44 protein-coding genes, 1 tRNA gene and 2 pseudogenes (1 of these 47 cut by a window edge) are annotated in these 57671 nt (G+C 65.6%); 28 read left to right on the top strand and 19 right to left on the bottom strand.

The window, feature by feature from the left end:
* Window positions 1–1897 carry the 5' portion of a phosphoenolpyruvate--protein phosphotransferase gene (ptsP, locus tag ACWPWT_RS01330; RefSeq protein ID WP_454278247.1) on the bottom strand. 647 nt of this gene lie to the left of the window's left edge, so only the first 1897 of its 2544 coding nucleotides appear in the window; the start codon lies at window positions 1895–1897; its stop codon lies off the left edge, out of view.
* Window positions 1898–2059: 162 nt separating this feature from the next.
* Between ptsP and ACWPWT_RS01325 the strand changes: the two genes are divergently transcribed.
* From ACWPWT_RS01325 to ACWPWT_RS01275, 11 genes are all read left to right on the top strand, one after another.
* Window positions 2060–3088 carry a LacI family DNA-binding transcriptional regulator gene (locus ACWPWT_RS01325; protein WP_454278246.1) on the top strand — a complete coding sequence of 343 codons (1029 nt, stop codon included), beginning with the start codon at window positions 2060–2062 and terminating at the stop codon, window positions 3086–3088.
* Window positions 3089–3102: 14 nt separating this feature from the next.
* Window positions 3103–4125, top strand: a complete 1023-nt coding sequence (locus tag ACWPWT_RS01320) for a class 1 fructose-bisphosphatase (protein WP_454278245.1) — start codon at window positions 3103–3105, stop codon at window positions 4123–4125.
* A 113-nt stretch (window positions 4126–4238) separates the two neighbouring features.
* Window positions 4239–4415 (top strand): hypothetical protein, encoded by a 177-nt coding sequence (locus tag ACWPWT_RS01315; RefSeq protein ID WP_454279934.1) that lies wholly within the window; start codon window positions 4239–4241, stop codon window positions 4413–4415.
* On the top strand, window positions 4405–4755 hold the full coding sequence (locus tag ACWPWT_RS01310) for a transposase (protein ID WP_454278244.1): 351 nt from the start codon (window positions 4405–4407) through the stop codon (window positions 4753–4755). The genes ACWPWT_RS01315 and ACWPWT_RS01310 overlap by 11 nt, the downstream gene beginning before the upstream one ends.
* A gap of 270 nt (window positions 4756–5025) precedes the next feature.
* Window positions 5026–6468 carry a tetratricopeptide repeat protein gene (locus tag ACWPWT_RS01305; RefSeq protein ID WP_454278243.1) on the top strand — a complete coding sequence of 481 codons (1443 nt, stop codon included), beginning with the start codon at window positions 5026–5028 and terminating at the stop codon, window positions 6466–6468.
* A gap of 122 nt (window positions 6469–6590) precedes the next feature.
* Window positions 6591–12950 (top strand): autotransporter-associated beta strand repeat-containing protein, encoded by a 6360-nt coding sequence (locus ACWPWT_RS01300; protein ID WP_454278242.1) that lies wholly within the window; start codon window positions 6591–6593, stop codon window positions 12948–12950.
* Window positions 12951–13361: 411 nt separating this feature from the next.
* Window positions 13362–13874: an RNA polymerase sigma factor gene (locus ACWPWT_RS01295; protein WP_454278241.1), complete on the top strand. Its 513-nt coding sequence runs from the start codon at window positions 13362–13364 to the stop codon at window positions 13872–13874.
* Window positions 13871–14857 (top strand): FecR family protein, encoded by a 987-nt coding sequence (locus ACWPWT_RS01290; RefSeq protein ID WP_454278240.1) that lies wholly within the window; start codon window positions 13871–13873, stop codon window positions 14855–14857. Before ACWPWT_RS01295 ends, ACWPWT_RS01290 begins: the two co-directional genes overlap by 4 nt.
* Window positions 14858–15066: 209 nt before the next feature.
* Window positions 15067–16878, top strand: a complete 1812-nt coding sequence (locus tag ACWPWT_RS01285; RefSeq protein ID WP_454278239.1) for a TonB-dependent siderophore receptor — start codon at window positions 15067–15069, stop codon at window positions 16876–16878.
* Window positions 16761–17480, top strand: coding sequence for a TonB-dependent siderophore receptor (locus ACWPWT_RS01280; RefSeq protein WP_454279866.1), 720 nt, complete (start codon window positions 16761–16763; stop codon window positions 17478–17480). Before ACWPWT_RS01285 ends, ACWPWT_RS01280 begins: the two co-directional genes overlap by 118 nt.
* 99 nt (window positions 17481–17579) lie before the next feature.
* Complete coding sequence (locus ACWPWT_RS01275) at window positions 17580–18287, top strand: energy transducer TonB (RefSeq protein ID WP_454278238.1); 708 nt, start codon at window positions 17580–17582, stop codon at window positions 18285–18287.
* A 113-nt stretch (window positions 18288–18400) separates the two neighbouring features.
* Here ACWPWT_RS01275 and ACWPWT_RS01270 read toward each other — a convergent pair.
* Window positions 18401–18756 (bottom strand): annotated as a pseudogene (locus tag ACWPWT_RS01270) (IS5/IS1182 family transposase); the annotation flags it as partial.
* Window positions 18757–18944: 188 nt separating this feature from the next.
* Between ACWPWT_RS01270 and ACWPWT_RS01265 the strand changes: the two are divergent.
* From ACWPWT_RS01265 to ACWPWT_RS01240, 6 genes are all read left to right on the top strand, one after another.
* On the top strand, window positions 18945–20087 hold the full coding sequence (locus tag ACWPWT_RS01265) for a succinylglutamate desuccinylase/aspartoacylase family protein (protein WP_454278237.1): 1143 nt from the start codon (window positions 18945–18947) through the stop codon (window positions 20085–20087).
* 161 nt (window positions 20088–20248) lie between these two features.
* Window positions 20249–21445 carry an acetylornithine transaminase gene (locus ACWPWT_RS01260; RefSeq protein ID WP_454278236.1) on the top strand — a complete coding sequence of 399 codons (1197 nt, stop codon included), beginning with the start codon at window positions 20249–20251 and terminating at the stop codon, window positions 21443–21445.
* Window positions 21442–22863: a succinylglutamate-semialdehyde dehydrogenase gene (astD, locus tag ACWPWT_RS01255; RefSeq protein WP_454278235.1), complete on the top strand. Its 1422-nt coding sequence runs from the start codon at window positions 21442–21444 to the stop codon at window positions 22861–22863. The genes ACWPWT_RS01260 and astD overlap by 4 nt, the downstream gene beginning before the upstream one ends.
* On the top strand, window positions 22860–23876 hold the full coding sequence (locus ACWPWT_RS01250; RefSeq protein WP_454278234.1) for an arginine N-succinyltransferase: 1017 nt from the start codon (window positions 22860–22862) through the stop codon (window positions 23874–23876). The genes astD and ACWPWT_RS01250 overlap by 4 nt, the downstream gene beginning before the upstream one ends.
* A 21-nt stretch (window positions 23877–23897) precedes the next feature.
* Window positions 23898–25274, top strand: coding sequence for a 2-oxoadipate dioxygenase/decarboxylase HglS (gene hglS, locus ACWPWT_RS01245; protein ID WP_454278233.1), 1377 nt, complete (start codon window positions 23898–23900; stop codon window positions 25272–25274).
* Window positions 25274–28156, top strand: a complete 2883-nt coding sequence (locus ACWPWT_RS01240; RefSeq protein WP_454278232.1) for an FAD-binding and (Fe-S)-binding domain-containing protein — start codon at window positions 25274–25276, stop codon at window positions 28154–28156. The genes hglS and ACWPWT_RS01240 overlap by 1 nt, the downstream gene beginning before the upstream one ends.
* A gap of 46 nt (window positions 28157–28202) precedes the next feature.
* Here ACWPWT_RS01240 and ACWPWT_RS01235 read toward each other — a convergent pair whose 3' ends face one another.
* Together ACWPWT_RS01235 and ACWPWT_RS01230 are read right to left on the bottom strand one after the other, a co-directional pair.
* Window positions 28203–28652: an Lrp/AsnC family transcriptional regulator gene (locus tag ACWPWT_RS01235; protein WP_454278231.1), complete on the bottom strand. Its 450-nt coding sequence runs from the start codon at window positions 28650–28652 to the stop codon at window positions 28203–28205.
* Window positions 28642–30591, bottom strand: coding sequence for an isoaspartyl peptidase/L-asparaginase (locus tag ACWPWT_RS01230; protein WP_454278230.1), 1950 nt, complete (start codon window positions 30589–30591; stop codon window positions 28642–28644). The genes ACWPWT_RS01235 and ACWPWT_RS01230 overlap by 11 nt, the downstream gene beginning before the upstream one ends.
* Window positions 30592–30708: 117 nt before the next feature.
* Between ACWPWT_RS01230 and ACWPWT_RS01225 the strand changes: the two genes are divergently transcribed.
* The gene (locus tag ACWPWT_RS01225) at window positions 30709–33486 is read left to right on the top strand and encodes a TonB-dependent receptor plug domain-containing protein (RefSeq protein WP_454278229.1); all 2778 of its coding nucleotides are present in this window, start codon (window positions 30709–30711) and stop codon (window positions 33484–33486) included.
* A gap of 28 nt (window positions 33487–33514) precedes the next feature.
* Here ACWPWT_RS01225 and ACWPWT_RS01220 read toward each other — a convergent pair whose 3' ends face one another.
* The 5 genes from ACWPWT_RS01220 to ACWPWT_RS01200 form a co-directional block, all read right to left on the bottom strand.
* On the bottom strand, window positions 33515–34429 hold the full coding sequence (locus tag ACWPWT_RS01220; protein WP_454278228.1) for a LysR substrate-binding domain-containing protein: 915 nt from the start codon (window positions 34427–34429) through the stop codon (window positions 33515–33517).
* 465 nt (window positions 34430–34894) lie between these two features.
* Window positions 34895–36886, bottom strand: a complete 1992-nt coding sequence (locus ACWPWT_RS01215) for a glycoside hydrolase family 97 protein (RefSeq protein WP_454278227.1) — start codon at window positions 36884–36886, stop codon at window positions 34895–34897.
* A gap of 17 nt (window positions 36887–36903) precedes the next feature.
* Window positions 36904–39366, bottom strand: coding sequence for a TonB-dependent siderophore receptor (locus ACWPWT_RS01210; RefSeq protein ID WP_454278226.1), 2463 nt, complete (start codon window positions 39364–39366; stop codon window positions 36904–36906).
* A 240-nt stretch (window positions 39367–39606) separates the two neighbouring features.
* A complete protein-coding gene (locus ACWPWT_RS01205; RefSeq protein WP_454278225.1) occupies window positions 39607–40656 on the bottom strand; it encodes a LacI family DNA-binding transcriptional regulator in 1050 nt (349 codons plus the stop codon).
* Between the two features lie 29 nt (window positions 40657–40685).
* Window positions 40686–41954, bottom strand: a complete 1269-nt coding sequence (locus ACWPWT_RS01200; RefSeq protein ID WP_454278224.1) for an MFS transporter — start codon at window positions 41952–41954, stop codon at window positions 40686–40688.
* A 2-nt stretch (window positions 41955–41956) separates the two neighbouring features.
* On the opposite strand from ACWPWT_RS01200, the pseudogene ACWPWT_RS01195 reads away from it, so the two are divergent.
* Window positions 41957–42442, top strand: a pseudogene (locus ACWPWT_RS01195) (recombinase family protein); the annotation flags it as partial.
* Between the two features lie 222 nt (window positions 42443–42664).
* Here ACWPWT_RS01195 and ACWPWT_RS01190 read toward each other — a convergent pair.
* Together ACWPWT_RS01190 and ACWPWT_RS01185 are read right to left on the bottom strand one after the other, a co-directional pair.
* The gene (locus ACWPWT_RS01190) at window positions 42665–42877 is read right to left on the bottom strand and encodes a hypothetical protein (protein ID WP_454278223.1); all 213 of its coding nucleotides are present in this window, start codon (window positions 42875–42877) and stop codon (window positions 42665–42667) included.
* Window positions 42878–43018: 141 nt separating this feature from the next.
* Window positions 43019–43095 (bottom strand) — tRNA-Arg (locus ACWPWT_RS01185).
* A gap of 83 nt (window positions 43096–43178) precedes the next feature.
* Between ACWPWT_RS01185 and ACWPWT_RS01180 the strand changes: the two genes are divergently transcribed.
* Window positions 43179–43913 carry a queuosine precursor transporter gene (locus tag ACWPWT_RS01180; RefSeq protein WP_454278222.1) on the top strand — a complete coding sequence of 245 codons (735 nt, stop codon included), beginning with the start codon at window positions 43179–43181 and terminating at the stop codon, window positions 43911–43913.
* Window positions 43914–44235: 322 nt separating this feature from the next.
* Here the strand turns inward: ACWPWT_RS01180 and purQ are convergent, their stop codons facing one another.
* The 3 genes from purQ to purC are packed head-to-tail and all read right to left on the bottom strand — an operon-like array spanning window position 44236 to window position 45913.
* Window positions 44236–44904, bottom strand: coding sequence for a phosphoribosylformylglycinamidine synthase subunit PurQ (gene purQ, locus ACWPWT_RS01175; RefSeq protein WP_056430531.1), 669 nt, complete (start codon window positions 44902–44904; stop codon window positions 44236–44238).
* Window positions 44904–45134 (bottom strand): phosphoribosylformylglycinamidine synthase subunit PurS, encoded by a 231-nt coding sequence (purS, locus tag ACWPWT_RS01170; protein ID WP_042486357.1) that lies wholly within the window; start codon window positions 45132–45134, stop codon window positions 44904–44906. The genes purQ and purS overlap by 1 nt, the downstream gene beginning before the upstream one ends.
* Window positions 45134–45913, bottom strand: a complete 780-nt coding sequence (gene purC / locus ACWPWT_RS01165; protein ID WP_007405170.1) for a phosphoribosylaminoimidazolesuccinocarboxamide synthase — start codon at window positions 45911–45913, stop codon at window positions 45134–45136. The genes purS and purC overlap by 1 nt, the downstream gene beginning before the upstream one ends.
* 277 nt (window positions 45914–46190) lie before the next feature.
* On the opposite strand from purC, the gene ACWPWT_RS01160 reads away from it, so the two are divergent.
* The 3 genes from ACWPWT_RS01160 (at window position 46191) to ACWPWT_RS01150 (ending at window position 50833) form a co-directional block, all read left to right on the top strand.
* Window positions 46191–46580: a hypothetical protein gene (locus ACWPWT_RS01160; RefSeq protein ID WP_454278221.1), complete on the top strand. Its 390-nt coding sequence runs from the start codon at window positions 46191–46193 to the stop codon at window positions 46578–46580.
* 123 nt (window positions 46581–46703) lie between these two features.
* On the top strand, window positions 46704–48956 hold the full coding sequence (parC, locus tag ACWPWT_RS01155; protein WP_454278220.1) for a DNA topoisomerase IV subunit A: 2253 nt from the start codon (window positions 46704–46706) through the stop codon (window positions 48954–48956).
* Between the two features lie 284 nt (window positions 48957–49240).
* Entirely contained in the window at window positions 49241–50833 is a 1593-nt protein-coding gene (locus tag ACWPWT_RS01150) for a putative bifunctional diguanylate cyclase/phosphodiesterase (protein ID WP_454279865.1), read from the top strand.
* On the opposite strand, the gene ACWPWT_RS01145 is transcribed toward ACWPWT_RS01150, so the two are convergent.
* From ACWPWT_RS01145 to ACWPWT_RS01130, 4 genes are read right to left on the bottom strand one after another with little or no spacing between them, the layout of a single operon-like run.
* Window positions 50824–51984 (bottom strand): CCA tRNA nucleotidyltransferase, encoded by a 1161-nt coding sequence (locus ACWPWT_RS01145; RefSeq protein ID WP_454278219.1) that lies wholly within the window; start codon window positions 51982–51984, stop codon window positions 50824–50826. The two genes, ACWPWT_RS01150 and ACWPWT_RS01145, sit on opposite strands and share 10 nt — an antisense overlap.
* Complete coding sequence (locus ACWPWT_RS01140) at window positions 51972–52565, bottom strand: CoA pyrophosphatase (protein ID WP_454278218.1); 594 nt, start codon at window positions 52563–52565, stop codon at window positions 51972–51974. The genes ACWPWT_RS01145 and ACWPWT_RS01140 overlap by 13 nt, the downstream gene beginning before the upstream one ends.
* Window positions 52562–53134, bottom strand: coding sequence for a DUF1285 domain-containing protein (locus tag ACWPWT_RS01135; protein ID WP_454278217.1), 573 nt, complete (start codon window positions 53132–53134; stop codon window positions 52562–52564). Before ACWPWT_RS01135 ends, ACWPWT_RS01140 begins: the two co-directional genes overlap by 4 nt.
* Window positions 53135–53182: 48 nt before the next feature.
* A complete protein-coding gene (locus ACWPWT_RS01130) occupies window positions 53183–53701 on the bottom strand; it encodes a GNAT family N-acetyltransferase (protein WP_454278216.1) in 519 nt (172 codons plus the stop codon).
* Between the two features lie 113 nt (window positions 53702–53814).
* Here ACWPWT_RS01130 and ACWPWT_RS01125 point away from each other — a divergent pair, with 113 nt between their 5' ends.
* On the top strand, window positions 53815–54183 hold the full coding sequence (locus ACWPWT_RS01125; RefSeq protein WP_454278215.1) for a dihydroneopterin aldolase: 369 nt from the start codon (window positions 53815–53817) through the stop codon (window positions 54181–54183).
* Between the two features lie 5 nt (window positions 54184–54188).
* Window positions 54189–54476 (top strand): Rossmann fold domain-containing protein, encoded by a 288-nt coding sequence (locus ACWPWT_RS01120; protein ID WP_454278214.1) that lies wholly within the window; start codon window positions 54189–54191, stop codon window positions 54474–54476.
* On the opposite strand, the gene ACWPWT_RS01115 is transcribed toward ACWPWT_RS01120, so the two are convergent.
* A complete protein-coding gene (locus tag ACWPWT_RS01115; protein ID WP_454278213.1) occupies window positions 54452–55228 on the bottom strand; it encodes a hypothetical protein in 777 nt (258 codons plus the stop codon). The genes ACWPWT_RS01120 and ACWPWT_RS01115 overlap by 25 nt on opposite strands.
* 332 nt (window positions 55229–55560) lie before the next feature.
* Between ACWPWT_RS01115 and ACWPWT_RS01110 the strand changes: the two genes are divergently transcribed.
* From ACWPWT_RS01110 to ACWPWT_RS01100, 3 genes are all read left to right on the top strand, one after another.
* Complete coding sequence (locus ACWPWT_RS01110; RefSeq protein WP_261269858.1) at window positions 55561–56241, top strand: energy transducer TonB; 681 nt, start codon at window positions 55561–55563, stop codon at window positions 56239–56241.
* 52 nt (window positions 56242–56293) lie between these two features.
* The gene (locus tag ACWPWT_RS01105) at window positions 56294–57094 is read left to right on the top strand and encodes a MotA/TolQ/ExbB proton channel family protein (RefSeq protein WP_261269857.1); all 801 of its coding nucleotides are present in this window, start codon (window positions 56294–56296) and stop codon (window positions 57092–57094) included.
* A gap of 100 nt (window positions 57095–57194) precedes the next feature.
* Window positions 57195–57668 (top strand): ExbD/TolR family protein, encoded by a 474-nt coding sequence (locus ACWPWT_RS01100; protein WP_261269856.1) that lies wholly within the window; start codon window positions 57195–57197, stop codon window positions 57666–57668.
* Window positions 57669–57671: the final 3 nt, after the last annotated feature.

Here is a 57671-nt window from a genome sequence, read left to right as displayed (position 1 = left end):
CGCGCACGCCGAGGAAGGGGTTCTCCTCCTTGGGCAGGTGCAGGTGCGGCACCTGCTTGTCGCCGCCGATGTCGAGGGTGCGGACGATCAGCGGGCGACCGTCCAGCCCGTCGATCATCGCGCGGTAGACGGCATATTGTTCGTCCTCGCTGGGGCTGTCGCCGCGTTCGAGGAACAGGAATTCGGTGCGCATCAGGCCGACGCCCTCGCCACCCTGCGCCAGCGCCTCGGCGACCTGATCGGGGCGGTTCACATTGGCGGCGATCGCGACGCCATGGCCGTCGAGGGTGACGGCCGGGCGGCTGCGCTCGGCTTCCTCGGCGGCACGGCGCGCAGCGATGGCGGCGATCCAGCCGCGGGCGGAGGCCAGATCCGCTTCGGACGGATCGAGCCACACCCGCCCGGTATCGCCATCGACGATCGCGACCGTCCCCGCCGCCTGCGACAATAGGTCCGCGCCCGCCGCGACGACCGAAGGCAGGCCGAGCGTGCGCGCCAGGATGGCGCTGTGCGAGGTGGGGCCACCCAGTGCGGTGGCAATGCCCGCCACGCGGTTCGTATCGAGCGCGGCCGTATCCGATGGCGCCAGATCGGCGGCGACGAGGATGCACGGCGCTTCGGGCAGGTCGTCGAGCGTCCCCAGCCCCAGTCCGGGATCGATCTGCGCCAGGACGCGGCGGCCGATGTCGCGCAGATCGGCCGAGCGGGCGGCGAGCACGGGATTGCCCAGCGCCGACAACTGGCCGGCCATGCGCTCGATCGCCTGATGCCAGGCCCAGGCGACGCCATGACCCTCGACCATCAACTGGCAGGTGAGCGTGATCAGGTCGGTATCGTCGAGCAGACCCGCCTGCGCCTTGAAGATCGCCGCGTCGCCCGCGCCCAGGCGGCGGGTGGTGTCGTCGATCAGTGCCTGCATCTGCGCCCGCGTGCGGACCAGTGCGCCCTCCAGCAGGGCACCCCCGGTGGCCAGGTCGACGGGATGGTCGACGACCTCCAGTTCCGCCGAGGCGAGGACATGGACCGAACCGATCGCCAGTCCCGGGCTGGCCGCGACCCCCGCGATCATCGCGGGCGTCCCGACGGGTTTCCAGCCCTGGACAGGGGCCGCCGCCGCCTTTTGCGCGGCACGCGCGGCATCGGCCTTTTCGCGAGTGGTCAGTCGCGTGATCGCCGCATGGAAGCTGTCCACTGCACCCCGCGCTCCGGGCCCGGAAGCCGAGATGGTAATCTGATCCCCAGCCTTCAGTGCGAGCTGGAGCAGGGCGACCAAGCTGCGCGGATCGGCGGTTTCCCCCTCGTGCCGGACACGCAGCGCGACCGGCAGCGCCTTGGCCGCTTCCGACCAGGCGGCGGCCGGACGCGCGTGCAGGCCAGTGGGATAATCGACGGTCCATGTCACCCGCTCGTCCAGATCGTCGGCGGGCAGGCGGGTCCGATGGCTGTCGGTCGCTTCGTCCTGCAACGCGGCGATGATCAGCATCGGGTCGTCGGTGTTCGCCAGTTGATGCAGTCGTGCTTCGTCCTGGATCAGGCGGGTCAGGCGGCGCAGGATCGCGATATGGCTGTCCGAACTGGCGGCGATGCCGACCACCAGATGGGCGACCTGGCCGGGATTCCACTCGATCCCATCGACGAATTGCAGCACCGCGATTCCGTCGCGACGAACCAGTCCCTTGTCCTCGCCAAGCCCATGGGGGATCGCCACCCCCGCGCCGAGAAAGGTGTTCGCGACGCCCTCGCGCGCGATCATGCTGTCCTCATAGCCCGCACCGACGCATCCCGCCGCGACGAGCAGCTGCCCCGCCTGGCGGATCGCATCCGTCTTGTCGGTCGCCGTGGCCGCGAGCCGGATGAGCTCCGGGCGGATGGCAGGGGGCGGGGCTTGGGTAGACATGTCTTTCTGGCCTCTCCGGCACGACTCTCGATCGTCGCTTGTCATCCTAGAAAACGTTTTCTCTAAACTATGTCAATAGCGCTTGCAACGAAACGACGGAGGAGGCATGAAACTTGGGAACGCGACGCCAGAACGCGCAGTGGAGAGGAGAGAACGTTTTCCATGACCGTCGGTATCAAGGATGTGGCACTGGTCGCCAACGTCTCGACCGCGACGGTGTCGCGGGTGCTGAGCGGCCGCAATGTCGATGAGGCGATGCGCGACCGCGTGCTCGCGGCGGTGCGGTCGACCGGCTATCGCCCCAACCTCGCCGCCCGGCGGCTGCGGTCGCGACACACCAACACCATCGGGCTGGTCGTCGCCGACATCCGCAACCCCTTCTTCACCGCGGTTTCGCGCGTTATCGAAAACCTGGCCTATGCGCGCGGCCTGCGCGTGATCCTGTGCAACACCGACGAGGACCCGGTTCGCGAGGCGATGTACCTGCAACTGATGCAGGAGGAGCGCGTGACCGGCGTCATCCTGGCGCCGACCCGACAGGGTTTGGCGAAACTGGGCAAGGCGAAGCCCGACTATCCGATGATCCTGATCGACCGCGCCACGCCCGGCATCGCGCATGACTGCGTCGTGCTCGACAATGCCGCAATGGCGGCGCTGCTGGTCGAACATCTCCAGGCGCGCGGGTTCCGCCGGATCGCGGGGCTGTTCGGCGCGTCGAGCAGCACGGGCGAGGAACGCCGTGCGGGCTTCGAGGCGGCGGCGCAGCGGCTGGGCCTTACCGCCGAGGCGATCGCCGTCCCGCATGGCGATGGCGAGGTGGCGCGGATCGTCACCGACCTGCTCGCGCGGCCGGATCGCCCCCAGGCGCTGGTCGCCAGCAACGGCCTGGCCCTGATGGCGGTCTTGCGCACGCTGCACGGACTGGGCCTATCGGTGCCGGGCGACATGGCGCTGGCCGGATTCGACAATGAGGGCTGGATGGACCTGGTCGGCGGCGGCCTGTCGGTCATCGAACAGCCGGTCGAGGAAATCGGCCGCACCGCCATGGCGATGCTGATCGATCGCCTCGACCATGCCGATGCCGCGGTCCGCAAGGTCGTGCTCGCCGGACGGCTGATCGCCCGCGGCTCGAGCGACTCGGCGGCCTCCAACCCAATGCTTTCCCTCCTCTCCACCCAGCCTGGAGCTTGACCATGACACCACGAATGTCGCTCACGCGCTTCCTGATCGAACAGCAGCGGGGGCCCGCGAAGCTGCCCGGCGAATTGCGGCTGCTGATCGAGACGGTGGCGCGCGCCTGCAAGACGGTCGGCCATGCCGTGTCGAAGGGCGCGCTGGGCGAGGTGCTGGGGTCGCTGGGCAGCGAGAATGTGCAGGGCGAGGTCCAGAAGAAGCTGGACGTGATCGCCAACGACTTCCTGCTCGATGCCAATGAATGGGGCGGGCATCTGGCAGCGATGGCGTCGGAGGAGATGGAGACGATCCACCGCATTCCCAATCGCTATCCCAAGGGCGAATATCTGCTGCTGTTCGATCCCATCGACGGGTCGAGCAACATCGATGTCTGCCTGTCGGTCGGCACCATCTTCTCGGTCCTGAAGGCCCCGGCGGACGCCGCCGGTCGCGAGATTGGCGAGGAGGATTTCCTCCAGCCCGGCTCGGAGCAGGTGGCGGCGGGCTATGCCATTTACGGGCCGCAGACGCTGCTGATGCTGTCGATCGGCACCGGCGTGTACGAGTTCACGCTGGACCGCGAGGTCGGGGCCTGGAACCTCACCGATGGCCCGATCCGAATGCCCGGCGGGACGCCTGAGTTCGCGATCAACGTGGCGCGGCGGCGGCAATGGTCGGATGTGGTCGCCCGCTTCGTCGACGATCGGGTGGCGGGCAGCGAAGGTCCTTGCGGCCGGGACTATTCGATGCGCTGGACTGGGTCGATGGTGGCCGATGTCCACCGCATCCTGAAACGCGGCGGCACCTTCCTCTATCCCCGCGACGAGCGCATCGGCCACGCCAGGCTCCGCCTGATGTATGAGGCCAATCCGATGAGCTATCTGATCGAACAGGCGGGCGGCGCGGCGACCGATGGCGAGAGGCGGATACTCGATATTGCGCCCACGGGGCTTCACCAGCGGGTTGGCCTCATGCTCGGCGACGCCGACGAAATCGCCGCGCTGAGCGACATTCCGACGGTGGCCGCCCAAGTCCCCTCCTTCGCGGCGAACTGAAGGGAAACCGGGCGATCCGGCCAGGGGCCAAGCGTGGACGTGGCTATCGTCCTCGCTGGCGACTACCGGCCCTTTTTCGAAGGCATGATGTGGATTGCGCGAATAGGGGCGCAGTGGCGGCATTTGCCGGAAGAATATGGCAATTGGACATTGTGTTCCGCCGCTACTGTCGCTGGGCGACGATGGGTATGTTCGAGCCCATGCTGGAGACGCTGATCGGTATGGTCGAACGTGATGGTCGCGCCGACGTGATCGACAGCAGGGTCGCCCGGCAAACCATTGTGCCGTAGGTATAAAAAAGGAACTGGCGCGGCCGAGGCGCCCTTTGACTTCGCTCAGGAGAGATTTGGCCGATCGTGCGGCGGCTTCACCACCAATGTCTATGCCCGCTGCGATGTCAGAGGTCGCCCGCTCGCTTTCGTCCTGACGCCGGTTCAGGCGCATGACACGCAGGGCTTCGGACCATTAATGCGCATGATCGCCAACCGGATCGATGCTCTGCTTGCGGATAAAGGCTATGATAGCGACGCGGTGCGCGATACCCCGACCAGCATGAACGTCGAGGCCGTGATCCCGGCTCGGCGGAACCGTCGAAAGCCGGCCTCGTATGATCGGGGCAAGTATCGCTGACACAACGAGATCTAGCGCCTGTTTGACAAATTCGAGAATTGGCGACGGCTCGCCACCGCTATGACAAACCGCCGAATCCTGATCGGCTTCGTCAGCCTCGCATCATTTCTGCGTGGGCTGCCTTTTGTCCACATCGTCTGGTCAAGTCGGCTTATGGTCCCGAAACATCCGATTTTCGTTGGCCTCTATTTTATCCCGATATCAGCTATTTGTTGGGAAGGCTGGCGGTGGACAGGCTGAGATAGTGTGCAGTTGCTTGACGCCCTGTCCATGCTGCGGGCACCATGCGGGTGGGGATTGCAGGGGGTGGCAGTAGCGGTGGAGGGGCAAGGGGTCCAAGGCGGCAAGCGCCTGGACGGCTGGAAATCGATCGCGGCCTATTTCAATCGCGATCGGACCACGGTCATGCGCTGGGCGCGGGAGCGCGACTTGCCGGTGCGGCGGATGCCGGGCGGGAAGCAGGGCTCGGTCTTTTGTTTCGAACAGGAACTGGCCGCCTGGGCGCTTCGCCAAGACGATGACGAGGATCACCGCGAAGCGGCGACCATCCCGACCGATGTCTCCGCCCCACCCCCGCTCCCATCCCCGGTCGAAGACGCCGCAATATCCCGGTCGGGGCGAAGGCCCGGCTGGGCGATCACGGCGGGGCTGATCACGCTGGCGATGCTGGTGACAGCGTGGTTCTGGTGGGAGCCCGCTCCCCGATCGGCGCACCGGGCGGTCGCCATGCCGGCGAACCCCGCCGTGGCGCGCGATTATGTCGCGGCGCGCGATCACTGGGCGAGGCGGACCCAGGCCGATCTGAACATTGCGATCCGGCTATATGAGGGCGTGATCCACCGCGATCCTGGCTTTGCGCCGGCTTATGCGGGGCTGGCCGAGGCCTGGCTGATCATTGGCGAATATGGCGGGGTGGCCGAAGCGGATGCGTTCCGCCGCGCCCGCCATTATGCGCGTACGGCCCTGCAGCTCGACCCGGAGCTGCCCGCCGCCTACCGTGCGCTGGGCTTTGTCGATTATTGGTGGCGCAGCGACCGGGCGGGCGGGCTGGCCGAGTTCCGGCGCGCCATCGCGCTCGACGACCGCGATGGCCAGACCTATTTCTGGTATGCCAATGTGCTGGCCGATATCGGCGACGATGCGGCCGCACAAAGCGCCTATGACCAGGCGCGATTGTTACTGCCGGGCCTGCTCACCATCGAGGTGGAACAGGCCTGCGCCCATTGGCAGGCGGGGCGCGACGCGCTGGCCTATGCGCAGCTGACTGCGCTGGCGGTGCGCGCGCCGAACGACGCGACAATCCACAACTGCCTGGCCTTTGTGAATATCGGGCGCGGCGACATCATCGGCTATGCGCGTGAGCTGGCGGTCCGGGCACGGTTGCGCGGCGAACCCCGGTTGCAGCGCCTGTCGGCCGCGCTCGACGCCGCGATCCGGCGCGACCCGAAAACAGCGGTCGCGGTCCTGATCGACCATGGCCGCCAAGAGATCGCGCGGGGCGAACGCAAGCTGCGCGAGACGCCCGCCTTCTATGCCTCGTCCATGGGTGATCGGGCGGCGCTGATCGCGTTGCTGCGCGAAGCCAATGACCAGGACGAGCGCTGGTATGCCGCCTCGCTGACCCGCCGCATCGCGCGGCGCTGGCGCGGGGACGCGCAGGTCGAAGGGCTGCTGGCGGGGGTGCTGCCGCCCGAAAAACGGCCGGAATCCTGAGCCGCACGGCTATTCACTACCGAATACCACAATTTGCGACATCCCCGATCGGGGCCTTTGCGCTGATAACGCCCCCTCACAGCGCCGCACGAGCGGTGGGGGTTCGCACAATGGGGTTCGGGATGGAATCGATCGGAAATCGCACGTCGACACGGCATTCGGCGACGCGCGCGGCGCTGCTGCTGGGCACCGCACTGAACTGTGTCGGCTATGCGGCGTCGGCAGGCGCGCAGAATGTCGTGAGCTATGGCACGACCGACTATTCGCTGACCCGCACCGAACCGATCGTTGGCGGCCCGGCCGCGGTCAGCATCACGACCACCGACGGCAACATCACGCTCGACCTGGGTGAGGTGACCTCGGCCAACAACGGCACGGGATACGGAACCGCGATCGGCGCGAACAATTTCGGGCCGGGCGCGGTGTCGATCCGCACCTCCTCCGCCATTGTGACGGGCAGCGGGCGGTCGGACGCCATCAATGCGGGTACGACCAGCGGCGCGCTCACCATCAATGCGGGGACGGTGCAGGCGAATACGGGCAACAATAGCGGCATCATTGCGAACAGCACGACCGGGCCGATCACCATCACCGCGACCAATGTGACCGGCCGGTACGGCATCTCTGCCTTGAGCTATGATGCGAACGGCCAGCTCGGGGGCCAGATCAGCATCACCAGTACGAACGTCTCGGCCGGGATAGACGGCAACGATACGGGCAGGAGCAAGCTGGGGATCGATGCCGAGGGACGCACCGTCGTCATCGACAGCGGCGTCGTCACGGTGCGCAGTCCCAGTTACGGGCATGGCATCTTCGCCAGCTCGTCCGAGGGCACGACGGTCCGCGCCACCGAGACGCGGGTCGAGGGTAATAACACCTATGGCATCACCGCCTATTCGGACAGGGGACTGTCGGTCACCAGCGGCACGATCACGACGAAGGGCACCAACGGCTATGGCATCAATGCCTATGCCGATCAGTCGACCACGATCGCCAGCGGGACGATCATCACCAACGGCACGGGGGCGCACGGCATCCGGGTCCAGGCTGCAAGCGGGCAGAACGTCGCTTCCGCGCAGGTGATCGACATCACCAGCGACAGCATCACGACCAACGGGAGCGGATCTTCGGCCATCTATGTCACGCCGGGCGTCGGCGCGACGACGATCCGCAGCAATGCGGTGACCTCGCTGGGGGCGGGTACGCCCGCCATCTGGGTAACGGGGGGATCGGGCGTGATCGACGTCACCAGCGGCACGATCAATGCGGGTGTCAAACAGGCGATCTCGGCATTCAACACCGGTTCGACCCCCGTCACGGTCAAAAGCACCGAAATCCGCAGTGCGCTGGGCGGGATCGGCGCGGGCAGCCGGGGGACGACCACGGTAACCAGCGACCGGATTATCATCGAAGGCACGCAGCAGGGCCTGTTCGCCAATGCGGTCGCCGCCAGCGGCCATGCGGTATCGGTGACGAGCGGGACGATCACCGCAGCGGGAGCGGGCGGCACCGGCGGGATCTCGGTCAGCCAGTTCAACACGGCGGGCGCCAGTGATGCGGTCACGGTGACCAGCGGCTCGGTCGCGGCCAACGGCAATGGCGGCGCGGGTATCCAGGTCTTCGGCACGACCGGCCCGGTCAGCGTGACGAGCACCGGCGCCGTTTCCACCAACGGCACATGGGTAACCATCGGCAGCGGCACCAACGCCTTCACTCGCTATGCCGACGGCATCCGCGTGGCCAATGCAGCGGGGACGATCACCGTCGACAGCAACGATGTGACCACCCTGGGTGACCAGGCGATGGGCGTGCGGGTCGAGGCGGGGCAGGGGATTCAGAGCTTCGTCATTCCCTCGGGCACCGCACTGGGCACCGGGCCGATCAGCGTCATCAGCCGGGGGACGATCTCTACGGCGGGGCAAGAGGCGACCGGCATCGTCGCCCTGACCGGCAACAGCGCGGCGACGATCGACAATCGCGGCACCATCCGCACCGCCGGCGCCTGGGCCAGCGGCATCGACGCGCGCTTCGGCGCGGGCGAGCTGACGATCACCAGCCGCGACATCGAGGCAATTGGCGAGAGTGCATATGGTATCAGTATCGACCAGCAGAGCGGTTATGGCGACGCCCCCGGCTCGGCCCGGATCACGTTGACCGGCACGACCAAGTCGACGAACCATGCCGTCAGCGTCAACATGAACGCGGGCGCGGTCGCGATCGCTAATATGGGCGCGATCGTGACGGCGGGCACGAGCGATTTCGACGGTCATGGCATCGAGGTGGAAGGGCCGGTCGATGCCACCATCGACAATAGCGGGTCGATCACCACTGCGGGAATTCGCAGTCAGGGGATCGGGGTCGAGGAGGGCCGCACAGTCGCCATCCGCAGCGCGTCGATCCAGGGGGGCGGCAACGGCGTCATCGGCATCAACGCCACGGGCAGCCGTTCGGTCGCCATCACCAGCGGGCTCGTTACGGGCTATCAGAGCGGCATCGCGGCCTTTGGCGGCACCGTAGGAGTGACGAGCGAGCGGATCGACGCAACGGGGGGCGTGGGCCTCAATGCCTCGGCGGATGGCGCGGTGGCGATCAAAAGCGGCACGATCACCCTCGTCGGCACCCAGGCGCGCGGCACGAGCGGCGCCATGTCGATCTATGGCAACGCCATCACGATCGACAGCGACACGATCACCACCAGCGGGTTGGGCAATCGCTTCGGCATTTCGGCACAGGCGATCAATTACGATGCGGACGGCAAGACCGGTCCGCTGACCATCACCAGCCGCGACATCACCACAACCGGTAACGGCGCTTACGGCATATTGGCACTGGGCGGCACGGGGGCGATGACGATCACCAGCACGGGAACGATCACCACCACCGGGACGACCCGCATCGCCGGCAATGGCGACCCCCGCCAGTCCAACGGCATCTGGGCGATCAGTGCGGCCGCCCCGGTCGTTATCACCAGCAACGCGGTCAGCACGGCGGGCGACAATGCCAGCGGCATCGCGGTCGAGGCGGGCTCCGCGGTCACCTCGTTCCGGGGCTTTGCCGACCGAGGCGCGGCGCAGCCGATCGCGATCACCAGCACCGGCGTGATCACGACGCTGGGCGCCAATGCCAACGGCATCCTGGTCCAGGCGGGCGGCAGCGACACGCGCGTCGCCAATAGCGGGACAATCGCAACCAGCGGCGCGAACGCCATGGGCATCCGGGTACAGGCCAATGGCGGCGCGTCCACCATCACCAGCAACGCCGTTTCCACCAGCGGCGCGGGCGCGACCGGCATTCGGGTCGCCGGGGGCGCGGGTGCGGTCGACGTGACCGCCGCGACCACCGGCGTCACTGGTGCCACGACCAACGCGATCGACCTGGCGAGCAGCGGCGCGGTGCGGGTCGATGGCGGCACCGCCTCGGCCGCGTCGGGCTCGGCGATCCTCGTCCGGGCCGGCGGCATGGCTGATGTCCGTGCCGTCAACGCGATCGGAGGCGGCGACGGTTATGCGGGCATCTCGGTCGTCGGGGGCACCGGCGTCACGCTGGCGATCGGCGCCGCGCAGTCGAACGGCACGGCGGTCACCGGCACCGATGGCACCGTCACCCGCGCCGATGCGGTCTTCGCCCAGGCGACGACCGGCGCGATCGACGCGACCATTGGCTCGGCCCGCGCGAGCGGTGCGGCAGCGGACGCGGTGCGGCTGATCGCCAATGGCGATGACGGCGCGGTCACCGCGCGGGTCACCGGCACGCTGGCCTCGGACAGCGGCTATGGCCTGTTCATCGATCCGCCGGGCGCGGTCAGCGTCTCGGTCGCGAGCGACGCGGTGATCTCGGGCCAGTCGGGCGGCATCAGCACGGTGGGCGGCAGCAACGCGATCACCAATGCGGGCTCGATCAGCGCCACGGGCGGCGCGGCGATCACGGCGATGGGGGCGACCAGCCTCGACAATAGCGGAACGCTGACCGGCAGTGGCGGGACGGCGGTGCAGCTGGGCGCGAGCAACGACATGGTGACGCTGCGCACCGGGTCGATGGTGACGGGCGCGATCGTCGGCGGGGGCGGCACCGATGCCGCGATGCTGGTCGGCACCAATTCGGACACGACCGCGAACCAGACGGTAGCCAGCCTCACCGGCTTCGATAGCATGGCAGTGAAGTCCGGTTACTGGACTGCGCCGTCCACCGGCATGACTAGCGTCGCGCGCACCACGATCGACACGGGCGCCGCGCTGGAGGTGCAGAGCGACGCGACCGGCCTGACCGGCTTTGCCAGCAATGCGTTCGTCAGCAACGGCACGCTAGTCATACGCACCAGCGGCACCGGCAGCGACCCGTTCGGCACCAATGCCGTCACCGGCACCGGCGGGGTGACCTTCACCGGCACCGGCACGACCACCCTGTTGGGCACCAACATGCTGGCGACGACCGGCACCAACCGGGTGGAGGGCGGCACGCTGGTCCTGACCGGCACGCAAGGCGGCAATTTCGCCACCGCCACGGGGGGCACGCTCCAGATCGGCAATGGCGGGACGACCGGCGATTTCACCGGCAATCTCGTCAACAACGGTACGCTGGTGATCAGCCGGTCGAACGACATCGCCTATGACGGCGCGCTGACGGGTTCGGGCGTGTTCGTGAAGGAAGGTGCCGGCCGCGTCGTCTTCGGCACCGGCTATGCCTTTACCGGCACCACTATGCTGAACGGCGGGTCGATCCGGCTGAGCACCCCGGTCGCCGCCGATACTGCGCTGGACGTGCGCGGTACCGGCACCGTCGACCTGTCGGGCCAGGCGAACACCGTGGCGCAGCTGGCGGGCAACAGCACGACCGCGACCGTCGATGTCGCGGGCGGCGCGCTGACCGTGAACCAGGCGAGCAGCACGACCTTCGCGGGCAGCGTGGCGGGCAATGGCAGCCTGACCAAGTCGGGCAGCGGCACGCTGAACCTGACCGGCACCAACAGCTATACCGGCGCGACCACGGTTACGGGCGGCAAGCTGGCAGTCAATGGCAGCATCGTCTCGCCGGTCACCGTTGCCGCAGGGGGTACGCTGGGCGGCACCGGCACGGTCGGCACCACCGCCATCGCCTCGGGAGGGACTTACGCGCCGGGCAACTCGATCGGGACGCAGACGGTCAACGGCAATGTCGGCTTCGCGGCCGGTGCGATCTATCAGGTCGAGGTGAATGCCGCGGGCCAGTCGGACCAAGTCAACGCCACCGGCACCGCCACTTTGTCGGGCGGCACGGTGCAGGTGCTGGCCGAGAACGGGAATTACGGCCGCCTCACCAGCTACACGATCCTGACCGCGGCGGGCGGGGTCAATGGCCGCTTCGCCAGCGTCACGAGCAATTATGCCTTCCTGACCCCGCTTCTCGGCTATCAGGCCAATGCGGTGACGCTAACCCTGGCGCGCAACGACGTCCGCTTCGACGCGCTGGCGACCAACGGCAACCAGGCGCGGGTGGCCAATGCCATCTTCGCGCGCGGCACCTCGGACGCGCTGTTCAACACGGTGCTGTTCCAGAGCAACGCGACCGCGCCCCTGGTCTTCGGCGAACTGGCAGGCGAGCTGAACGCCGGGCTGTCGACCGAACTGGCCGATAGCGGACGGCGGATCCGTCATGCCGTGTTCGACCGGGCGATGCGGCCGGGTGGCGAAGGCCTGAGCCTCTGGGCGCAAGGATTGCAGAGCCGGGCGATGTCGGACGTCACGAGCCAGCGCGGCCGACTGGTGTCCGACCGTAGCGGCATCGTCGGCGGGCTGGATTATCGGACCGGCGCGACCCGGATCGGCATCTTTGGTGGCTGGCAGGATCAGGACGCGGTGTTGCGCGGTCGCGGCGCGCGCGCCGACATCAAGACCGGCTTTGCCGGGGCCGACCTGACTTGGTCGAGCGGTGCGCTGAGCATCCAGGCGGGCGGGCTTTATGCCTGGCACGACATCAAGACGATGCGTACCCTGCCTGTCAGCGGCTTCGGCAACGTGGCCGCCACCCCCGACGCCCATAGCGCGCAGCTCTTCGCCGAGGTCGGCTATACGCTAACGCATGGCGAGGCGGCGGTAACGCCGTTCCTGCGCCACGCCTATATCCGGACGCGGGTGAAAGGCTTCGCCGAGAGCGGCAGCCTCGCCGCCCTCAGCATCGCGGGCCAGGATCGCGACATCGGCACCGCCTCGGCGGGTATCCGTGTCGGCGGATCGGCGCCGGTCGGCACGGCCACGCTGCTACCGCGTCTGTCGATCGCCTATGAGCGTACATATGGCGACCGCATCGGCACCGCGATCCAGCGTCTGGGTGGCACGGGCCCCGCTTTCACCACGACCAGCGCCGGACTGGGCGGTGATGGGCTGGCGATCGAGAGCAATCTCGACCTGGTGATGGGACGGCTCAGCATCGGCGTGGGCAGCTTTGCCTCCACCGCCGATCGTTGGTCCGATTATGGCGGCAAGGCGCGGATCGGCTTCCGCTTCTGACGCTCCCTCCATCCCCCGCGTGGGAGTGGCGCGGGGGATGAACCTGACGGGGCGGGACCAGGCTCAGCCTCAGCCTTAGGCTCGATAAGGTTTGGCAGTGGCCTGAGTGACAAAGTCGGTCCGTACAATCTGATAGAGGGAGGTGATTGAGGAAAGTCACTATCGCTCCACGCAGACGAGCCTGCTTGCTGCAATTTGGCCGCCTTGGCGGTGCAAACGCAGGCGAGCGTCAGGCTCGTGAAGGTGATCCTGTGCGACGACGTGATTTACATGTTCGCCGATCTGCGAACAGGAACGGTCGCCTCCCGAAAGGCAGGCCATCGGTTACACTGCGCCCAAAACGGTTGATAATACCCAATCACGGCAATATTGGATGCAGAAGGGGCAGGGAGGCTTTTCGGCAAGTTTATCGTGACGTCTGAGCCGTCAGCCGTTCGTCTGTATAAGGCGCACCGTCCCGCGCTGGTGTCCTATGCCAAGAGGTTGTCGGGCGATTCCGCGACTGCGGAAGACATCGTCCACGACGCCTGGTTGCTATTCGACAATCGCCCTCCGGATCAGCCGGTTCGACAACCTCTGCCGTATCTTCGTCGTATCGTCCGCAATCTTGTCTTCGCGCAGTTTCGTCGACGTCAACACGAAGGAGACGTCGGACATATCGACATCGCGAGCGTCATCGATGCAGTTCCCGATAGTGCGCCATCCGCAGAGGTCGAGATGATCGCACGTGACGAACTGCGATCAGTGATGGACGTTATCGATCGCTTGCCGGAACGTCAGATCGCGGCTTTCAAAATGTATTATTTCGAAGACATGACATTACGCGAAATCGCCTTGAATCTTGGCCTGTCCACATCGCGCGTGCATGTGCTGGTGACGGATGCCATAGAGCGTTGTGATGCGCTTCGGTCCTTTGCGAAATGACGACGCCGGACGAAGATGCAGCGCGGAGAAGCGCGGCGGATTGGTATGTCTCGCTTCGCGAGAGCCCCGAAGACGACAGTCTGCACGCTGAGTTCGATCGCTGGCTTCATGCCGACCCCCGGCACGGCCAAGCTTGGACAAGCGTAAACAACACGATGAAGATTTTCCGCCGGGCGCCGGAGGCGTGGCGGGAGCCTCCCCTCACCGGGCCTGACCGACCGCGTAGACACCGCGCGCAATGGTCACGACGGCATAAGCGGAAGCTGGTCTATACAGCCATTGCAGCCACCGGTGCTTGGGCGCTCCTCTGGCCGACGATAAGCCTTCATCTCCGCGCCGATCATGTCACGCGTACAGCGGAAATCGCACATCTCCGACTGGGCGACGGCACGTCGGTCGCGCTTGGGCCGCAAAGCGCGTTGGCATTCGAGACCGCCGGGGGAAAGCGAACGGTTCGTCTGCTGGCCGGTCAGGCACTGTTCGATGTCCGGCGCGATCCGTCCCACCCGTTCGTGGTAGAGGCGGACGGCGTAACGACGACCGTGCTGGGTACCCAGTTCGATGTGCGACGATTGGAAGAGTCGACCAGCGTCTCCGTGGCGCGTGGGCATGTGCGGGTCGGTGTCGCGGCACGATCCTATCATTCGCCGACAGACCTGTTGGCCGGCGAGTGGATTCGAATCGACGCGCAAGGGCGGGAGCGAAGCGGCAAGGCGGATGCCGTGATGATGGGCGGCTGGACCAAAGGCGAGGCACTCGCCGAAAATCGAACCATCGCCGACGTCGTTGACGAGATTCGCCCCTGGTTCCGCGGTCGGATTGTCCTGGCCGATGCACAGTTGGGCGAGCGGCGCGTCACCGGCATCTACGATGTCCGTCGACCCGAGCAGGCTTTGGCTATGATCGTACGCCCCTATGGGGGGCGGATACGGCGCATCACACCCTGGATCCTTATCGTCGATGGCCTGGGCGGAAATCTTTAGGCATCAATACAATGACTTGAGGCGATGTAGAAAAAAATCGCCTGAATTTGTGGAAAACACACGTCCTCCACCATCTCATCTTGAGATGCGAATGCATCGCATTTGCGCAAAGAGCGGTGGAGACTGAAATGACTATGGGGATCACGCGAGCAGAAGGGCTGTTGGGACGTAGGCGAACCGTGCTCGCTTTCGCAGCAGTATCGAGCATCTTGGCCCAGCTGGCCATTACCTCTCCCGCCTCTGCCCAACACGCTCGAGCCGCGGCGCGCTTCGACATCCCGCGCCAGTCGCTGGCCACGGCGCTAATCCTGTTCGGGCGGCAAGCTGGAATACAGGTGACGGCGGAAGGCGCGCTGGTCGAAGGCAAGATCGGGCAGGCGGTCGAAGGCCACCTTGCACCGTCGACGGCCCTTAGCGGATTGCTGGCAGGTACCGGACTGACCTATCGGATGACCGGCGAAGGGGCACAGATCGCGGCATCGCCGGTGACCGCCGGGGCCCGGCAGGATAAGGATATTCAACTGGGTCCGGTGCGGGTCCAGGGCAATGCTGCAAATGCGGGTTCGGTCGCGCAGGCCGAAGACGAGGAACGCGCCACCGGTCCGGTCCCCGGTTACGTCGCGCGACGGAGCGGCACCGGCACGAAGACCGACACGCCGCTTGTCGAAACACCCCAGTCGATTTCCGTCATAACCGCCGATCAGATCGAGGCGACGGGATCGCTGCGGCTGGCCGATGCGCTGGCCTATACGCCGGGTATCGATGTTGCGGCGAACGGCACCGACTCGCGCTATGACTGGCTCACCGTGCGCGGTTTCGACCTGTACTCGCCAGGCTTCTATCTGGACGGGCTAGCGCTGCGGAATGTCGGAAATTTCGCGGTTTGGCAGATCGAGAATTATGCGACCGAACGGATCGAGGTGCTGCGCGGTCCCGCCTCGGTACTCTACGGAATGTCCAACGGTGCGGGCATGGTCAATGTGGTCAGCAAGCGCCCTACGGCCGAGCAGCGCGGAGAAATTCAGGCGCAATGGGGCACTTATGGCCGCAAGCAGATCATGGCCGATGTGTCCGGCCCGGTAGATGTGCAGGGAACCTTGCTCTATCGGATGATCGGTCTGGCGCGCGACGCGCGGCTTCCCGCCGGTGGGATGCCCGATGACAGGGTGTTCGTCGCTCCCTCGTTGACATGGCAACCGAGCACGGCGACGTCGCTGACGCTGCTGGGCCAATATGGCCGCATCAATGCCGGGGTTTACACGCGCGGCCGCCGTGCGGTGGGATCGCTGATCCCAACCGCGATAGGTACGACCATTCCGGTCCGCTTCTCCGCTGCCGAGCCCGACTTCGATCGCCTGCGACAGGATCAATGGTCGATCGGCTACCTGCTGGAACAGCGACTGGGCAACGCGTGGAAAGTTCGACAGAATTTGCGATTCAGCGAGGTCGACAGCGACTTGCGTCAGATTTCGGCGGGTGACTTCGTGACGGCCGACCCGGTCGATCCGCGCAATCCCGCCAATTTTCAAACCGTGTCGCGCAACGTTTTCCTTGCGCAGGATAACACGCGAAATTTCGGCATCGACACGCAAGTAGAAGGGCAGTTCGATACCGGACCGTTACACCACACGGTCCTGTTCGGTGTGGACTATCAGAACAGTCGGTTCGACACTGTCCTGCATTTTGGTGCCGCGCCAGAGATCAACGTCTATCGTCCCGTCTATGGTCAGGCGATTGCGATCCCCGGACCGTATCAGGACAGCCTGACCTGGTTGGTCCAGACCGGCATCTATGCGCAGGACCAGATCAAGTTGGGCGATCGATGGGTCGCATCCGTCGGCGTTCGCAACGACCATGCGATTACGCGTGTGACCGACCGGGCTAGCGGGGGGGGGCGTTCCGGATCGCTGACGACAAGGTCACGACCCGTGCAGGGCTGGTCTATCTGGGGCCGAGCGGCTGGGCTCCCTATATCAGCTATTCGACGTCGTTCACGCCAACTGCCACGATCGATTCCCTGACCGGGCGGGCGTTCGCGCCGGAGACCAGCCGCCAATATGAAGCCGGGCTTCGGTTCCAGCCGGTGGGACGCAGCGACAGCTACAGCGTTGCGATCTTCGACCTTCGGCGAAAGAACTACATCACCTACGACCAGAATTTCATGCCGAAGCAGACCGGCGAAGCGCTCGTCCGCGGCCTGGAATTCGAAGGTAAGGTGGCGCCGCTGCCGGGCATGAATCTGATCGGCGCCTATAGCTACACCCCCACGGCCCGCGTCATCAGCAGTGCGACACCAACGGCGATTGGCCGACAGGCGGTGGCGATGTCGCGACACAAGGCATCCTTGTGGGTCGACCAGCGATTCGACGGCGGTCTGCAACTTGGCTTGGGTGGCCGCTATGTCGGGCCGAACCGAGGTAATGAGGAGGCCGTACGCCCCTACAAGGTGCCCGCCTATCTGGTGCTAGATGCCTTGGCGGCGATCGATCTGGGACGCTGGCGGCTGGCGGTCAATGCCCGCAATCTGCTGGACAAGGCCTATTTCGCCAACTGCGATGCCTTTGGCAGTTGCTACTATGGCGAACCGCGGCGCGTTACGGCCGCGCTTTCCTTCCGCTGGTAAGCAATGGCGTCTGGCGAGAAAGACAGGATGTCGGACGGGCCGACCGGTCGCGGGAGCAATTGCTTCCCGCGGCCCCCATCCATGGAGCCATCCGACGCCGTGACGATCCAGGATACGGGCACGGTGGGTCGCTATCATCCTGACGTTCGGCAGCGGTGGTTCGGCATCGCATCGACCGGCGGTGTTGCCCTGCTGCTGGGCATCGCCTTTCTCATAGTGACATCGTCGGTCCGGTATGTTGAACCCGCCCATTCCGCGAGCTTGACGACCTTCGATGTCAACACCCTGGACCAGCAGCCAGAACCGCCGCCTGCGCCTACACCGGCCGAGTCACCGGCCCGGTCGCAAATCGAACGGGCTGTAGAGAAGCGCGCGCCGATCATGCCGATTCCTACCGCCGCGACACTCCCGATCGTGGCGGCGGCGCAGCAACAGCCCGTGGCCCAGTCGCCCCAACCTCAGGCATCCACACCGCCAAGCATGCAGGTAGCCCGTCAACCTATTCCTGAAACCGAAGGTCCCGACACCTGGGAAGGCAGGATCCTGACAAAGCTGACCGCAAATCGCCGCTACCCTCGCGTAGCGCTGCTGCGCCGGTATCAGGGAATCCCGGTCATCAGATTGGTGATGGATCGAAACGGTGCAGTCCAATCCGTCCGCCTAGAGAAGTCATCGCGGATACCAGATCTCGACCGGGAAGCCCTGGCACTGCCCGAGCGCGCCCAGCCGCTTCCCAAACCCCCCGAGAGCAGAGAGGGCGCGTCGTTCGAGTTCGTCGTACCGATCGAATTCAGTCTTGCACCATGATGCCATGATCCAGCTGCTCTGGTCAGGACTTGTTGATCACAGCCAGAAGATGACGGTCGCAGCGAGGACGGCGGCGGAAAAAAAGGCGGTGGGGCAGCGGTCGCCGAGCAGCCACTGAGCAGCGCTGCCGCGCCGGGGTAGTCGCCGACTCGGCCCGCGGACATGAAGAAGCCCAAGGGGCGCCCGTTCGTGTCGGCGACGGCATGACGGTTGGTGTTCATGCCGCCCCTGGCCTTCGCCAAGGCAGGCATTTGATGGGGCCGATCAGGCGAGCGAAATCCCCATTTTGACCTATAGGCTCGATGCCGTGCGGTGCGCCTCCAAGGCAGAGCCTACCCCGGCGAAGACCGGGGTTGCGTCATCAAGGCCAGCCAGTTGCGGCCAGACCTTCCATCATTCGCGTGAACACGCCAGCCTCGCCGCAACGCTTCCACCGATAGTACAGCGTCTTCTGCGGGCCGTACGATCTATGTCGGCTTCATCGACCGGTTCGCGGTGCGTTACCCTGAGATACGCGGCGTTGCGGCCGGCGTTCTTCCTCGCGCGACGGGCGCCGACCTATCTATGAGCCGAACGCATAAGGACATGACGGATTTTCGCTTGGTCGCATGCGTAACGAAATGCGAGGTTTCGGTTCTGTCGTCTTGGAGAACCGCCATGTGCCGCCCGTTCCGTGTCTTCACCGGATTTGCTCTGGTCGTGGCATTGTTCGCCGCCCGGCATGCCGCCGCGCTGCCGAGCGAGCCGGGGAACCAGATGGACGGGGCGCCCGTGATCGAGAAGCTGGAAGTTGCCGTCCTGCCCGCCGGCAAGACGCGACTCTGGCTACGGGTCGACGACAATGAGATCGGACAGGGCTATTATGTGCCGATCGTCGTGGTGAAAGGTGCGCAGCCCGGCCCCCGCTTTCTGCTGACCGCCGGTATCCATGGCGACGAACTGAACGGCATCGGCGTGATCCACCAGCTGGTCGAACGGCTCGATCCGGCGACCATGAAGGGAACGTTGATCGCGGTGCCGGGCCTTAATGCGCCGGGCCTGCGCAATTCGACGCGCGCCTTTACCGGCGGCCACAATGGCGCAGGCGAAAATCTCAATCGCCTGATCCCTCACGATCCGCACGCGCACGGCGATGAAGGGAATGCGGCGCAGCGTTATGCCGGGCGGCTATGGTCGCGCCTCTTTACCGGCAATACCGACTTCGCGATCGACCTGCATACCCAGTCGCGCGGCGGCACCTATCCGGCCTATGTCTTTGTCGCCACTCCCACCGCCAAGCATATCGCGATGATGCTGCGGCCAGACAGCATCTATATAAATGCGGGTTATGACGGCGCGGTGGAGGACATGCTGAACGCCAATGCCATCCCTGCCGTCACCTATGAACTGGGCGGTGCGGAGGTGTTCGACAATGCGATGATCGCACGCGGCCTGCGCGGCGTGCGCAACGTGATGATCGAGGAGGGAATGCTGCCGGGCAAACCCGATCTGCGTGATGCCGAACCGTTCCTCGGCAATGTCGTGACCAATGTCGAAAGCCCGCGCGGCGGATGGGCGCAGGTGCGCGTGACGCTGAACCAATATGTGAAGAAGGGGGATGTATTGGCGATCGTCACCGACCCGTTCGGCAGGACCGTCGCCGCGCTGGCCGCGCCGCTCGACGCACGGGTCGCGGGCCTGGGCACCGACCCGCGCACCCAGCCAGGCGACATGGTCGTGCGCCTGTTGTCCTGGGACGACAGCCTGCCGTGCAAGCGCGATGGTTGCCCGTCAACCGTCATGCCGATCAAAGCACGATAGAGCTGGCCACTCATTCTCAACCGTCATTAGTAGATGACGCCATTGCGTTTGGCCATGTCCCTCCCAGGGGCCAATAGCGCAATCGCGTGAACCGTCTGCTCAGGGCGGCCACCACGTTGCCCGCCCGCCGGTGCATTCCCGATTTGAGGATAGGAGCCGTCATGACAGATCCCCTGATGAACCTGTACAATCGCGCGCCGATCGCGGTGGAGCATGGCGAGGGCGTGTGGCTGACCGATACCGGGGGGCGGCGGTATCTCGACTGCGTGGCCGGCATCGCGACCGATGCCCTGGGTCACGCGCATCCCGCGCTGGTCGCCGCGCTCACCGAACAGGCGGGCAAGCTGTGGCATGTCTCGAACATCTTTCGCATTCCGGGGCAGGAAGCGCTGGCGCAGCGACTGGTGGATGCGTCTTTCGCCGACTGCGTGTTCTTCGCCAATACCGGCACTGAGGCGGTCGAATGCGCGATCAAGACCGCGCGCCGCTATCACCATGTCAACGGCCAGCCGGAGCGGATCGATATCGTCGGCTTCGCGGGATCGTTCCACGGCCGTACCTATGCCGCGATCAACGCCTCGGGGAATGCCGGGTATATGGAGGGCTGCGGCCCCCGCCTGCCGGGCTTCGTCCAGCTGTCGATCGACGATGCGGCCGCGATCGAGGACGCGATCGCCCGCCCGACCACGGCGGCGGTGATCGTCGAGCCGGTGCAGGGCGAAGGCGGCGCGCGCGCGCTGACCGGCGAATGGCTGCTGCGGCTGCGCGAACTGACCCGCGAGCACGGCGTCCTGCTGATCCATGACGAGGTACAGAGCGGCATGGGCCGCACGGGCAAGCTGTTCGCGCACCAGTGGTTCGACGGCGCCGAGCCTGACATCATGGCACTGGCCAAGGCGTTGGGATCGGGCTTCCCGGTCGGGGCGTGTCTCGCCACCACAGAAGCGGCCATGGGCATGACGCCCGGCGTGCATGGCACGACGTTCGGCGGCAATCCGTTGGCGATGGCGGTCGGCATCGCCGCGTTCGACACCATCGCGAGGCCAGAGACGCTGGCCCATGCCCGCGCCGCTAGCGCCGATTTCTTCGAACGGCTTGAGGCGTTGCGCAGCCGTTTCCCCGATGTGATCGCCGACGTGCGCGGCAAGGGGCTGCTGATCGGCCTGAAGATGATTCCGAACAATCGCGATTTCATGGGGATCGCGCGCGACCATGGAATTCTGGTCGCGGGCGGCGGCGAAAATTGCGTGCGCCTGCTCCCCTCGCTGTTGATCACCGCAGAGGAGATTGCCGAGGCTGTCACCCGGCTCGAAGCGGCCTGCACCGCGGCGCGCGGTGCCATGGTCCAGGCCGCATGAGCGTCTTGACCTCTCTTTGCCCGGCGACGGGCGAGACGATATGGTCCGGTCGCACCGCGACCAAGGCCGATGTCGCCGCAGCCATGGTCCGTGCTCGCATGGCCTTCCGCGACTGGCGGCGGACGTCGGTCGAGCAGAGGGTGGCCATCGCCCGTGCCTATGCCGCCGAGCTTAAGGCTCGGACCGCCGACCTTGCCGAACAGATCGCCCGCGAAACCGGCAAGCCGCTGTGGGAAACCACGCAGGAGGTCGCCACGATGGTAGGCAAGGTCGAATTGTCGATCACCGCGCAGGCCGAGCGAGCCGGGGAAAAGCGCAGCACGATGCCGTTTGGGGAATCGGTACTGCGCCATCGCCCGCACGGGGTGATGGCGGTGCTTGGCCCGTACAATTTCCCTGGCCATCTGCCCAACGGGCATATCGTCCCCGCGCTGCTCGCCGGGAACACGGTCGTATTCAAGCCATCGGAACTGACCCCGGCGGTAGGCGCGGCGATGGCGGCGGCATGGACCGAAGCGGGACTGCCCGAGGGCGTATTGCAGGTCGTGCAGGGTGCACGCGAAACCGGCGCGGCTTTGGTCGCAGCAGACATCGACGGACTGCTGTTCACCGGATCGGCGACGACCGGCGCGCATTTCCGCCGCGCCCTTGCCGACCGGCCCGACGTGATCCTCGCGCTGGAACTGGGCGGCAACAATCCGCTGATCGTTTGGGACGGTGACGTGGCGGAGGTGGCTGCGCTGATCGTCCAGTCGGCCTATATCACCACCGGACAGCGTTGTTCCTGTGCCCGTCGACTGATCCTGCCGCACGGTGCCTTCGGCGACGCGGTGATCGATGCGGTCGTTGCGCTGATACCGCATATCCCCATCGGCCGCTGGGACGAAAATCCCTATATCGGTCCGCTGATCTCCGACGCCGCTGCCGCGACTGCCCGTGCACAGGTCGCCACGCTGGAAGCAGCCGGTGCCCGTGCCATCGTGCCGTTCGGAGGAATTGCAGGGCGCCGCACCGCCTTCGTCACGCCCGCACTGCTCGACGTGACCGGTGTGCCGGTGCCGGATGAAGAGATTTTCGCGCCCGTACTTCAGGTCATCCGGGTCGCGGATTTCGACGTAGCGGTCGCCGCCGCGAACGACACGCGCTTCGGCCTGTCCGCGGGGTTGGTGACCAGCGACGACGCGCTATGGGAACGGTTCGTACTCGACGCGCGCGCGGGCGTGGTCAACCGCAACCGCCCGACGACCGGCGCGGCCGGCGCGCAGCCGTTCGGCGGGATCGGCGATTCGGGCAATCACCGCCCCAGCGCCTATTATGCCGCCGATTACTGCGCCTATCCGATGGCAAGCTTCGAGGCGGGCAGTGCGGCGGGCAACTGGGATACGCTGAAGCCCCTATTGGGAGCCAGTGCGGCGTGACGATCGTCCTGCGGGCTGCCAGCGGGCACGACCTGTCGGCGCTCTACGAGATGGCGCAGACCACGGGTGGCGGTTTCGTGAACCTGCCGCCGGACCGGGCGAAGCTTGCCGAGCGACTGGCCTCTGCCGACTCCGCTTTTGCGCGCGATACCGACCGCTTCGGCGTCGACCGGTTCCTGTTCGTGCTGGAGGACGATACGACACAGGCGATCCATGGCACCTGCCAGATATTCTCCCACATCGGCACCGACGCGCCCTTCTACAGCTATCGCATCGACCGGCATGGCGCGGACCATGCCGTGCTGGGCCGTTCAGTCGATCACAGCACGCTGACCATCTGCACCGACCATGCCGGGTGCAGCGAAGTGGGTGGGCTGTTCCTGCGTGCCGATGTCCGTTCCGGGGGCGCTGGCACGCTGCTGGCGCGCAGCCGCTATCTTTTCATTGCGATGCACCGCGCGCGCTTTGCCGACCGGACCATCGCCGAACTGCGCGGGGTGGTCGACGAGGCGGGCGAGGCGCCGTTCTGGGACGGTGTCGCCGCCCGTTTCTTCGGCATGGGCTTTGCCGCGGCGGATGCGTTCAATGCCGAACATGGCACCCATGTCCTGGCCGGACTGATGCCGACCACGCCTGTCCCGCTGGCGATGCTGCCCGAAACCGCGCGCGCCGTTCTGGGCGTGCCGCATCCCTCCGGTCGCCCCGCGCTGCGGCTGCTGGAGAAGGAGGGGTTTCGTCACGACCATTATGTCGACCTGTTCGACGGCGGCCCGACCGTGACCGCCGCGACCGACGACATCGCCACCATCCGCGCCGCCCGTACCGCCATCGTCCGTGCGGTGGGACATAGCGACACCGCCAACCCCAGCATCGCCGCCGCGGGGCGGCTGGCAGGCTTTCGTGCCTGTTTCGCGCAGGTCGTCGCGCAGGATGACGGAGTTCTACTCGACCCCGATGCCGCCCGCCTGCTGGGCGTCGGGATCGGTGACCCCATTACCCACGCCCCGCGCTGACCCTATCTGTCCGAGGTGACCATGACCCACAGCTTCACGCCCGCCGATGCCATCCGCACCCGCTTCTCCGAAGCCATGTCGGCAATGTACCGCGCCGAAGTGCCACTCTATGGCGACCTGCTGTCGATCGTCGCGGAGGTGAATGCCCAGGTGCTGGCCGACCGCCCTGATCTGGCGGCAGAGATGGCGTCGGCCAACGAACTCGACCGGCTCGACGTCGAGCGGCACGGCGCGATCCGGCTGGGCACGGCGGCGGAGCTGAATATGATGCGCCGCGCCTTTGCGGTGATGGGCATGGTTCCGGTCGGCTATTACGACCTGTCGGTAGCGGGTGTGCCGGTTCATTCGACCGCCTTCCGTCCGGTCGACGATGCGGCGCTGGCCGCCAATCCGTTCCGCGTCTTCACCTCGCTGCTGCGTCTCGAACTGATCGAGGATGGGGAGCTGCGCGCCGAGGCGGAGGCGATCCTGTCGACGCGCCAGATCTTTACCGACGACGCAATCCGCCTGATCGAACGGCACCAGGCGCATGGCGGGTTGGACGAGGGCGATGCCGAACGCTTCGTCAAGGAACTGCTCGAAACCTTTCGCTGGCATGGCGATGCGCGGGTCGATGCCGCGACCTATGACCGGCTGCACGGCGCGCACCGGCTGATCGCCGATGTCGTGTCGTTCCGCGGGCCGCATATCAACCACCTGACGCCGCGCACGCTCGACATCGATGCCGCGCAGGTCGCTATGCAGGCACGCGGCATCGACGCGAAGGCGGTGATCGAAGGGCCGCCGCCGCGCGCCGTACCGATCCTGCTGCGCCAGACCAGCTTCAAGGCGATCGAGGAGGATGTGACCTTCCCCGGCGACCGTCCCGGTCAGCATACCGCACGTTTCGGTGAGATCGAACAGCGCGGCGCGGCGCTCACGCCGAAGGGGCGCGCGCTCTACGACCGGTTGCTGGCGACGGCACGCGGCGGTGCGGGATCGCAGGGGGCAAGCTATGCCGACCGGCTGAACACCAGCTTCGCCGCTTTTCCCGACACGATCGAGGCCTTGCGCGAACAGGGGCTGGCCTGGTTCCGCTACGAACTGACCGAGGCCGGGCAGAGGCTGATCGCAACTGGCGTTCGTCCCGCAGGCGACATCGATGACTGGCTGGCGGCAGGCCATGTCCGCGCTCTGCCGATCGTGTATGAGGATTTTCTGCCGGTCAGCGCGGCGGGCATCTTCCAGTCGAATCTGGGCGGCACCGGACAGCGCAGCTATGCCGCATCGGCGGCCCGGGCCGCATTCGAGGCCGCGATGGGCGATGCGGTGCAGGACGACATGGCGCTCTACGCCGCTGCGGAGGCACGATCGATGATGGAGGTGCGCCAGGCATTGCGCGGGGCGGCGGCGGCCTGATGGCGGCGGTCGCCGAGTTGCTTCACGCCCTGGATCAGACGGGGTTCACCGGCGATGCCGAGGATGGCATCGGCGCGCGGCAGGTCGCGTCGACCGACAACAGCATCTATCAGGTCCGCCCGGCCGCCATCGTCTATCCGCGTACCGGCGACGACGTGACCCTGCTGGTTCGCGCCCTGCGCGACACCGATCTCTCCTTGACGGCACGCGGCGGCAATACCGGTACCAACGGCCAGTCGCTGAACGACGGGATCATCGTCGATTTCGCACGCCACATGCGCGGGATCGGGGCATTCGACCCGCAAGCGAACATGGTCACGGTCGAACCGGGCGTCGTGCTGGACCAGTTGAACGCCTTTCTGAAACCGCATGGCCGATTCTTCCCACCGATGGTGTCGACCGCCAGCCGCGCGACGATCGGCGGCATGGTCGCGACCGATGCGTCGGGCAAGGGGTCGCGCCGCTGGGGCAAGACGTCGGACTATATCGTCGCGCTGGATGTGACACTGTCGGACGGCACTCCGTGGCGTGCCGAGCCGATGACACGGGCACAGGCGGAGGCCATCGCAGCGGGCACCGGCATCGTCGCCGACATCCACCGCGAGGTGCTTCGCGTCGTCACGCAGCGTGCCGACGACATTGCGGCGATTTTCCCGGAGATGAACCGGGGTCTGACCGGCTACAATCTGCAAAAGACGTGGGACGCGGACGCCGACCGTTTCTTCCTCGGCTATCTCCTTGCCGGTTCCGAAGGTACGCTCGCGATCACCCGTTCGATCACCCTCTGCGTGGCGCACAAACCGAAAAGACGTGCGCTGGCGGTCATCCGCTATGCCGCGTTCGACACCGCGATGCGCGACGTGCAACGCCTGATCGCCGCCGATCCGGTCGCTATCGAGATTCTCGACGACAAGGTACTGGGCGTCGCGCGAAGCGACATCATCTGGTCGAGCGTCGAGGGGCTGCTCGGCGGGGGGAGCGATGCGCCCGTGGCGGCGATGAACTTTGTCGAATTCACCGCCGATGACGATGCGACGATCGATGCCGGCCTTGCCGCGCTTGCCGCGATCGGCCCGCAGGGCGACATGCGGATCGTGCGCGACGATGCCGCCATCGACCAGCTGTGGGCCCTGCGCGAAAAGTCGGTCGGGCTTCTCGCCCGGCTGGGCGGCGCGCGGCAAGGCATTCCCTTCGTCGAGGACACCGCCGTCCCACCCGAGAAACTGGCCGATTTCGTGGCGGAGTTCCGCGCGTTGCTCGACGGGCACGGCCTGAACTATGGCATGTTCGGCCATGCCGATGTCGGCTGCCTGCATGTCCGCCCGTTCCTCGACCTGCGCGATCCCGCACAGGCCGCGCTGGTCCGCCCGATCTCCGACGAGGTCGCACGGCTGACCAAGGCATATGGTGGACTGCTTTGGGGCGAACATGGTCGCGGCTATCGCGGTGAATTCTCGCCCCTGTTCTTCGGCAGCCTCTATCCCGAATTGCAGGCCCTGAAGGCCGCCTTCGACCCCGACAACTTGTTCAATCCCGGCAAGCTCGCCGCGCCTAGGGGACACAAGGTCGATCGGATCGATGGCGTACCGCTGCGCGGCGAAGCCGACCAGCAGATTGAAGAGGCACGCTCCAAGGCATTCGATCGCGCGATAGCATGCAACGGCAATGGCGCGTGCTTCGCGTGGGACTCACTCGACGTGATGTGCCCATCCTACAAGGCGACACGCGACCGCGCGCAATCGCCCAAGGGCCGCGCTTCGCTGCTGCGCGCCTGGGCAAGGCTGGATTCGATCGCCGATCCGACCGCGGCGGAGGTTGCCGAACGCGACGCACTGGCCGCCGATACGCAGGCGTCGCTCGCCACCTGCCTGTCGTGCAAGGCGTGTACGACGCTGTGCCCGGTCAAGGTCGACGTGCCGACGATGAAGTCGCGCTTCGCCGAACGCTATTGGGCCAAGCGAGCCCGTCCGATCCGCCACCATATTGTCGCGTCAATGGAGGCGATGCTGGCTGCCGCGCGCAAGATGCCGGAAGTCGCCAACCGCGTGGCAAGCAGCGACCGGGCGCGGGCGGCGCTGGAACGCACGCTCGGCTATGTCGACCTGCCCGCCTTCGCCGTCGCCGATCCGCACACATTGCCACCGCATGTTTCAATGGCGAAGCTGAAGCTGCTGCCAGCCGAGGCGCGGGCGAACATCGTCATACTGGTCGAGGATAGCTTTACCACAAGCTTCGACGGGCCGGTGATTGCCGCCGCTGCTCGGGTGCTCGGCGCATGCGGCTACACCGTGATGCGCCTGGCCGCACGCAGCAATGGCAAGGTGCTGCACTTGCTGGGGATGCGCGACCGTTTCGCCCGCATCGCCCGCGTCCGGATGGCGGAAGCGCGGGGACTCGCCGATCAGGGTGTGCGGCTGGCCGGTCTGGATGCTGCGACAGCGCTGATGTTCACCCAGGAATTCACCGAGATGACCGGCGAGAGCATCGACGTCGCCGGGTTGGAAACGCTTCTGGCCGAAGCGGTGCGGCAGGGGCGTGCGCCCACCGCCACCCACGCCCTTGCTCCGCAACGCCTGCTCGGACACTGTACCGAACAGGCGCTCCGCCCGCAGGCCCTGATGCTATGGGCGGAGGCACTCGCCGGCTTCGGCATTACCGCGGTGCCGACCAAGACCGGCTGTTGCGGCATGGCCGGGCTGTTCGGGCATGAGGCGCAGAACCAGAAACTGTCGCGCGACATCTTCGCGCTCAGTTGGGCTGATGTGACAAGGGACGACGCGATGCTCGCCACCGGCTTTTCCTGCCGCTGCCAGACAAAGCGCCTGACCGGCCGCCGCCCGCTCCATCCGGTGGAATTGATCGACCGGGTACTGGCGGGGTAAGAATTTCTGTTCGTCACTCTCGTGCGAACGCGAGCGTCGATCGAGGCTAGCGCCGCAGCCGCGTCGCCAGCACGACTGCCGACATCGTCCGCCCGATCCCTTCCAGCCGCCCGATCGCGTCGATCACGTCATTCAGCCGCTCCAGGCTGGGCGCCTCTACCGTTGCGATCAGGTCGTATTCGCCGGCGATGGCATACACGCCGGTCAGTTCGGGGATCGCCGTCAGCGCCTCATTCGTCTCGTCCAACAGCTTGGGCAGCGTCGTCATCATCACATGCGCGCGTACCATGCGGCGATCATGCGCCTCGCCGAGCCGCACGGTATAGCCGTCGATCGTCCCGTCCTGCTCCATCCGTGCGATGCTGGCATAGACATGCGCACGCGACACATTCAGGACATGCGCCAGTTCCGATACCGGAACGCGCGAATCCTGCCGCAACAGCGCCAGCAATCGCGCGTCCAGCTCGCGCTTCGAAGGGTTTGAGCTATCGGCCAACATCCGTTTCTCCGGCATAGATGGCCGTACGTGGGGGTTGGTCGTCCGATATGCTACCACGATACATGCCATCGCTGTTCATCGCGAAGGCAATATGTCCGCGTCCGTCCATCGCGATCAGCCCACCATCGCCGCCGATCTCGCCTACTTCCTCGATCGTGTCGCTGGCCGCCGTGGCGAGGTCCTGTCCCTTCCATTGGATACGGTCGCAAATCTGGCGCGCAGCGGCCTGCCGGATGAAGAATTCGCCGGTGCCGGTCGCCGACACCGCGCAGGTCTGGTCCATCGCGTAGGTGCCGGCGCCGATAATCGGTGAGTCGCCGATCCGCCCCCAGCGCTTCCCGGTCAGTCCGCCGGTCGAAGTCGCGGCGGCCAGATGCCCGCGCTGATCGCGCGCCACCGCGCCGACCGTGCCGAAGCGATGCGTCGGGTCAAGTGCCGCATGAAGCTCGTCCCGCTTCCATTCCAGATATTCGCGCCAGCGCTTGTCGGTCCGAAAATAGGATGGGTCGACCTGCTCCACCCCCTGTTCGCGCGCGAACTGGTCGGCACCCGGACCGGTCAACAGAACATGGCGGCTATGCTCCATCACCGCACGAGCCAGCACGACCGGGTTCTTCGTCGCGCCGACCCCGGCAACGGCACCCGCGCGCAGCGTCGCGCCGTCCATGATCGCCGCGTCGAGTTGATTCTTGCCCTCCGCGTCGAACACCGCGCCGCGTCCGGCATTGAAGTTCGGATCGTCCTCCAGCACCCGCACCGCGGCCTGTACCGCATCAAGGCTGCTGCCGCCCTTCGCCAGCACCGTTGATCCGGCGGCCAGCGCCGCGTCCAGCCCGCTGCGATAGGCACGTTCCTGTTCCGGCGTCAGCGAACCCCTGGGAATCACGCCCGCCCCACCATGAATCGCCAGCGACCAACGGCCGCCCGGCGGCAGCGGTACGTCGATCAGCCTGCCCGCGACCACCTTTGCCGTGCCGACGAACGCTGGCTTCGGCACCGTCATTGTGTTGAGGTCGATCATGCTTTCGGGGGCGATGCCGGTGATGCGAATATCAGTCCAATCTAGCGGCTTGCCGGGGGCCAACTTCGGTGTCCCCTGTGGCTGCACCAGCCAGGCATGGGTATTCGCCGGCCCGTAATAGGTCGCCTGCCCATCCGCGTCGACACACAGCGTACCCGCTTCATCGACGCCCAGCCCGATGGCCGCCGGATCTCCGGTCGCGCGGGCCTTTGCGACGAAGGCGATCAGCCGACCCAGCCGGTCGCGCTCGTTGAAGTGCGTGTCGGTTATGACATGGGCCAGGCGCGGCATGTGCAGGAAATCGCGGACCAGCGTCACCGCATCGCTCAACGGGTCGGACAGCGCCTTGAACGAATCGATGCTACCGCCGTCCATCGCGCCATAGGCGGTGCCGCCCAGTACGGCGAGGCCCGCACTGGTGCCGGCGATCGGCTTGCCCGCCGCGACATGCGCGTCCAGTGCGCGGGCGACCGGCGTTCCCTGCCAGAAGCGGACATATTTCGCCTGGTCGCCACCCGCTAGGAAGACGCCGTCAGCCTTGGCGATGGCCGCGAGTACACGCGGGTCGGTCGAAGCCGCGCGATCGGTAAACAGGATGGTCGACGCCGATTGGACACCCGCCATCTCGGCGAACATCTCGCGTCCACCCTCGCCATCGCCCGATGCGCGCAGGATCAGGATATGACCATAGCCTGCCTTCTTCGCAAACCACTGGAAGGCTTGCTTGTCCCAGTCGCCGCCGCCCATCAGCATCAGGCCCTGCGACGTGGCGGCGGGCCGGGGCTTGGCCGGATCGCCGGTCGCGAAAAAACGTGCACCCGTGACCGCCGGGGTCGTCGCCTGTTGCCCCGCCGCCGGCACAGCCGACGCAATCCCCACGCATATCAACGCGATACCCAGACCATAATGTCGCAAGGCCACACCCCATCAAAATAATCGTACGACTATTCAATATGCCGTTTTTATATTTCAATTTGCGAGAAGTCCATGTCATTATGATTGCATATCGGGGCAACAATCGGGGGATTTATTATGCGGGGGAACCGAATCGTACGCTGGCTGACGGGTGCGGGGATGATGGCGATGGCAGGCGGCGCGATGGCGCAGGAATTGCCTGTAAACGCGCCGATTGCGAATGCGTCGGATGAAATCACCGTCCTGGGATCGCGCATCCCGCGCGTGCAGAAGGAAGGACCTGCACCGGTCACCATCGTCACGTCGGAAGATATTCTGAAGGGCGGCTTCCTCAGCGTTCCCGACGTGCTGCGAAGCCTGACCCAGAATAGCGGCGAGACGCAGGGCCAGCAGAGTGCCTCGGGCGCCAGTTTCAGCCCCGGCGCGCAGCAGGTCGACCTGCGCGGCCTCGGTCCCAACCATACGCTGGTGCTCGTCAACGGCCGCCGCATCGCCGACTTTCCCATGCCGTTTCAGGGTAACAGCAACTTCACCGACATCTCCAACATTCCGGTCGGACTGATCGACCGGGTCGAGGTGCTGAGCGGCAGCGCCTCGGCGATCTACGGGTCGGATGCGATCGCCGGTGTCGTCAATTTCCAGCTGAAGACGAAGGCCGACGGCACCCGTATCGATATGCGCTACAGCGATACCGAACATGGCGGTGGCGCGGCATACCGATTGATGGCGACGACCGGTTGGGAAACCGGCGGCTTCCATGGTGTCGCGGGCATCGAATTCCTGAACCAGCGACCGCTATGGCAATATCAGCGCAGGCGGCAGGATTCGACGGCCGACAATCCGACGACGGCGACTCCGCTGGCGCAGCGCGTCTTCCTGCGATCGGACGAGGATTCGAACTATATCGATCCGGGCCAGGCGACGTGCAGTGCGTTGTCGGGGCTGGACCAAGGTAGCATCTATTACGCCAATCGCCGCCGGTACGGCCAATTCTGTGGCAGCAACCAATCGGTCGCCTATGGCACGATGATTTCGGACCGCAAGTCGCTCACCGCCTACAGTTCCATGGGCTATGATCTGGGCGGCGGCACCGAATTGTTCGCCGACCTGCAATTCAGCGTGTCGAAGCTGAAGCTCTTCCGCCGGACGAAGAGCTGGTATTATGTGTCGCCTGACGGGAATGAGGAAGGCACCTTCTACAACCCGAACCTGTCGCCCGATGCGACCTACAGCGGTTTGCAGCTCGACAACTGGACGCGCCAGTTCACGCCGGAGGAGATGGGCGGGTTTCAAAACGGCATGACGCGCAACCGGTCGATCACCTTCAATATCACGCCCGGCATTCGCGGGCAGTTCGGCGCGAACGACAAGTGGAAATACGAGGTGTCGTTCAATCACGCGCAGTACACGTCGCGCGTCACCTTCCCCGAAATCGTCATCTCGAAATCGAACGCACTGTTCCTCGGGCCGCAGCAGGGGGTCGATCCGGTCACCGGCTATGCGATCTTCAATGCCGATTCCCGCCGCCTGTACACCCCGCTGACGCCGCAGGAATATCGCTCGATCTCGGTCGACTCGCTCTATCGTCCCCGCTCGTGGACCGACACGCTGTCCGCTTCGCTCAACACGACCGATCTGTTCCAACTGCCCGCCGGTCCGGTCGGCTTCGCGCTTGTCGCGGAGGCGGGCAAGCAGGGCTATGAATTGCGCCCCGATCCGCTGACCTTGACCAACTATTATGTCGGGCTGATCGATTCGGACGGCAGCGGGTCGCGCAATCGCTGGGGCCTCGGCTATGAGTTCCGCGTGCCGGTGCTGTCGTTCCTGCAACTGAGCACCGCCGGCCGCTACGATTCCTTCCATATCGCCGGCAACACTTTCGGGCGTTTCACGTATAACATTGGCAGCGAGTTGCGTCCGACCAGGCGGCTGCTCTTCCGTGCCGCCTACGGCACCGGCTTCCGTGCCCCCGACCTCAACTATGTCTTCCGCGGACCGGGCAACACCCATCCCTCCGCGACTGATTATTATCTGTGCCGGACCGAGGAGCCGAACGAAACCATCGGTGATTGCAGCTATTCCGACCAGACGATCATCGCCCGCAAGCAAGGCAACCGCCAACTCCGGCCGGAAACCTCGACCTCATTCAACGGCGGCGTGGTGTGGCAACCATCAAACCGGATCGACGTGTCGGTCGATTATTTCCGGGTCAAGATGAAGAACCAGGTGCTCGACATCAGCATCGATTCGGTGCTGCGCAATGAGTCGCAGTGCCGAGCGGGCGGCGATCTCGATCCGTCGTCGCCCACCTGTCGCGACGCCATCGCGCGCGTGGTCCGCTATGCCAGCGGCGCGCTCACCGGACAGCTACAGGCGGTGCAGGTCAACCCGATCAACGTCGCGGAGGAAACCACCGACGGCATCGATATCGCCGCCAATTTTCGCCTACCTACCGCCGCGATCGGTGATTTCACCCTGTCAGGCGGCTATACCTACGTCTTCAATCACACGGTACGACAATATCCGGGCGATCCGATCATCGACAAGTTCCGGGTCGATAGCAATTTCGACATTCCACGCGAGAAAGGCACGGCCAGCCTGACGTGGAGCCTTGGCGACTTCTCGACCACGCTCACCGGCATGCGGTTGGGCAAGCTGCCCAATTACGACCAGGACGCCTTCATCAAAGCGAGCTATCTGTTCAACCTGTCGGCGCGCTACGACCTGAATGAACGCCTCCGCGTGACCGGGACCGTCACCAACCTGTTCGACCAGGCGCCGATCCACGATCCGACCTATGCGTCCTATCCCTATTATGACATTTCGTGGTTCGACGGCATCGGCCGAAGCTATGCCGTGCAGCTGACATGGAAGATGGGCGGGAAACCGCTCTGATCCTTTACGGAAAGCCTGATCAGCAGCCTCAAACTTCCGCCCTGGCTTCATCCAGCAGCCAGTGGCGGAAGCGATCGAACAACGGGCTGCGGCGGCTGCTACGCGGCCACACCAGATAATAGGCTTCCGAGGCGCTGAGCGTGACATCAATCGGTGTCACCAGCGCCCCCGATTGCAGTTCCGGACGAATCAGGAAGGACGGGATCAACGCCATGCCCATTCCCGCTGCCGCGGCATGGGCCAGCATCAGGAAATGTTCGTACACTGGTCCGTCACCGATCGCGGCTTCAGCCATCCCGGCGGCGGCGAACCAGCGGTGCCACGCATCGGGCCGGGCCTCCAGCGACAATAGTGCGTGCGGCAAGAGGTCGACGGGCGTCGCCACCGGATTGCGTGCCAGCCAGTCGGGCGAACAGACGGCCACGACATCTTCATGGAACAGCAGTGCATGGTCCGCGCCGGGCCAATCGGGCAGGCCGAAATGAATCGCCGCATCGAACCGCTCCTCGGCGAAATCGAACGGATAGGATCGTGCGGCGAAGTTCACCAGCAATTCGGGATGCCGCGCGGTAAGCCCCGGGAGGCGCGGCGCCAGCCAGCGCATACCGAAGCTCGGCAGCGTCGCGATCGTCAGCGCACGGTCGGCAACCGGGGTCAGCAACCGCCGCGTGGCGCTCCGCAACCGCTCGACCGCCGGTCCCACCGCGTCGGCATAAGCGAGCGCCGCCGGGGTCGGCGTCACCCGCCGCCCGCGCCGCTCGAACAGCGGAACCCCCAACCAGCCTTCCAGCAGCGCGATCTGGCGACTGATCGCACTCTGGGTAAGCGCCATGCGCTGCGCCGCGCGCGAAAAGCTGCTGGTTTCCACCGCGGCCAGGAAACTGGCGAGCGCTGGCAACGGCGGCAGCTCGCGACGGTGGATTTCATGATGATCGTTGGGCATGAAGGGCGGACTGAATCCGGTGGCTTTACGTCGGGTCAAACGCTGACATTCCACGCCTGAAACAGCAAGGAAATCATGCCGGGAGCGCACCGGGACCGAGACTCAATCCATGAGCAGCTTCCGGCTTCGCGGACATCAGGAGAGTGTTTCGGAACCGAAGGGTAGAATGAACGGTGCGCTGCAAGTTGGCAGGCTATTGGTCTGCCGCCAACTCAATCGCTTTTTCGCGGCCTCATTATGACGATCGGCGCCCATCACTGTCCGGCCCGTTGCGCACGAAATTACGTGAATCCGCAGCTTTTCTATGATGTGGCGCACCCGAGGTGAAAGCGATGGGCACTTGGATTGCTGGGAAATTCTCATCCGATCGCGGTCTGTTTAGCGGACGCACGAGGTGCAGGGTGATTCGTCTCGTGCACAATGCCGGAACCGTCCGCGGCCGTTTTCCCATGAATGGAGCAGGCCCTAAAGCCGTCGAAACCGGATGGCCTGCCCACCGCCGGACGCAAGATCGAGCGACAGCTGGTCTCCGGCGGTTACCACCTGCTGCCGGATCGTCAGTTTTTCCGGGGCAGTGCGCCAGTCGGCGCCCGGGCTATCGGCATAGATGGTCGCCTCGTACCGGGCGCCCTTGTCCAGAAAGTCGAGCGGCACCGTCAGGCGACGTGGCGTGTCGCTGGTGATCGCACCCAGATACCAGTCGGGGCTGTTCCGGTCGCGCCGCGCGACGACGGCATATTCGCCGATCTTTCCCTGCAGCGTGCGGCTTTCCTCCCAGTCGGTCGGAACATCGCGGATGAAGCGGAAGGCGTCGGCGTGCTCGTCATAATGTTCGGGCAGGTCGACGGCCATCTGCACCGGGCTGTACAGCACGACATACAGCGCCAGCTGGTTGGCGATGGTCGAGGGCACGCGGTTGTTCGGGCGCGTCGCGCGATAGTCGAAACGGACGACGCCGGGCGTATAGTCGAACGGCCCCGACAACAGCCGGGTGAAGGGCAGGATGGTCGTGTGGTCGGGCGCGTTGCCGCCGTCCGGGCTGCCGCCATTATATTCCTGCCCGCGTGCGCCTTCGCGGCTCATCAGATTGGGCCAGGTGCGGCGAAGGCCGGTGTCCTTGACCGGCTCGTGCGGGAAGATGGCGATGCGGTGCCGCGCCGCCGCTTCGACCACGGTCTGCAGGCTCTGCACGGCATATTGGCCATCGGGCCATTCCGTCTCGTCAAGGCGCGTGCCGACATAGCCGAGCTTGATCGAACGTACGCCGTAGCGGTCATAATAGTCGAGCGCCGGTTCCAGTTGGCAGAGATAATCCTTCACCTGTCCGCCGGTTTCGTGATGACCGATCAGGTCCACGCCCTTTGCGCGGGCATAGGCCGACACTTCGGCCATGTCGAAGGCAGGCTGCGCACGGTCGAAGACGAAGTGCGAATGGCCGTTCTTCCACCATTGGGGCACGTCCCAGCCGACATTCCACCCCTCGACCAGCACACCCGGAATGCCGTGTTTCGCTGCCCAGTCGATATAGGATTTGGCGCGCGCGGTTGTGGCACCCAGCTTCGGTCCCGGCTCCCAGGTCAGCAGGCCGGTGTGCATCGCCCAGAAGATGCCGATATATTTTTCCGGCTTCACCCAGGACACATCGCCCAACCGATTGGGTTCGTTGAGGTTCAGAACGATGGTCGAGTCCGCCAGATGCGCGGCATCCGGGGCGACCATCACGACGCGCCACGGCGTCACCGCGCCGCCATACGTCCGCGCCCGGTCGCCATTGGACCAGGGCGACAGGTCGGCCTTCAGCGTGCGGCTATTCTCTTCGGGCATGCGCAGGTTCATCGACGGGAAGTCGACCAGCGCCGCCTCGTGCACCGCCATCGCCACGCCGTCGCCTTCCAGCGTCAGCGGGGTCTGCGCGGTCTGGATCGCCGACAGCGCCGAGCGGCTATATTCATATTCGCTGTACTTCTCGCGGTAGGCCGGGATCGACCAGGCGCGGTAATTCTGCGCGAAGTGGAACTCGGTTTCCTCGTCGGTCACGACCAGCGGCTGTTCGGCCGCGCCGGGCAGCGTGCAGCGGAAGCCGAAGCCGTCATCGAACACGCGAAACTCGACGCCTAGCTGGCGGCCATCGGCGGCGGCCAGCGTTGCGACCAGCCCGCGATACCGCTCGCGCATCTGCCGCCGCTCGCCCCAGGGCTGGGTCCAGGGGCGGTCGAGCGCGGTCGGGCGGCTGGCGACCAGCGTCAGCCCGGCGTCGAGCGGCGCGGCATCCTTGAACCGGAAGCCCAGCCGCGACCGATCGAGGATCGGCTTGCCGTCATAGCGGGCGCGATACACCGCCTCGCCCTTGTCCACCGCCACATCGACCACGATGCGGCCATCGGGTGAGGTGACGGTCTGCCACGCCTGTCCCAAAGCGGGGGTCGCCGCGATCATTGCCGCGAGCCCGACGATCATGCCCAGCCCGTTGCGCATCAAAAGCTGTAGGTCAGGCTGGCGCGGACACGGCGGCCGAAGATCGGGCGGCCCTGGAACGCTGTTTCCTGCACCCCGATGATCGAGCCCGCGCGCGGATTGCCTTCTGTCAGGCCGACCTCGTTGAACAGGTTGGTCGCCACCACCTGCGCCTGGAGCGCGTCGGTGACCTTCCAGTTCGCACCCAGCCGCACCTCGGTATAGCTCGGCAGGACGATGGTGTTGGCCACATCGACATAGCGCTTGCCGGTATAGGCGGCCTCGCCGAAGATGTTCACCCGGTCGCCCAGCAGATGCAGCGTCGGGCGGACCGACAGCTGAACCTGCGGCTGGCGGACGATCTGGTTGCCGCTGAAGTCGAATGGCCCGCTCGCATCCTGTCCTGCGAAGCTGGTATAATTGATCTTCTGATAATTCCCACTCGCCGCCAGCTCGAAGAAGTCGACCGGGCGCAACGACAGTTCGACCTCGACGCCCTTGGACTCGGCGGCCGCCGTCTGGTTGATCGTCTGCGCCTGGCCGTTCGGGCCCGCCACGATCGTCTGGAAGGCGATGTTGGGGAATTTGTTGTAGAATAAGGTAACGAAAGCCGAGAAGGGCCGGGTGGCATATTTCAGCCCGCCCTCGACCAGGTCGATCCGGTTCTCGACCGGCATGCCGCCGAACCACTGGACGAACTCCGGCGTCACGCGGAAGCTGCGGCTATAGCGGGCGAAAGCGGCGAGGCGCTTGTCGAACTCGTAATTCGCGCCCGCCGAAAAGGCCCATTGGCCGGTCTTGAACCGATAGGGCGTCGTCGCGCCGGTAAAGACCAGCACATTGTCGTCGGCAATGGTCGTCGCATCGCCCAGATTGGCGCGTGTGGTCTGCGCGATCGTGCCCTGCTTCGATACATGGTGATAGCGTGCGCCCAGATCGATGCGCAGCGCATCGGTCACCTGCCACGCATCGGTCATGTAGAAGGCGTTGATCGTCACCTCGTCATGGAAACGCTGTAAATTGCTGTGCAGGTTGAGCAGGCCGTTCTTGGTCAGGGCTACTGTCTGCTGCCCGGCCGCGTTCAGGCCGACCACGTCGAAATAGCGCGGGCGGTTGATCGCCTCGACCAGGATGTCGTTCCAGTTCCAGGTCTGCGTCTGGTTGAAGTGGCTGAAATAATAGCCTGCGGTCAGCGTGTGGCGACCAATGCCGGCGTCGAGCTTCTTGGTGACGCTCAGGTCGTTGATCACATTCTCGACATTGACGACCGTGTTGAAGATGCTCTGGGTCAGTGCGAGCTGATTGCCGAGCGCGGCAGCGGCGACGGTCTGGCCGTTGCTGGCGTCGCGATAGACGGCGGACACGGTGTCGGGTCGGGCGGCCTGCAACCGGGTCAGCGCGCTCGTCAGGAACCCCTGCGACGTCGTGATGCCCGAGCTGAACAGCCCGTTGAAGTCGACTGTCCCGGTCGTATAGCGGGCACGGTCATTAACCTCCCACCCATCACCCAGCGGCTTGTTGAAGATCGCGGTGAAGGTATCGGTATCGGTGTGGATACCCTGGGTCAGGTCCACCCGCTTGTCGAACGCGCCGCGGCCATCGGGCACGGTCAGCCGGGCAAAGGCCGTGTTGACCAGCGTGCCGGTGCCTGCATCCAACCCCGGTAGGCCCTGAGACGGGCTGGCGAGCGGAATGGCGGTGTAGAAGATATTCTTGTCGTCCAGCTTGCGATAGCTGACGAACAGCGAGCCACTATCGGCGAAATCATATTGCAGGCCGACACGGAACTGCCCGCCCTGATTGCCGGTGAAGCCGGGGTTCCGCAGGCCGTTATCCTCGCGATAGAAACCGCCGATCGCAAAGGACAGCCGGTCGGTCAGCGGACCGGACACATTGGCGTCCATCCGGTAATGATCCCAGTCGCCGACCTCGCCCTTCACCATGCCTTGCAAGGTACGGGTCGGGCGCTTGGTCAGGACGTTGACGACGCCGCCCGGCGCGTTCGACGCGGTGATCGAGGCCGAGCCGCCGCGCACGATCTGGAGAGAGTCGACCGTCGCATCGACGCGGAAGAACTCGTCGGCATTGGTGAAGGCGCCCGCGCCCTCCTCCCACGTGGGCAGGCCGTCCTCCAGCAGCGGGAGATAGCGGTAATTGTCCGCCGGAAGGCCGCGCGAATAGACGTTGTTGCCGACCTCGCCGCCCGAGCTTTCGACATAGATGCCCGGCGTCGAGGCGATCAGGTCCGCAATGCCCAGCGGCGCTTTTTGCGCGATCGCCTGCGGGTCGATGGTGGTGATGGCGTAGGACGTCTCGAACTTGCGGGTGCCGGTGCGGGTGCCGGTCACGATGATCTCGTTCAGGCCCAGGTCGCTGCCCTGCGCCGTGTCGGTGGCGGACGGCCCGGTCGCCGCGGCGGGCTGCGTCGCGGACTGGCTCGGAGCTTCGTTCGACTGGGCGAGCGCGGGAGCGAGCGGTGCCATCCACGCAACCGAAGCCATTAACGCCAAACGACATGCACGCATGATAATCCCCTCCAAGACGCCTCTCATGGGCGGTCCACCTGATGGAGGATAAGGTGAGATGGTCCGCAAATTTATGCAACGATTTTCAGCAAACGATTGTAATTTACATCGATTTGCCCGGAGGCTGGTAAAGCGGTGCCCTTGATTCAGTGCGTTGCTGGTTGCGACCGGTATTATTTTGCATGATCCAACTGGTGATCAACGTCCGCACGACTCGCGAATCACCAGGTCCGTCGGCAAACGTTCGGATTTGGCGCGGTGACCATCGATGATGCGCAACAACTTGGACGCCAGCAGATTACCCGCCTTGATGACATCCTGTCGGATGGTGGTCAGTCCCGGGGTCGACAGCGCGGCCGCGTCGATATCGTCATAGCCGATCACCGCCACATCCTCGGGCACGCGCAGGCCCCGCTGACGCAGCGTCTGGATCGCCCCCAGCGCCACCAGGTCGGATGCTGCGACGATCGCGTCAAAGGCGATGCCCCGCTCCAGCAGATTGTCGATTGCCTCGGCCCCCTCGAACCGCCCGGCAGTCGGCGTCTGAACCATGGCGGGGTCGAACGCCACGTCATGCGCCGCCAGCGCCGCGCGATAGCCGTCGAGCCGGATTGCGATCTGCGAAAAGGAGGTGCGGGCGGCGGCAATGGGCGGCATCGCGCCGATAAAGGCAATGCGTCGCCGCCCTTTCCGAAGAAGATGCGCGGTCGCCTGAAACCCGCCCTCGTGATTGTCGCTGCCTATCGAGCAATAGCTCTGCCCCGCCACCTCGACACCCCAAGCCACCAGGGGTTTGCCCAAATCGGCATAGCGGTTGAGCGTATCGTGGAACTGCGACTGGCCTAAAAAAATCGTACCGGCATAGCCGCTCTGATCCAGAAACTGCGTCAACGTCGCATCGTCATAGGGTGTCTGCCACGCAATCGACACGTCGCGCCGCCGCTCGCGCAGGGCTGTGCCGATACCGCCGATCAACGCCAGCTCGAATGGATTGGCCAGCTGGCTGCCATGCGCGGTCGCGACCGGCACGACCAGACAAATCTGCTCGGACAGCGACGGCGCGGCGCGGCGTATCTTTTGCGGCACATGGACATAGCCCAGCCGGTCCGCAGTGCTCAGCACCCGCTCGCGCGTCTCCTCGCTGATGGCGCTATGCCCGGTCAGCACCCGCGATACGGTCGCGACCGAAACCCCGGTTTCCGCTGCGATCCCGCCCAGGGTCGGCCCGCCCCGTTTCACCCGCGCCATGGTCGACTCGATATTTGCATTAGCTTGCACTAAGCTATGGTCGCGTCCTCGTCCATGGTCGACAGACACAGGCTCAGCACCGCCCCCATCGCCATCAGCCCGCCCGCCATGAGCAGTACCGGCCAAGCCATGCCGCCCAGTCCGTGCGCGATGATCCAGCCCATGCTCAGCCCCGCAACCAACTGCGGAACGACGATGAAGATGTTCATGACGCCGATGAACATGCCCGCCGTCGCGCTGGAGACCGCCCGCCCGGCCAACACGAAGGGGGCGCTCAGGATCGAGGCATAGGCGATGCCGATCAGCACGGCGCAGGCGACTAGTCCGGCGGGATGAGAGACCAGCGCCATGCCCGCCAGTCCTAGCGCGCCCGCCACCAACGCCGCCGCATGGACCCGCGTCACCCCGAACCGCCGGAACAGCCCCGGCAGCAGAAAGGCGAACAGCCCGGCCACTCCGTTATAAGTTCCGAACAGGATCCCGACAAAGTCCGCCCCCCGGGCATAGGCTGCATCGAAGGGCGAGGTTGCTCCGTACAGCTGCGCCGCGACCACCGGCGTGGCATAGACCCATAGTAGATAGAGACCGAACCAGCTGAGAAACTGGATGGCCGCCACGGGACGCAGCGCCCGCCAGAGCGCGGCAAAGCCGGTCCGGTGGCTAGGCCTTACTGACGGATCATGCTGTGGCGTAGGAGCCGCGACCGGCTCGCGCACCCGCGCTACCGTCCAGCCGACTGCCAGCGCTACTGCGAGCGCCGCCGCGAGGAATGCCACCCGGATCGACGGCGCGGTCCGGCCTAGCTGGGCGACGTTCGACCAGCCGCCCCATGCGAGCAGGATCGGCGCACAGGCCCCGGCCAGCGCCCCCAGCCCGATAAAGACGGTCTGCATGGCATAGCCGCTTGCCTGATCCTCGGGCGGCAGCGTGTCGGCGACCAGCGCGCGATAGGGCGCATGAAGCGCATTCATGGCCGCCTCCAGGCCCCAGACCACCACCACCGCCACCATGAGCGACGTCGCCATCGGTAAGGCGGCCAGCGCGGCGATCACCAGCAGCGCCGATACCAGCATATAGGGCCTCCGCCGCCCGAACCGGCCACCATGCCGATCGCTGATCGCGCCGACGACCGGCTGCACCAGCAACCCCGTCACCGGCCCCGCCAGCCAAAGGATCGCCAACTGGTCGACCGAGGCCCCCAGTCCCTGGAACACGCGGCTCAGGCTGGCGCTCTGGATCCCAAATGCGATCTGTAACCCGAGATAGCCGACGCTAAGGTCAAGTCCCTTGATGCGCATCGATGGTCCCATGGCTCAGGACATCTACAATTTCGTCCGCTCGCTCAAGTCGCTCTGTGGTCGCACGTTTTATGGATACATCGCCGAGCTTCGACCATCAGGGTTGGACCTGTTTATCGATCACCCGCGACGGCGGGAAATGGGGACTGGCGCAAATTCACGCGATCCTGACCCGCACGACCTATATCGGCGAGCACCGCTTCCACACGCGCTCGCACAAGGATCGGGAGAAGAAGCCGGAAGCCGAGGTCGCGGTGATGGCAGTGCCGCCGCTGATCGACCGGGAGACGTTCGACGCCGTTCAGGCGCGTCTCAAATCCCGCAATCCGATGGTAGTGCCCGCACGGGTATCGAGCGGGCCGACGCTGCTGACCGGCATCTGCTTCTGCGCCAAGTGCGGCGGCGCGATGACGCTTCGCACCGGGCGCGGCAATGGCGGGCAGTATACCTATTACACCTGCTCGACCAAGGCGCGTCAGGGCAGGACCGGCTGCGAAGGACGCTCGATCCGCATGGACAAGCTCGACCATCTGGTAGCGAGCCATCTCGAAGATCGCCTGCTCCAACCGAAACGTTTGGAGACGATCCTGTCGAGCCTTCTCGATCGCCAGCAGGAGCGAACCGAGCGCCGCCGCGAGCATCTGGCGGAGCTGAACCGGAGAATTACGGAAACCGATCAGCGCCTCAATCGGCTCTACGACGCGATCGAATCAGGCGTCGCGGCGCTGGGCGACCTGGGCCTGAAGGATCGGATTGCCAATCTGAAGGCGATCCGCGATCAGGCGGCGGCCGACGCCGAGCGGATACGGATGACGCTCGATGGCTCGGGCGATCGGGCGGTTACGCTGGAAATGATCGACGCGCTTTCGCAAGCCGCGCGCAGCAGCCTGCGGATCGAAGGAGGCGGCTATCGGCGGGATCACCTGCGCGCCTTCGCTCAGCGCGTCGAGGTCGCGGACGATGAAGTTCGGATCATGGGGACGAAATCGAACCTGCTTCAGGGCCTCGTCGCCGCTTTGAGCGGGAAAACGGCGGCTTTGCCGGTTCGCAGTTCTGTACTGAAATGGCGCGCCCGGAGGGATTCGAACCCCCGACCGAGGAGGTAGAAGCTCCTTGCTCTATCCAACTGAGCTACGGACGCGCGGATGGGCGGGTTCGTAGCGTGGTTTGCGTGCTTTGGGAATGGCGATAAATGTCGGTCCGAACAGGGTGAAGGGGATCGGCATGAGTGGGGAACGGGCGGTCACGGGACGCGATGTGGAGCGGACGACGTTTCGCTGGTTCGACTTCGTGATGGCGGCGTTCGTCACCATCCTGCTGCTGTCCAACGTCATCGGTGCGGGCAAGGTCGCGGTGATCGACTTGCCGCTGGTCGGACAGTGGCCGTTCGGCGCGGGTATCCTGTTCTTTCCGCTGAGCTACGTCATCGGAGATGTGTTGACCGAAGTGTACGGCTATGCCCGCGCGCGGCGGGTCATCTGGGCGGGGACGGCGGCGGTGCTGTTCATGGCGTTCATGAGCTATGTCGTCGTCGCGCTGCCACCGGCGCCGAGCTGGACCAACCAAGCCGCTTATGAGGTGATCTTCGGCCAGGTGCCGCGCATCGTCCTGGCCAGCGTCTGCGCCTTTTGGGCGGGCGAGTTCGTCAATGCCTATGTCATGGCGCGAATGAAGGTCTGGACGGGCGGGCGGCATCTCTGGTCGCGGACCATCGGCTCGACGTTGGTGGGGCAGGGGGTCGACAGCCTGATCTTCTATCCGCTGGCCTTCTGGGGCGCGGAGGGGTGGACCACGCATCTGGTGGTCGTGGTGCTGTTCACCCAATGGGCGCTGAAAGTAGGTTGGGAGGTGTTGCTGACCCCGGTGACCTATCTGATCGTCGGCTGGCTGAAGCGCGCCGAGGGGGTGGATGTGTTCGACGAGGGAACCGACTTCACGCCATTCCGGGCGCGGGTTTGATTTGGGTTCGCGCGACGCCGCGAAGACGCAAAGGAGCGGGGCATGAATGGGTTCGCGCAGAGGCGCAGAGGGCGCGGAGCTGCCCTACGCGGCGGTAGCCGCATGCTTTTGCCGCAAGCATGAGGCGAAAGGGATAAAGCGTCCACAAGACCAGACACCTCTGCGTCCTCCGCGCCTCCGCGCGAACAAAAACCTTCTTCGCGCCATCGCGGCTTCGCGCGAACAAAAAAGGGGAAGCGAGTCGCCTCGCTCCCCCTTTGTCAGATGTAGTCCCATGGCCTTCGACTTCGCTCAGGCTGAACAGGGCGGTAGGACAGGGCCTTTACGCCCCCACCATCTCCAGCAGGCCCTCGAACAGGCGTCGGCCATGGTCGCCACCGTGAGCGGCTTCGATGCGGCGTTCGGGGTGGGGCATCATGCCCAGCACGTTGCGCTTCTCGTTCAGCACGCCCGCGATGTTGCGAGCCGAACCGTTGACGTCCTCGGCATAGCGGAAGGCCACGCGGCCTTCGCCTTCCAGGCGGTCGAGCGTGTCGGCATCGGCGAAATAATTGCCGTCATGATGCGCGACCGGGATACGGATCGTCTCGCCCTGTTCGTAGAGGCGGGTGAAGGCGCTGTCGGTGTTGGCGACCTCCAGATTCACGTCGCGGCACACGAAGTTGAGCGAGCGGTTGCGCATCAGCGCGCCCGGCAGCAGCCCGGTTTCGGCCAGCACCTGGAAGCCGTTGCACACGCCGAAGACCGGCGTGCCCTTGTTCGCCGACTCCACGACCGCGCGCATGATCGGCGAGCGGGCCGCGATCGCGCCGCAGCGCAGGTAATCGCCGTAAGAGAAGCCGCCCGGTACGCCGATCAGCCCCAGCCCCTCGGGCAGTTCGCTGTCGCCGTGCCAGACCATGGCCGGCTTGACGCCCGTCACCGCCTCCAGCGCGACGGCGAGGTCGCGGTCGCAGTTCGAGCCCGGAAAGACGATTACGGCGGTCTTCATCAGGCGCGCTCCACCCGGTAATTCTCGATCACGGTGTTGGCGAGGAGCTGGCGGCACATCTCGTCGATCTGCGCGTCGGTGGTCGCGTCGGCGACTTCCAGCTCGATCAGCTTGCCCGCGCGGACGTCGTTCACGCCCGCAAAGCCCAGGCTTTCCAGCGCGTGGTGGATCGCCTTGCCCTGCGGGTCGAGCACGCCGGGCTTCAGGGTGACGAAAATCTTCAGCTTCATTACTTGCCCCGGCTCTTGCGGTGTTCTTCGAGGTCGAGGACGGCGGTGTCGCCCCCCTCGGGCAGCAGGCCCAGACGGCGTGCCACTTCCTGATAGGCTTCCACCTCGCCGCCCAGGTCGCGACGGAAGCGATCCTTGTCCAGCTTTTCGTTGGTGGTCATGTCCCACAGGCGGCAGCCATCGGGGCTGATCTCGTCCGCCAGGATGATGCGACCGAAGTCATTGTCCCAGATGCGGCCGAATTCCAGCTTGAAGTCGACCAGACGGATGCCGATCGCGGCGAACATGCCCGACAGGAAGTCGTTCACGCGGATCGCCAGGTCGGCGATGTCGTGCATCTCTTCCTGGCTGGCCCAGCCGAAGCAGGCGATATGCTCGTCGGTGACCATCGGGTCGCCCAGCGCATCGTCCTTGTAATAATATTCGATGATCGTGCGGGGCAGCTTCACGCCCTCTTCGATGCCCAGGCGCTTGGACAGCGAGCCCGCCGCGACGTTGCGCACCACGACCTCGATCGGCACGATCTCGACCTGGCGGATCAACTGCTCGCGCATGTTCAGGCGGCGGATGAAGTGGGTCGGCACGCCGATATGGTCGAGCATGGTGAAGACATGCTCGGAGATGCGGTTGTTGAGCACGCCCTTGCCGTTGATCGTGCCCTTCTTCTGGGCATTGAACGCGGTGGCGTCGTCCTTGAAATACTGGATCAGCGTGCCGGGCTCGGGGCCCTCGTACAGGATCTTGGCCTTGCCTTCGTAGATTTGGCGGCGGCGAGCCATGCGGCGGTCCCCTGAAATGAGTACAGCCCCGGCGCCCCCATGCTGAGGCCCGAGGCGGGATGGCGCGCCTATAATGGAAGGGGCGCGGCGGCGCAATGGAGTTGGGCGCCATACGGACATGGTGCGGCGAACAGCATCGTCAAGGATGACGGCGTTGTAATCCGCGCTACATGATGAACAGTTTTTCGAAGCCGGATTAAAGATTCGTAAGGTAAGAAGTAACCGAAACCGATCCTGTAGATCACGGGTTATGACTATGCTTGCAAAGGAGGTAGTCATGAACAAGCTGATGATCGGTGTTGTTGGTGGAGCCCTGGTGTTGACGGCGGGTACTGCCGTAGCACGGCCGATGCATGCGGCGCAGCAGCCGCAAATCTGGGAGCAGGCGCGTGTCCCGCTCGCCAACGGCATGGAGGCCATCGCGGTGGTGAAGAATGGCAATGCGGAGCGCACGGTCGCCTGCCGCGATACGGCGGATGTCCTCGCGACCTTCCATCCCGAAGTCGTCGCCTTCCAGCCGGTGCGCGGGCCGCATGGCAAGGTGAAGACCGACGAGGATGTGGCCGGGGTCGAAACCTTCACCCCCGTCGCCTTCCAGAATTGCACCGTGGCGGCGGGCGATCACTTCGCCCAGGATGTGAACCAGGCTCAGGCGACCCAGGCGTAAGCCCGGTCCCTGGTTCGACGAAGCGGGCGCGGCTCCCCCACGCGTCCGCTTCGCATGTATATGTTCCCTTTTTGATCTCGCCGATTGTTCTTCGGTGCAACGCTTGCTAGAAGCGATGCTTCCATGGCGATCGATCTCCGCGACAATCCTCCCGTCGGCGTGCTGGACGCGCCCTTCGACAGTGCGCTGTCGGAGCGTTACCTCGTCTATGCGCTGTCCACGATCACCGCGCGCTCGCTGCCCGATGTGCGCGACGGGCTGAAGCCGGTGCATCGGCGGCTGCTCTGGGCGATGCGGCTGCTCAAGCTCGATCCGGCGGCGGGGTATAAGAAGTGCGCCCGCGTCGTGGGCGACGTGATCGGTAAATACCATCCGCATGGCGACCAATCGGTCTATGACGCGATGGTTCGCCTGGCGCAGGATTTCGCCCTTCGCTACCCGCTGGTCGACGGGCAGGGCAATTTCGGCAATATCGACGGCGATAACGCCGCCGCCTACCGATATACCGAGGCAAGGCTGACCCAGGTCGCGATCGATCTGATGGACGGGCTGGATGAAGACGCCGTCGCCTATCGCCCGACCTATAATGGCGAGGAGCAGGAGCCTGAACTCTTCCCTGGCCTGTTCCCCAACCTGCTGGCGAATGGCGCGAGCGGCATCGCGGTCGGCATGGCGACCAGCATCCCGCCGCATAACGCCGCCGAACTGCTGGAGGCCGCGATCCTGCTGGTCGATCGGCCGGACGCGGATGACGATGCGATCCTCGCGCTGGTCAAGGGACCCGACTTCCCGACCGGCGGCATCGTGGTCGATGCGCCGGCCATATTGCGCGAAAGCTACACCACCGGGCGGGGCGGCTTTCGCGTCCGCGCGCGCTGGGAGATCGAGCGCGAAAAGGGTGGCGGCTGGCAGATCGTGGTCAGCGAAATCCCTTACGGCGTCGCCAAGGGCAAGCTGATCGAACAGATCGCCACGCTGATCAACGACAAGAAGCTGCCGATCCTGGCGGACGTGCGCGACGAATCGGATGCGCAGGTCCGCATCGTGCTGGAGCCGCGCGCGCGCACCGTCGATCCGCAGGTGCTGATGGATGGGCTGTTCCGCTTCTCCGACCTGGAGACGCGGGTCAGCCTGAACCTCAACGTTCTCGACAAGGACCGCACCCCGCGCGTCATGTCGTTGCGCGAGGCGCTGGCGGCCTGGGTCGAACATCAGTTCGTGGTGCTGCGTCGCCGCTCGGAACACCGGCTGGGCAAGATCGCCGACCGGATCGAACTGCTCGAAGGCTATCTGGTCGCCTATCTCAACCTCGACCGGGTCATCGAGATCATCCGCACCGAGGACGAGCCCAAGGCGGTGATGATCGCGGAATTCCGCCTGACCGACCGTCAGGCCGAGGCGATCCTCAACATGCGCCTCCGTTCGCTGCGCCGTTTGGAAGAGTTCGAGATTCGCGGCGAGCGCGACAAGCTCGATAAGGAGCGCGAGCAACTCACCCTGCTGCTGGGGTCCGAACAGCGCCAGCGGACGCGGATGAAGAAGGATCTGGGCAAGATCCGCGACCGCTATGGTCCCGAGACTGCGCTGGGCGCGCGCCGCACGCTGATCGAGGAAGCCGCGCCGACCCGCGACATACCCCTGGAGGCGATGATCGAGCGCGAGCCGATCACCGTCATCCTGTCGCAACGCGGCTGGATTCGCGCGATGAAGGGGCATGTCGACCTCGCCTCGGCGGATACGGCGAAGTTCAAGGAAGGCGACGGCCCCGCTTTTGCCTTCCACGCGCAGACCACCGACAAGTTGTTGCTGGCGGCGGCGAATGGGCGCTTCTTCACGCTGGCGGCGGACAAGCTGCCCGGCGGCCGCGGCTTCGGCGAGCCGGTGCGCGCGATGATCGACCTGGACGGATCAATCGGCATTGTCGGCTTCCTGCCCGCCGCGCGCGCGACCAAGCTGCTGGTCGCGGCGTCGGACGGGCGCGGTTTCGTCGTGCCGACCGCCGATACCATTGCCGAGACCCGAAAAGGAAAGACCGTGCTGACCCCGCGCGCCGGGTCCCAATTGAAGGTCGTGCGTCCGGTCGGGGCCGAGGACGATTATGTCGCGGCGATCGGTGACAATCGCAAGCTGCTGGTCTTCCCGCTGACCGAGTTCGTCGAGTTGTCGCGCGGGACCGGGGTCCAGCTTCAGCGCTACCGCGATGGTGGATTGTCGGACGCCACGACCTTCGTCTTCAAGGACGGGCTGAGCTGGATGATGGGCGGCGATAGCGGGCGGGTCCGTACCGAATCCGACCTGTCGGCCTGGCGGACGGCGCGCGGCGCGGCGGGGCGGATGCCCCCTACCGGCTTCCCGCGCGACAATCGTTTCGATTAGAGGCTTTCTGCGAAACAGGCCGAGGGACGTTCTTGCGGCATCGGCCTGCTGAAGACCGGCGTCCGGCCCGTTTCCGGGGCGAACGCCCGGGCCGGATGAACCCGTTTCGGCTCCGCGCGATCGATCGATCCGTAATCGATTGCGATGAGAGAAAACCGCCCTGTTTTTAGGGGGTTTTAAGACTCTCCGGCTAATCGGGACGGGAGATGGCTTCAATCGCTTATCCCACGCAACGTTCCTCGACGCGAAATTCCGTGTCGCTGACGTCATGCGCGATTCAGATCATGGCGATCCCGGCGGCGGAGATCCGGCTGTCCGAGGGCTGCCTGAGCATTGTCGCGGCCAATGACGCCTTTCGCCGCGCTGGTCTCGATGAAGACCGGACCCAGATGATGTTGATGACCGAACTGGCACAGCGGATCGAGGCGTTTCTGGGGGGCGACCAGGGCTCGGTGGACTTCCCGCTGCAACTGGGCGAGGTGATCGACTGCCGTTACTATCAGGCGACCCTGACGCGCCCGGCCGAGGGGGCGGCGGATCATTGCGTCCTGATGCTCGTCGATCACACCACCCAGCATCATACCGAGCGCAGCCTGCGCCGCGAAATGATGACAGACAGCCTGACCGGGCTGCCCAATCGACAGGGCTTTGGCGACCTGATCGAGGCGATCATGGCGACCGGCCAGCGTCATGCCGTGCTGGTCATCGACCTCAACCGATTTGGTCGGCTGAACGCGTGCATGGGTTCGCTGGTCGGCGACGAATTGCTGATTACCGTGGCGCGGCGCGTAAAGGGGGCGCTGCGCGCCCGCGACTCGATCGGCCGAATCGGTGGTAATGAATTCGGCATCCTGATGATGATCGACGGCAGCGAGGACGAGGCGCATGTCCTGGCCGCCCGGATCGACCGCGCGATGCGCGCGCCGTTCCGGCTGACCGATTACGAGGTCAATGTCGAGGCATCGGTCGGTATCGCCTTCAACGAAGGGCCCGATGGCGATGCGGAGGAGTTGATCCGCCACGCGCAGTTCGCGGTGAAGCATGCCAAGGCGGCCGGCCGCACCGAAATCTATCACCCGCAGGCCTTCACCATCGCGCGCGCCCAGTTCGCGATGGAAACCGCGTTGCGCCGCGCGATCGAACAGAACGGATTGCACCTCGCCTATCAGCCGATCTGCGACCTTGCCACGGGCAAGACCGTCGCGTTCGAGGCGCTGTCGCGTTGGCGCGACGTGGATGGGCAGGATCATTCGCCGTCCGAATTCATCCCCGTCGCCGAGGAATCGGGGCTGATCGTCCCGCTGGGCCGCTGGGCGGTGCGAGAGGCGCTGCGGCAGCTTGCCGAATGGGACCGGGCGGCAGGCGGCGACTGCGGGGTCCGCATATCCGTCAACGTCTCCGCGATCCAATTGCAGCGCGACGATATTCCGGCGCTGATCGAAATGGCGTTGGCCGAAGCCGGCATCGCCGGCGAGCGGTTGACGCTGGAGTTGACCGAAAGCGCGATCGTCGGCGATCCCGATCGGGTCACCGCGATCATGAAGGCGTTGAAGGCGCTGGGCACCACCATCGCGATGGACGATTTCGGCACCGGCTATTCCAGCCTGGCCTATCTTCAGAAATTGCCGATCGACGTGCTCAAGATCGATCGCAGCTTCATCAACGGGATGCTTGCCGACCGCGACAAGATAGCGATCGTTCGCGCGATCCTGGGTCTGGCCCAGGCGCTCGGCATGCAGACCACCGCCGAGGGGATCGAGGCGATCGAACTGGGGCATACGCTGGGAGCCCTGGGCTGCAATTACGGCCAGGGCTATTTCTATGCCTATCCGCTCGATCCCGATGCCGCCTGGGCGATGATCGCCGATCAGGCTTGAGCCACCGCCGCATCGGCCAAGGCGCCGACCCGCGCTTCGTCCGGGAAATCCTCCGCGATCCAGCGGGTCTCGATCTGGCGAAGCAGCCGCGCCACTTCCGGCCCCTTGCCGATCCCGCGCGCCACCAGCGCGCCCCCGGTCAGCGGCAGGGTGGGCGGGGTCCAGTCGCGTATCGGCTCGACGGGCTCCCCAGCCAGCAATAGCCGGTCGATCGCTCCACCGACCCCGACGCGATAGGCCAGCGCGCGGGGGCCTTCCTCTCCCGGTCCGGCGGTGGCGGCGATCAGGCGCTTGCGGTCGAGATTGGAGAGCTTCAGTCGGGCTCCCACCGCTTCGGCGGACGGCGGCGGGATCAGCGCGGCGAGGCGGCGAATGGCGTCGGGCGCGATCCCCTGGGCCCGCTCGCGCTCGGCCAATTGCGCCAGCCGCTCGGCCCCCTCGGCATCGATCTCCGGGATCACCGCCCGGAAAATGCCGTGTTCGACCATCAGCGCGATCACCGGCACGGCGCGCGCCGCCACCAGCAATTTCAGCAACTCCGCCGCGATCCGCTCGCGCGACAGGGCCATCAGGTCGTTGGCGCGCTGCGTACAGGCCGCCAGCCCGGCTTCGTCCACCGCTTGGCCGAAACGGGCGTGGAAACGGAAGAAGCGCAATATCCGCAGATGATCCTCGGCAATGCGCTGCAACGGATCGCCAATGAAGCGCACCCGCCCCGCCTTCAGATCGTCCAGCCCGCCGAAATAGTCGAACATCCGGCCGGTCGCCGGATCGGCGTAAAGCGCGTTCATGGTGAAGTCGCGCCGCGCCGCGTCCTCGCGCCAGTCGTCGGTGAAGGCGACCACGGCATGGCGGCCATCGGTGGAGACGTCGCGACGCAGCGTCGTGACCTCGACCGGGCCGTCGGGCAGGACGGCGGTGATGGTGCCGTGCGCGATGCCGGTCGGCACCGGCTTGAACCCGCATTCGCGCACCCGCTCGATCACCGTCTCGGGCGAGAGCGGCGTGGCGAGGTCTATGTCCGCCACCGCATGGCCCAACAGCGAGTCTCGCACCGCGCCGCCGACGAAACGCGCCTCCAGCCGGTCGGCCAGCGCGACCAGATCGGTCCGGTCCGCCCAGGGGGCGCCGGCGGCGTTCAGGCCGCCCATTGCAGTCGCCGTGACAGGTTGACGATCATCGCGGCAGTCGCGCCCCAGATGCGCCGGTCGTTCCATAAAATCTCGTAGAAATGGCGGGTCCGCCCGCGCCACGGCGCGCTGACCCGGTGGTGATGGGCAGGATCGAGGAGAAAGGCCAGTGGGACCTCGAACAGGTCGGCCACTTCCGCCTCCGCCGGGTGCAGGGTCAGGTCGGGCGGGATGACACCCAGCACCGGAGTCACCTCGAACCCGGTCACCGTGCGATAACGGTCCGCCAGTCCGACTATGGTGACGGCGCCGGGGCTCAGGCCAATTTCCTCCTCCGCCTCACGCAATGCCGTTGCGACCAGATCGGCATCGCCGGGATCGGCCCGCCCGCCGGGAAAAGCGATCTGCCCGGCATGATTGCGCAAATTCTCGGTCCGCTGGGTCAGGACGACACCCGGCTCGGCCCGGTCGGTGACCGGCACCAGCACGGCGGCGGCGGTGGGCGTCACCGTCATCTCGTGCGTCTCGACTCCGTCGCCGGTCAGCAGGTCGGCGGCCGGAATGCGCGCCATCGCCTGAGCCAGCCTTTCGGCCAGCGTCATGCGGCGGCCGGACCGGTCAGGGGAAAGAACGCGCCATCACTCCACACGCCGGGCACCTGCTCGTCCCCGACCAGCGCGCGTTCGGCCAGTTCATAATAGACCGGCCGCGCGATCAACGCCTCCAGCCCGTCGCGGACATGCAGATAGGGGCGGGGGCCGTCTTCGCTCTCGACGAAACGCAGCCCATGGGCGGGGCCAGCGGCCACCAGATCGCCGGTGTTGAGTTGGAAAACCAGCCGGGCATCCCGCCCTTCGCCCTCGGCCTTCATCGTCACCGCGACGAACGGCGCATCCTCGACCGCGATGTCGAGCTTCTCGACCGGCGTCACCAGGACGTGGCGACCATCGGGTTCGCGTCGCAAAATGGTGGAGAACAGGCGGACCATGGCCGGACGCGTGATCGGGCTGCCCTGGTGAAACCAGGTGCCGTCGCGCGCGATCCGCATGTCGCTGTCACCGCAATGGCCGGGATTCCATTGCGACACGGGCGGCAGCTTCTGCGCTTCCATAGCCTGGACGATTTCGGCCAGGCTGAGCGAGGATAGATCGGGGGGCAACGCCATCGGCATGATCCACCCGAGTTAGGGACGGAGACCGCTCAGGTAAAGGCCGCAGGCTCAGCCGCGGGTGGGATCGGGACCCAGCATCCCCGCCATGGCGGGCACTTCGGCGCCACGGGCCAGCAGGCGATGCCGCTCGACCGGTCCCGGCAGCCGCCATTGGCCGGTACGTTCGGCAGTGAAGCCGAAGAAGCGGCCATAATATTCCGGATCGCCGATCAGCATCAGCGCGCTGTCCCGTCCCAGCGAGGCCGCCGCCGTCAGCATATGGTGAAGCAGGTGCCGACCGATGCCGTCGCGCTGGCGATCTGGTGCGACCGCGACCGGCCCGACCATCACGAGCGGATGCGCAGTCCCGGCGTCATCGGTCAGCGCCACCGGCCAGCAATGGATCGAACCGATCAGCGCCTCGTCCTCGACCATCGCGAAGCAGAGCGGCGAAATGGGGGCGACGCTGCCGCGAATCTTATAGGCGGTTCGCGCCTGCCGCCCCGGTGGAAAGGCACGGTCCAGCAGGGCCTCGACCGCGGCGGGATCGACCGCGTCGAGCGGGACAAGGACGGGCGTGACGGTCAAGGGGCGGCAGTCCGGTGGGTGAGGGGGACGCGCGCCCTTAGCGCGACGGCGGAGTGATGCAAGCTTTCCCTTGCGCTTTCCTTGGGCGTACGGCCTCTGCTAGAGGCGCGGGCATGGAAGACCGTCTCCAGCTCGAAGTCCACGACCTTGAAGTGCAGGTCCTGACCGGCATTTATTCCGAGGAAACGCACCTGCCGCAGCCGCTGCGCATCTCGCTGACCGTCGATCTCGACTGTCCGGCGCGCTATACCCCGGACAGTCCGCTGACCGAGTCAAAAAACTATCTCGACCTCAAACATGCCGCGACGGCGTTGCCGGAGGGCGTGCATTTCACGCTGATCGAAGGGGTTGCGGATCATATCTGCGATACGCTGTTCCTGCAGGACAAGCGGGCTAGCCGGGTGCAGGTGAAGATCGTCAAGCTCGCCATCGCCGAGGATGGCGAAGCGATCGGCATCACCCTGGTCCGCCATCGCCGCTGATCGTCATGGCGGCGCGGCGAATCGATCTCGATCCCAACGCCGATGTCGCGGTCGTGGTGGCCGCGAATCCCGGTGTCGATCTGGTCCTGGTGCTGACCCCGGGGCGTGACCCCGTGTCGCAGGCGATGGTCGAGGCGGCGATCGCGCCGCTCGCCATCGCCGCCGCCCCCGGCGCGCGGATCAATGCGATCGTCCCGACGGCGGACGCCACGGCGGAATCGGTCGCGGCGGCGGTTGCCTATTTCGCCGCCGCACACGCCGTCACGGGTCAGTTGCTCGCGGTCGGCACCTGACGCTCGCGCCCGCAGGGGCCGAGCTTTTGCAGGACGAAGCGATAATCGTCGCGCGCCGCCCCGGCATCCTCGGGCGACAGCGACGCCGTGCTGTGGTCGGGCAGCGATTCCGGCAACGCGCAGGCGAGGCGATACCAGAGCAGCGTGTCGCGCGTGGGCGGTGCGGCGGATTCGTCGACAATCTCGCTCAGCGCCACGGCATAGCGGCGGTCTTCGCCTGGACGGCGCAGCACGGATAGCGAAACCGGGCGATTGTTGGCGGTGGTCAGGAAAATCTGGGTTTCGCCTTCGCCGGGCAGGCTGCCGGGTACGTAAAAGGCGTTGCCGACGCCGGTGATGACCGGCGGCGCATCGGGCGACAGGGCGTCGCGCGTGATGGCGCGGCTGCGCTGTTCGGCATCCGGGGTCCAGGCAAGCTGCGCATCGGGGGCGACGAGTTGCAACTGATCCGCGGCATTCGGGACACGACGCGCAAAGATCAGCACGCGCATCTTCTTCAGCCGCGGTGCCCGTCCGCGCGCGTCGGTGGCGGCATCGAACAGATAGCCGACCCGTGCGGGCAAACCGCCCGCCCCCCGGATCAACGTGCCCACATCCGCCTCGACATAGAAACGCTGATGCCCGGCCGCGACGCCCGCCGCCTCGGCCCCCTTGATCGCCGCCGCCGATCGGATCGTCACGTCCGCGATCACCGGGGCCGACAGGACCAAATCGGCCATATCGGCATAGCCGGGCCCTGTTTGCGCTACCATCGAATCACCCTGAGCGATCGACGGCCGGGTCGCGATCTGCGCCGGAACGGGGGAGGTAAAAGCGGGAATCGCCAGCGTCAAAACGCAAGCGCGAATGGCGTGGGAGAGGGGATTCATCGCTTTCGGCTACTCCTTCATGTATTAACGGTACAGAAATAATTTCGTCATGTGCCGGTTGTACGTTTATTACGTCCGACAAACTGATTGCGCCGCGCCAGTCGTAGCGATAGGGTTCAAGGCTCTGCCGCGTGCCGTAAGAGCATGGCAGGAGTTTCCCACGTCCCCACGCTACGGCGAGGCGAAACTGGCAGACTGAGGAGTTTCGTTGCTGAATGGCCTATACTGACCAGAAGATGTCCGGGGGCAAGGTGGTCGCGATCGTTATCGTCGTGCTCATCCATGCTGCTCTGGGCTATGCCTTCGTCACGGGGCTGGCTTACCAGTACGTGAAGAAGGCCACCGAAAAGCTCGACACGTTCAACGTGGAAGAGCCGCCGCCCCCCCCACCGCCGGAAGATCCGCCGCCCCCGCCGCCGGAGCAGCCTAATGTGCCGCCGCCGCCGACCACGGTGGTGACGCCGCCGCCGATCGTGCAGCTGCCGGTTCCGGCACCCGCCGTCACGACGACGTCGGTCATCCCGCTCAGCCAGCCGACTGCGCCTCCGGCTCCGCCTGCGCCGCCGGCCCCGCCTGCGCCGCCGGCTCCGCCCGCGGTTTCGAAGGCGGCCGGTCTGCGCGGTAATCCGGGCCAGTATTTCGGTCCCGACGCCTATCCGCCCTCGGCCCAGCGCGAAGGCGCGGAAGGTCGCGTGTCGGCCAAGCTGTCGATCGGCACCGATGGGCGCGTTACCGACTGTTCGATCCTGTCGAGCAGCGGCAACCGGGCCCTGGACGATGCGACGTGCCGCATCTCCAAGGCGCGCGTTCGCTTTACCCCGGCGCAGGATGCCGGCGGTAATCCGGTCGCGTCGTCCTATACGCTTAACATCCGTTGGCAGCTGCCACAGGAATAACGGCTAAAAGCCGATCAAAACCCAACGCTTTAGTCAGAGGACCTAACCAACCATGCTCACCACCATCCTCGCCGCGGGCGGCGCCGCGGCCGGTGCCGAAAACCCCTACGGTCTCGGCCAGGCCCTGAAGGAAGGCGGCCTCATCTCGCAGTCGGTGTTCACCATCCTCTGCTTGATGTCGATCGTGTCCTTCTACATCCTGTTCTCGAAGCTGTTCGAGCAGCAGAAGATCATCAACCAGGCGAAGCGCGTTCGTCAGGGCTTCTGGTCGTCGAACTCGCTGCGCGAAGGTTCGGCCAAGCTCGAGAAGAACTCGGCCTACAAGCAGATCGTCGACGACGGTCTGGCCGCGCAGGACCAGCATTCGAAGCTGACCGATCCGGTCGAAGCGCATGACTGGCTGCATGGTTCGCTGGCCCGCTCGGAAGCCGCGATCAACTCGAAGCTGGGCGGCGGTCTCGCCTTCCTCGCGACCGTCGGTGCGACCGCGCCGTTCATCGGTCTGTTCGGTACGGTTATCGGCATCTACCGCGCGCTCATCAAGATCGGTTCGTCGGGTCAGGCGTCGATCGACGCGGTCGCCGGTCCGGTCGGTGAAGCGCTCATCATGACCGCGCTCGGCCTGGTCGTCGCGGTTCCGGCCGTGCTCGCCTTCAACTGGCTGCAGCGTCGCAACAAGGGCATCGCGGAAGACCTGTCGTCCTTCTCGAACGACGTGCTGGGCTTCCTGGCTTCGAACGGTGCGGTTCGTCCGGCCATCGCTTCGGGCGCCGCTGCCAAGCCGACCGCCGTCAAGGCGACCCCGGCGACGACCACGGCCGGTCAGGCCGGTGGCGTTCAGACGCGCGCCTGAGCCTAAGGGGGCGGGGACCGATCCTTCTGGACGCGGCCCCGCCACCCCCCGCCGACCCATTCAGGGCGGCGATAGAATGCATGGATAGGATAGCTCTCTCATGGCGATGAGCGTTGGCGGGGACTCCGCCGAGAAACCGATGTCGGAGATCAACACGACGCCCCTCGTGGACGTCATGCTGGTGCTCCTCATCATCTTCCTGATCGCGGTTCCGGTCGTGATTCAGACCGTTCCGCTGAAGCTGCCGAACGTCCGCTTCGATCCGACCACGACGAAGCCGGAAAACGTGTCGCTTTCGGTGACCAGCGAGAATGGCCAGTGCAAGGTGTACTGGAACCTGACGCCGGTGACCTCGGACGAGCTGCGGACCCGTGCGGTCGAAAAGCTGAAGGCCGAAGTCGAGCGTCTGGGGCCGAACATCACCCCGGACTCGCTGCCCGAGGCGCACATCCGCGGCGACGTGAACACGCCGTACCGGTGCATCGGCGGCACCATCTACACGATGCAGCAGGCCGGTTTCGCCCGTGTCGGCTTCATCTCCGAGCCGCCCCCCGGCGGCAACGCCCGCGCCTGATCG

The sequence above is a fragment of the Sphingomonas sp. Marseille-Q8236 genome (assembly GCF_965112005.1).
Note: the sequence above shows the minus strand (reverse complement) of the source record. Positions and strands in the feature narration are given on the sequence as shown.

Bases quoted from the DNA above. Each gene is read 5' to 3' on its own strand.
- ACWPWT_RS01325 (WP_454278246.1), top strand. From the start codon at position 2,060: ATGACCGTCGGTATCAAGGATGTGGCACTGGTCGCCAACGTCTCGACC.
- ACWPWT_RS01320 (WP_454278245.1), top strand. From the start codon at position 3,103: ATGTCGCTCACGCGCTTCCTGATCGAACAGCAGCGGGGGCCCGCGAAG.
- ACWPWT_RS01305 (WP_454278243.1), top strand. From the start codon at position 5,026: ATGCTGCGGGCACCATGCGGGTGGGGATTGCAGGGGGTGGCAGTAGCG.
- ACWPWT_RS01300 (WP_454278242.1), top strand. From the start codon at position 6,591: ATGGAATCGATCGGAAATCGCACGTCGACACGGCATTCGGCGACGCGC.
- ACWPWT_RS01290 (WP_454278240.1), top strand. From the start codon at position 13,871: ATGACGACGCCGGACGAAGATGCAGCGCGGAGAAGCGCGGCGGATTGG.
- ACWPWT_RS01265 (WP_454278237.1), top strand. From the start codon at position 18,945: ATGTGCCGCCCGTTCCGTGTCTTCACCGGATTTGCTCTGGTCGTGGCA.
- ACWPWT_RS01260 (WP_454278236.1), top strand. From the start codon at position 20,249: ATGACAGATCCCCTGATGAACCTGTACAATCGCGCGCCGATCGCGGTG.
- astD (WP_454278235.1), top strand. From the start codon at position 21,442: ATGAGCGTCTTGACCTCTCTTTGCCCGGCGACGGGCGAGACGATATGG.
- hglS (WP_454278233.1), top strand. From the start codon at position 23,898: ATGACCCACAGCTTCACGCCCGCCGATGCCATCCGCACCCGCTTCTCC.
- ACWPWT_RS01240 (WP_454278232.1), top strand. From the start codon at position 25,274: ATGGCGGCGGTCGCCGAGTTGCTTCACGCCCTGGATCAGACGGGGTTC.
- ACWPWT_RS01225 (WP_454278229.1), top strand. From the start codon at position 30,709: ATGCGGGGGAACCGAATCGTACGCTGGCTGACGGGTGCGGGGATGATG.
- ACWPWT_RS01220 (WP_454278228.1), bottom strand. From the start codon at position 34,429: ATGCCCAACGATCATCATGAAATCCACCGTCGCGAGCTGCCGCCGTTG.
- ACWPWT_RS01215 (WP_454278227.1), bottom strand. From the start codon at position 36,886: ATGATCGTCGGGCTCGCGGCAATGATCGCGGCGACCCCCGCTTTGGGA.
- ACWPWT_RS01210 (WP_454278226.1), bottom strand. From the start codon at position 39,366: ATGGCACCGCTCGCTCCCGCGCTCGCCCAGTCGAACGAAGCTCCGAGC.
- ACWPWT_RS01205 (WP_454278225.1), bottom strand. From the start codon at position 40,656: ATGGCGCGGGTGAAACGGGGCGGGCCGACCCTGGGCGGGATCGCAGCG.
- ACWPWT_RS01200 (WP_454278224.1), bottom strand. From the start codon at position 41,954: ATGCGCATCAAGGGACTTGACCTTAGCGTCGGCTATCTCGGGTTACAG.
- ACWPWT_RS01180 (WP_454278222.1), top strand. From the start codon at position 43,179: ATGAGTGGGGAACGGGCGGTCACGGGACGCGATGTGGAGCGGACGACG.
- purQ (WP_056430531.1), bottom strand. From the start codon at position 44,904: ATGAAGACCGCCGTAATCGTCTTTCCGGGCTCGAACTGCGACCGCGAC.
- purS (WP_042486357.1), bottom strand. From the start codon at position 45,134: ATGAAGCTGAAGATTTTCGTCACCCTGAAGCCCGGCGTGCTCGACCCG.
- purC (WP_007405170.1), bottom strand. From the start codon at position 45,913: ATGGCTCGCCGCCGCCAAATCTACGAAGGCAAGGCCAAGATCCTGTAC.
- ACWPWT_RS01160 (WP_454278221.1), top strand. From the start codon at position 46,191: ATGAACAAGCTGATGATCGGTGTTGTTGGTGGAGCCCTGGTGTTGACG.
- parC (WP_454278220.1), top strand. From the start codon at position 46,704: ATGGCGATCGATCTCCGCGACAATCCTCCCGTCGGCGTGCTGGACGCG.
- ACWPWT_RS01150 (WP_454279865.1), top strand. From the start codon at position 49,241: ATGGCGATCCCGGCGGCGGAGATCCGGCTGTCCGAGGGCTGCCTGAGC.
- ACWPWT_RS01145 (WP_454278219.1), bottom strand. From the start codon at position 51,984: ATGGGCGGCCTGAACGCCGCCGGCGCCCCCTGGGCGGACCGGACCGAT.
- ACWPWT_RS01140 (WP_454278218.1), bottom strand. From the start codon at position 52,565: ATGACGCTGGCCGAAAGGCTGGCTCAGGCGATGGCGCGCATTCCGGCC.
- ACWPWT_RS01135 (WP_454278217.1), bottom strand. From the start codon at position 53,134: ATGCCGATGGCGTTGCCCCCCGATCTATCCTCGCTCAGCCTGGCCGAA.
- ACWPWT_RS01125 (WP_454278215.1), top strand. From the start codon at position 53,815: ATGGAAGACCGTCTCCAGCTCGAAGTCCACGACCTTGAAGTGCAGGTC.
- ACWPWT_RS01120 (WP_454278214.1), top strand. From the start codon at position 54,189: ATGGCGGCGCGGCGAATCGATCTCGATCCCAACGCCGATGTCGCGGTC.
- ACWPWT_RS01115 (WP_454278213.1), bottom strand. From the start codon at position 55,228: ATGGTAGCGCAAACAGGGCCCGGCTATGCCGATATGGCCGATTTGGTC.
- ACWPWT_RS01110 (WP_261269858.1), top strand. From the start codon at position 55,561: ATGGCCTATACTGACCAGAAGATGTCCGGGGGCAAGGTGGTCGCGATC.
- ACWPWT_RS01105 (WP_261269857.1), top strand. From the start codon at position 56,294: ATGCTCACCACCATCCTCGCCGCGGGCGGCGCCGCGGCCGGTGCCGAA.
- ACWPWT_RS01100 (WP_261269856.1), top strand. From the start codon at position 57,195: ATGGCGATGAGCGTTGGCGGGGACTCCGCCGAGAAACCGATGTCGGAG.